This is a genomic window from Sinomonas notoginsengisoli (genome assembly GCF_021554725.1).
Classification (GTDB): domain Bacteria; phylum Actinomycetota; class Actinomycetes; order Actinomycetales; family Micrococcaceae; genus Sinomonas; species Sinomonas notoginsengisoli.
On the sequence record NZ_JAIZDP010000005.1, the window covers coordinates 171,019 to 226,979 of the forward strand.

The following is a 55,961-nucleotide window of genomic DNA, read 5'->3' on the forward strand; positions in this document are numbered from 1 at the left end:
ATCTCCACGATCATCGTCCCGTCCGGCACGGTCGGATTCCGCGCAGAGAAGGCCTACAACAAGGTCGGCTGGAATGCCTCGGACACCCACCCCCTCTCGTTCAAGGACGCCCGCGTCCCCGAGGAGAACCTGCTCGGGGTCCGCGGGCGCGGCTACGCGAACTTCCTCTCCATCCTCGACGAGGGCCGCATCGCCATCGCTGCCCTCGCGACCGGCGCAGCCCAGGGCTGCGTGGACGAATCGGTTAGGTACGCCAAGGAGCGCACCGCCTTCGGGGTAAACATCGGCAAGTACCAGGGCATCCAGTTCAAGATCGCCCGCATGCAGGCCCGCGCCCACACGGCACGTCTGGCCTACTACGACGCCGCGGCCCGCATGCTCGCGGGCAAGCCGTTCAAGACCCAGGCAGCGATCGCCAAGATGGTGGCGGGGGAAGCGGCGATGGACAATGCCCGCGACGCCACCCAGGTGTTCGGCGGCTACGGGTTCATCAACGAATCCACCGTGGCCCGGCACTACCGGGATTCGAAGATCCTCGAGATCGGCGAGGGCACCACCGAGGTGCAGCTCATGCTGATCGCACGCGAGCTTGGGCTGTAGCGTAGGTCACAGCGACTGCTGCATACGGGACATCGAGGTCAGGAGGCACAGTGATCGACAAAGTAGTGGCGAGCGCCGAGGAGGCGGTCGCGGACATCGGGGAGGGCGCGTCCCTCGCCGTCGGCGGCTTCGGGCTGTGCGGGATCCCCGTGGCCCTCATCGACGCCCTGCACCAACAGGGCACCGGCGGCCTGACCACCATCAGCAACAACTGCGGCGTGGACGACTGGGGCCTGGGCGTCCTGCTCTCCGACGGACGAATAGCGCGGACCATCAGCTCCTATGTAGGGGAAAACAAGGAGTTCGCGCGGCAGTTCCTGGCGGGCGAGCTCGAGGTGGTCCTCACCCCGCAGGGCACGCTCGCGGAGAAGCTGCGGGCCGGCGGCGCCGGCATCCCCGCCTTCTACACGACGGCGGGGGTGGGCACGCTCGTAGCCGAGGGCGGGCTGCCGCAGATGTACGACGCCGAGGGGAACGTCACGCTCGCGTCCTCGCCGAAGGAGGTGCGCACCTTCAACGGCGCCCAGTACGTGCTCGAGGAATCGCTCACGCCGGACTTCGCGCTCGTCCACGCGCAGACGGCCGACCGCCATGGCAACCTCGTGTTCCACGCGACCGCGATGAATTTCAACCCGCTGTGTGCCATGGCGGGGAGGATCACCATCGCCGAGGTCGAGGAGCTCGTGGAGCCGGGCGAGCTCGATCCCGAGCACATTGACCTGCCGGGCATCTTCGTGCAGCGCGTGGTGCACGTGCCGGCCGGAAGCCCGCACAGCGAGAAGCGGATCGAGAAGAGGACAGTGTCGGCTTCGGAAGGGGTTGCATAATGCCGTGGACCCGCAATGAGCTCGCCGCCCGAGTGGCCCAGGAGCTCGAGAACGGCCAGTACGTCAATCTGGGCATCGGGATGCCCACGCTCATCCCGAACTACATCCCCGACGGAGTCGAGGTGGTGCTGCACTCCGAGAACGGGATCCTTGGCACCGGTCGGTACCCGCGCGAGGACGAGGTGGACCCGGACCTCATCAACGCCGGCAAGGAGACCGTGACGGTCAACAAGGGCGCCGCGTACTTCGACTCCGCCACCTCCTTCGGAATGGTCCGCGGCGGCCACGTGGACGTCGCGGTCCTCGGGGCCATGCAGGTCTCCGTCGACGGGGACCTCGCCAACTGGATGATCCCCGGCAAGATGGTCAAGGGCATGGGCGGGGCGATGGACCTGGTGTTCGGCGCCAAGCGCCTCATCGTGATGATGGAGCACACCGACCGGAACGGGAACCCCAAGATCCTGCCCGAGTGCACGCTGCCCCTCACGGGTAGCGGCTGCGTGGACCGCATCATCACCGATCTGGGGGTGATCGACGTGGTCCGAGAGGGGGACGCTGGACTGGTGGGTGCCGGCATGCAGCCGAGCGCCGGGGCGGCCGTGCTCGTCCTGCGGGAGCTTGCCCCGGGGGTGACCGAGGAGCAGGTGGTCGCCGCCACTGCCGCGGAGCTCGAAGTGGAGATCCATGACAACGAGCCCTGAGCCGAGCCAGCCCCAGCCTCAGGCAGGCGACGACGCGGGGGAGCCGCGCGTCGTCGTCCAACGCGGCCTGTACTTCGATGAGCTCGAGGAGGGCGTGGTCTACGCGGCCCGCCCGGGCCGGACGCTCACGGAGGCGGACAACGTCCTGTTCACGACCCTGACCATGAACACCCAAGCGCTCCACCTCGACGCCGCCTGGAGCGCTGGTCAGCCTTTCGGGCAGCGGCTCATGAACTCCATGTTCACCCTCTCGACGATGGTGGGCCAGTCCGTTAACCAGCTGACACAGGGCACGATCGTGGCTCAACTCGGCCTCACGGATGTCGCGTTCCCGCACCCGCTTTTTCATGGCGATACGCTCTACACCGAGACAACCGTCGTGGAGAAGCGCCTCTCGGCCTCACGCCCTGGCCAGGGGATTGTGACGTTCGAGCACACTGGGCGCAACCAGGATGGAACCGTCGTGGCGCGGGCCCGCCGCTCGTGCCTCATCTGGACCAAGGAAGCGCACACCCAGTGACTGAGTTCGCCCTGCCTGGCTTCGCAGTGTCCGAGTTCGCGATGGGCCCCGCGATCCTGTTCTGCCCCGCAGACCGGCCGGAGCGCTTCGAGAAGGCGGCTGCGCGCGCCGACGCCGTGATCCTCGACCTCGAGGATGCGGTCGCCCCAGAGGCCAAGGCAGACGCGCGCCGGAACCTCGCGGACGTCCCGCTCGATCCCGTGCGGACGATCGTGAGGGTCAACTCCGCGGACTCGGCGCACTTCGAGGCGGACCTCGATGCCCTCGAAGCCACGGCCTACCGTACGGTCATGCTCGCCAAGGCCGAGTCTGCCGGGCAGCTCGCCCTCCTGCGCGCCTACCGAGTGATCGCACTGTGCGAGACCGCTGCCGGGGTGCTCGCGGCGCCACAGATCGCCGCAGAGCCGAACGCTGTCGCGCTCATGTGGGGCGCCGAGGACCTCGTCGCGTCTCTCGGCGGCACGTCGAGCCGGGGGGAGGACGGCGCGTACCGGGCCGTTGCCCTCCACGCCCGTTCATCGGTGCTCCTCTCCGCTGGCGCGCACGGCAAGGCAGCGATCGACGCGGTCTACACCGACATCCCGGACCTGGACGGGCTCGCCGCCGAGGCCACCGACGCCGTCGCCTCCGGCTTCGCCGCGAAGGCGTGCATCCACCCCAACCAGGTTGCCGCCGTCCGTGCGGCCTATGCGCCCACGGCGGAGGCGGTCGAGGCCGCTCAGGCGCTCCTCGCGGCTGCCGAGGCGGCGGGGACAGGCGTCTTCCAGTATCAGGGGAAGATGATCGACGGGCCCATCCTGCGCCATGCCCAGACGGTGGTGGGGCGCAGCCGGCACCGCGCCGACTGAGTCACCCGGCGCCGGTGGGGGATGAGCTCTCACTCACCGGCCAGTACAGCTCCGTGCGCCACGTGGCGGAATCGGGCTCTGCGCTGGGATCGCTGAGGTAGACCTCCCACATGCTGGCACCCGGGGTGAGCTGCTGCTCCTCCATCCAGCTCGTCACCGTGCGGTAGGTGTCCGGCAGGGCGTCGTAGGGCCCTACGTGCGTCGTGTGGACCGTCCGGCCGCCCGGGAGGACGCTCGCGTTGACGTCTTCTGTGCCTGCGAATGCTCCGGAGACCGGGAAGCCCGCCTCGACATCGATGCTCTCGGCGGGCATGCCGTGGTACATGGCGAAGGGCGGACCTGTCACGCGGCTGCCGTGTTCCTGAACGGCGGCCACCACCTTGCCGAAGACGCCGTCGAAGAAGCCCCGCAGCTCGTCCATCGTCACGGTGGCGCGCACCACGGCGGTCGGCTGCTCATCGAGTTCGATCGTGCTGATCTCAGTCATGCTTCCATGCTGGCGCATTGCGGGCGCCGGTGCGAGTCCTGCAGCCCCGGTTTCACGCAACTTCCGGCAGCGTCGCTCCCGCGGCTCCCCTAGGATCGTAGGATGTTTGCCCTCGTCCTGACCGCCGTCGTCGTCGGCGCGATGGCACAGCGGGTCGCCGGACTCGGGTTCGGGCTCGTCGTCTCGCCCATTCTCGTGGTGCTGCTCGGACCGCTCGACGGCGTCATGATCATCAACGCGTGCGGCGCGGCGTCGTCCCTGCTCATCCTGTCCCGCGTATGGCGTGATGTTCAGTGGGGCCGCTACGTGGGCCTCATCGTCCCCGGGTTCGCCGGCATCGCGCTCGGTGCCTACCTCGCGAGCCGCGTCCCGGCTGCGCCGCTCGAGATCGGGATCGGCGCCACGCTGATCGTCGCCCTCGTCGCCTCCCAGCTCGTGGCCCGGGCACGACGCCGCTGGGACGGCCTCGGCGTGATGGCCGCCAGCGGCTTCACCTCGGGACTCATGAACGCGGCCGCAGCCGTAGGCGGTCCCGCCGTCACCGCCTACGCCGTGCTGAGCCGCTGGGACCAGCGGACCTTCGGCGCGACCCTGCAGCCGTACTTCATCACCACGGGCACCACATCGCTGCTCGCCAAGGTCTTCGCCACTGGTGGCCACTGGCCCAGCCTCGAGGGCTGGCAGTGGCTCGCCGTGTTCGTTTCCATGGTGGCCGGGATCGTGGTCGGGGACGTGCTCGCCCGGCGCGTCGCCGGGGAGACAGTCCGGCGTGCCGTGATCCTCATCGCCTACGCAGGGGCGCTGCTCGCGGTAGCCAACGGCATCGGCAGGCTCTGACGGTAAGGGATACTTGGCCTATGCAGAATTCCGGTCCCGAGCCTGCCCACGAGACACAGCGTTCCGTCGTCATCCTCGGCTCGACCGGCAGCATCGGCACTCAGGCGCTGGACGTCGTCGACGGTGCGCCGCACCGGTTCCGCGTCACCGCATTGAGCGCGGGTGGGGGGAACCCGGGGCTCCTCGCCGCCCAGGCCGTCCGCACCCGCGCGGAAGCCGTCGGCATCGCGTCGGGCAGCCTGGACGAGCTGCGCGTGCTTATCGACGGCGAGGCGGCCGCCCATGGTGCGGCGGGCTACGCGCCCCAGCTGTACTCCGGTCCGGAGGCCTCCACACGCATCGCCGCATGGAGCGGCGCGGCCGGACCGGCCGACGTCGTGCTCAACGGCATCACCGGCAGCATCGGGCTCGCCCCGACGCTCGCGGCCCTCGCGTCCGGCGCGTCCCTCGCGCTCGCGAACAAGGAGAGCCTCATCGTGGGCGGATCGATCGTGACGGCCGCCGCCGCGCCCGGTCAGATCGTGCCCGTCGACTCCGAGCACTCCGCCATCGCGCAATGCCTCCGTGCCGGGCGCGCGGACGAGGTCGAGAAACTCATCCTCACGGCCTCCGGCGGCCCGTTCCGTGGCCGGACCCGCGCCGAGCTCGCCGGCGTGACCCCGGCTCAGGCGCTCAACCACCCCACGTGGGACATGGGCAAGGTCGTCACCACCAACTCGGCCACCCTCGTGAACAAGGGCCTCGAGCTCATCGAGGCCCACCTCCTGTTCGGTGTCCCGCTCGACGCGATCGACGTCGTCGTGCATCCCCAGTCCGTGGTGCACTCGATGGCCCAGTTCACCGACGGCTCGGTGATCGCGCAGGCGAGCCCCCCGGACATGCGGCTGCCGATCGCCCTGGGGCTCGGCTGGCCGGACCGGGTGCCCGGCGTGGCGCGCCCGTGTGACTGGAGCCAGGCCACCGCGTGGACGTTCGAGCCGCTCGATGCGAGCGCGTTCCCGGCGGTGGAGATCGCCCGCGACGCCGCGATGCAGGGCACGACGTTCCCGGCGGTCTTCAACGCGGCCAACGAGGAGGCCGTCGAGGCGTTCCATGAGGGCAGGATCGGGTTCCTCGACATCGTCGACACGGTCGAGGCCGTCCTGTCCGAGCATCAAGGTTCCTCGGAACTCACTGTTGATTCCGTCCTTGCTGCCGAGGAATGGGCACGCGCGCGGGCCAACGAGCGTTTGGCTATGCAGAAGTCCTAGGAGCACCTGTGAATCCAACCGTTCTGTTCATCCTCGGCGTCCTCTTCGTCGCCGCGGGCATCGCCGTGTCCATAGCCCTGCATGAAGTGGGGCACCTGCTGCCTGCCAAGCTCTTCAAGGTCCGCGTGACGCGGTACATGATCGGGTTCGGCCCCACAGTGTTCTCCTTCACGCGCGGTGAGACCGAGTACGGCGTCAAGGCGCTCCCGCTCGGAGGCTATGTGGCCATGGTGGGGATGTACCCGCCCAACGCCCGCGACGGGTCGGTGCGCCGCTCGAGCACCGGGATGTTCCAGAGCCTCGCCGAGGCGGCGCGTGACCAGGCCCACGAGGAGGTCCGTCCCGAGGACCACGGCCGGCTTTTCTACCAGCTGCCGGTGTGGAAGAAGGTCATCGTGATGCTCGGCGGCCCCGCCATGAACATCATCCTCGGGGTCCTGTTCACGGCAATCCTCCTCATGGGCTTCGGCACGCCGCAGCCCACCACCCAGGTCGCCACCGTCTCCGCATGCATGGTCACCCAGAGCGCCGGCCAGAACGCGGGGCCGGACACCAGCCAGAACACCGACCCGAACACATGCACCAAGACGCCCGCGGCCTCGGCCGGGATCCTGCCCGGGGACACGATCGTGGCGTTCGACGGGCAGCGCGTCACCGGCTGGGACCAGCTCACCACGTGGATCCGCTCCTCCTCGGGCCGGGAGGTGGAGGTGACGCTCAAGCGCGGCGACTCGGAGGTGACCGCCAAGGTCACGCCCGTCCTGAGCGAGCGGCCCGTGATCGGCCCGAACGGCCAGGCGGTCAAGAACGCGGACGGCTCGTACCAGACGGTCCAGGCCGGCTTCCTCGGCATCGGCTCGCGCCAGGCGCTCGCTCCTCAGCCTGCCTCGAGCGTGCTGCCCGCGGTCGGGGACAGCATCGCCCAGGTGACCGGCGTCGTCGTGAATCTCCCGGCCCGCGTGATCGCGGTGGGGCAGGCGGCGTTCAGCAGCGAGCCGCGCGATCCGAATGGCCCCATCAGCGTGGTCGGAGTGGGGCGGGTGGCCGGGGAGGTCGCCGCGATGGAGGAGATCCCTCTTCAGGCCCGCGTCGCCACCCTGTTCGGCATCCTCGCGGGTGTCAACCTCGCCCTCGCGGTGTTCAACCTCATCCCGCTCCTGCCGCTCGACGGCGGGCACGTGGCAGGCGCGCTCTACGAGGGCGTCCGACGGCGCGTGGCGGCTTGGCGGAAGCGCCCGGATCCGGGGCCCTTCGACATCGCCAAGCTCCTGCCGTTGACCTATGTCGTGGCGAGCGTGCTGATCGGCATGAGCGCGCTGCTGATCTATGCGGACATCGTCAAGCCCGTCAAGCTGTTCGGCTGAGGCACGGCGCCGGCCCATCGGGAGATAGTCTGGACCCATGACTGTCTTCGCCGTCGAATACCGCTACGTCTCCGCGCCCCAGGAGGCCCCCCGCCTCGACGAGGTGCGCCCGGCGCACCGCGCCTGGCTGCGCGAGCGCGCCGAGGCCGGTGACCTGCTCGCAAGCGGGCCCGTGGGCGACGGCTCGAAGGCCCTGCTCATCTTCCAGGCGGACAGCCGCGATGCGCTCGAGGCCCTCCTGGCCCAGGACCCGTTCCAGAAGGCGTCCCTCGTCGCCGAGACGCAGGCGCCGGAGTGGAACCCCATCATCGGCCGCCTCGCCGACGCCGCGACCGTCTGAGCTGCAACCGTCTGAGCTGCAAGCGTCTGAGCCAGCCCGCCCCGCCGCCCCAACCCTCACCAGCAGTACCCCAAAGGAGCCACCCAGTGACCTCGGTCAGCCTCGGAATGCCAGACGCCCCGCCGCCCGTCCTCGCCCCCCGGCGCAAGACCCGGCAGATCAGGGTGGGCTCGGTCGGCGTCGGCTCCGACTCGCCGGTCAGCGTCCAGTCCATGACGACCACGCCGACCACGGACATCAACGCGACCCTGCAGCAGATCGCCGAGCTCACGGCGGCCGGATGCGACATCGTCCGCGTGGCCTGCCCCTCGGCCGACGACGCCGAGGCGTTGCCGATCATCGCGAAGAAGTCGCAGATCCCGGTCATCGCGGACATCCACTTCCAGCCCAAGTACGTCTTCGCCGCGATTGAGGCTGGGTGTGCGGCAGTGCGTGTCAACCCGGGCAACATCCGCAAGTTCGACGACCAGGTCAAGGAGATCGCGCAGGCGGCCAAGGACCACGGCACGTCCATCCGGATTGGCGTCAACGCGGGCTCCCTCGACCCTCGGCTCATGCAGAAGTACGGCAAGGCGACCCCGGAGGCGCTCGTCGAGAGCGCGCTGTGGGAGGCGAGCCTGTTCGAGGAGCACGATTTCCACGATTTCAAGATCTCGGTCAAGCACAACGACCCCGTCGTCATGGTGCGCGCCTACCAACTCCTCGCCGAGCGCGGGGACTGGCCCCTGCACTTGGGCGTGACCGAGGCCGGGCCGGCCTTCCAGGGCACCATCAAGTCCGCCACGGCGTTCGGGGCGCTACTGTCCCAGGGCATCGGCGACACGATCCGCGTCTCCCTCTCGGCCCCGCCGGTCGAGGAAGTCAAGGTGGGCATCCAGATCCTCCAGTCGCTCAACCTGCGTCCCCGCAAGCTCGAGATCGTCTCATGCCCGTCCTGCGGGCGCGCCCAGGTGGACGTGTACAAGCTCGCCGAGGAGGTCACGACCGGACTCGAGGGCATGGAGGTCCCGCTGCGCGTGGCCGTCATGGGCTGCGTCGTGAATGGCCCCGGCGAGGCACGCGAGGCCGATCTGGGCGTTGCCTCCGGGAACGGCAAGGGCCAGATCTTCGTCAAGGGCGAGGTCATCAAGACCGTGCCCGAGAGCCAGATCGTCGAGACTCTGATCGCGGAGGCGATGAAGATCGCCGAGGAGATGGGGGAGGCCGGTGGCGAAGATTCTGTCCAGGGCGGCCCCGTGGTCAGCGTCTCGTAGCGGACCCGCGCCACGGGCCGTGCGCAGGCTGACCGACGAGGACACTCCTGCCCTCGCCGAGCTCGCTGCCACGGACCCGGTGGCGAACGTGTTCGTAGCGTCGCACCTCGCGGCGCACGGCCGCGCCGCCGTGTCCGCCACGGGGGCGGAGATCCTTGGGACGTTCGACGGCGACGGACAGCTCGCCAGCGCATGCTGGCTCGGTGCCAACATCGTCCCGGTCGAGGTCCCTGCGGCACACGCCCGCGCCTATGCGGACTTCATCCGCCACTCGCGGCGCCGCTTCGCGTCCATCTTCGGACCGGCCGAGGCCACGCTCGCCATCTTCGCCGAGCTGTCTGGGCAGCCCGCGAGGGACGTTCGCACGCACCAGCCGCTTCTGGCGATGGACGGCGCACCCGCGCTTCCGGCAGATCCACTCGTGCGCTGCACGAGAGTCGAGGACTTCGACGCGCTTGCGCCCGCGTGCGTGTCGATGTTCGAGGAAGAGGTCGGCTACTCGCCGGTGACCGGGGGAAGCGACAACTACTACCGCAGAGTGCGCCAGCTCATCGCCGAGGGCCACTCGTTCGCGCGGTTCGGGGCGGATGGATCGGTGGTGTTCAAGGCGGAGCTGGGCTCCGTGTCCCCCGAGGCATCCCAGGTCCAGGGAGTCTGGGTGGCGCCTTCCCAGCGGGGGAAGGGGATCAGCCACGGCGGCATGGCCGCGGTCGTCGAGCACGCGCGGCGCCTCGCGCCGATCGTGAGCCTCTACGTGAACGACTACAACTACAAGGCCCGAGCGAGTTACCGCCGGGTGGGCTTCGAGCAGGTCGGCACCTTCGCAACGGTCCTGTTCTAGGCCGTCCGCAGGGGCCAGGTCAGGGCAGCGGCGCGGTGAGGTGGCGCTCGACAGCCGGGGCGAGCAGAGCCTCGGCCTCGGCGGGGGCAAGTGAGGCGATCGGCTCGAGCTTCACGACGTACCTGGCGATGATGAAGCCGACCACCTGTGTCGCGGCGAGGGCCGCGCGGAGTTCGCGTTCGCCGTCGTCATAAGGCAGGCCCTCTGCCACGCGGGAGAGGATGCGTCGCCGCACGACGTCGCGGAGGAGCCTCGTGCGCGTCGTCGAGCCGAGGGTTGTGCGGAGGAATGCGCTCAGCACGGCCTGTTGGGGCCCCTCCCACAGCTGCATGACCGCGTGGGCAACGTACCGCCCGCGGCCTTCGGACATGCTCGGGTCCAGGGTGGCCAGAAGGTCCCCCGGGTCCGCGGGAAGGGAGACCGCCGCCGAGAACAGGTCTTCCTTGCCGTCGAAGTAGTGGTGCACGAGCGCCGGATCGACTGTGGCCTCGCGGGCTACCTGACGCAGGCTTACGCCGTCGAAGCCCTGCTCGGCGAAGAGGCGGGCCGCGGCGGCGACGATCCGCGCGCGGCGGTCCCCGCCGTCGTCGGGCCTGCCCCGTCTGGCCATGTGACCCGCCGGCTCACGAGCTCTTGCGCTGCAGGGTGAACGAGGCGAGGACGAGCAGTCCCAGGACGATGCTGGCCATGGTGCCGAAGTCCCGCCACATCGCGTCCGTGGCGTCCGTGTTCTTGGCGATCTCCTGAAGCGCATTGACCGAGTAGGTCAACGGCATCCAGTCTGAGACGGTCTGGAAGGCATCGTTCATCCGGTCCCGCGCCACGAACAGCCCGCAGAGCAGGATCTGAGGGATCACCACGACGGGCATGAACTGCACCGCCTGGAACTCGGTGCGGGCAAAGGCACTGCAGAAGAGGCCCAAAGCCACGCCGAGGACCGCATTGACCACAGCGACGAGGACCACGTAGCCGCCGTTGCCCTTGATGTCGAGGTTGAAGACCCAGTACGCCACGCCGGTGGCGATCGCCGACTGGAGCGCGGCCATCAGGGAGAAGGCGATGCCGTAACCGAACAGGAGGTCCGCGGTGTGGATAGGCGTGGTCATCAGCCGCTCGAGGGTTCCCGTGGTCCGCTCGCGCAGCATGGTGATCGAAGTAATCAGGAACATGACGATGAAGGGGAAGATCGCGAGCATGATCAGGCCCACCCTGTCGAACGTGCGCGGCACGCCGGGCGGCAGCGTCTCGTTCTCGTAGAGCCAGTAGACGATCGCCAGCAGCGCCGAGGGCACGATGACGATCATGGCGAGGCTGCGATGGTCGTGGCGCAGCTGGGTCAGGACTCTGGCCGTGGTCGCCCAGAGCATCCGGGGGTTCATGCCGCATGCTCCTTCGCCGGCAGGGGGAGACCGGCCGCCTGGCGTTCGAGGTCGGCGCGGATGATGCCGAGGAAGGCCTTCTCCAGATCGCTGCTCCCGCCCCGCTCGCGGAGGGCGTCGGGGGTGAGCTGGGCTAGGAGTCGGCCCTCGCGCAGCAGGAGGAGGGAGTCGCAGCGGCTCGCCTCTTCCATGACGTGGCTCGAGACGATGAGCGTCGCTCCGCCGTCTGCGAGCGCTTTGAAGCGGTCCCACAGGTCCACACGCAGCACGGGGTCGAGGCCCACTGTGGGCTCGTCGAGGATGAGGAGCTCGGGGTCTCCGACGAGCGCGCACGCGAGGGAGACGCGGCTGAACTGGCCGCCCGAGAGATCAGACGCCGTCCGCTTCGCGAGGTCGGTGAGGCCGACGGCGTCGACTGCCGCGCGTGCATCGGCCGCGCTCCGGCCGTGCAGGGCGCCGAAGTAGCGCACGTTGTCCAAGACGGTGAGGTCCCGGTAGATGCTTGCCTCTTGGGTCATGTAGCCCAGCCGGCGGCGGAGGGCGGCTGAGCCTGCCGGCTGGTCGAGGACGGTCAGGGTGCCGCCCCCGAGGCGCTGGACCCCGACGATCGAGCGCATCAGCGTGCTCTTGCCGCTGCCGGAGGGCCCTAGCAGGCCAGTGACCCGGCCGGCTGGGACGCTGAAGCTGAGCTCGTGCAGGATGGGCGCGCGGCGGATGCGGACGGAGAGGCGGTCCGCCTCGACCGCCGGTGGTGTGGGGGCGGCGTGTGCGTGGGCACCCTGTGGCATGACTGACTCCCGGGGGAAGGGACGCTCAATTCATCAGCTGGTGAATTGAGCGTAGGTCCGGTGACCCCGGGAGTCAATCGCGCCGGCTCAGGCCTCCCGGCGGAACTGCACCTTCCACTCCTCGGGCCCTTCGGCCAGGAACGAGATGTCGAAGGCGCCCTCGCGGTAGCGCTGCTCGACCTGGGCCAGGAGGGGGAGCGGGGCGTGGTTGGCGACGATCACGAGTCCGGAGCCGACAGCGAGGGAGTCGAGTGCACCGAAGATGGTCGCGTGGCGGATGGCGTGGGGGATGACGCGCACATCGAGTTCGGGGAAGCCCTCGGCGTCGTGCTCCCCGCAGGCGCACGAGGACTTCTGGGTCAGGGTCAGCGGGTGTGCCTCGGTGTACTCCATGTCATGTCCTTTCGGTGAGGTCTCCAAGGCCAAACTTTACTACAATAAATTCCGTGAAAAACAATCCGCGCGGCCCGCAGGCCACGTCGCCTGGCCCAGCAACGCCGCTCTCTGCTGCGCGCGCGGCGATCCTGGACCTCCTGCGAGCCAAGGGCAGACCCAGCACCGTCGAGGAGCTCGCGCGGGAGACGCGCCAGCACCCCAACACCGTCCGGGAGCACCTGGAGGCGCTCGTGGGCGTTGACTTGGCCGAACTCTCGGACGGCCCTCCGCTGGGGGAGGGCCGTCCGGGCCGGCGAGGACGCCCTGCCAAGCACTATCGCGCCGCCTCGCCCGCCATAGGATCGTCCAGCTACGCGGGGCTGGCCGCCGTCCTGGCGGGGGAGCTTGCACGCCTCGCGCCGGATCCCCAGGCAGCGGGGGCGGAGGCGGGGCGCAGCTGGGCCCGCCAGACGCTCGGCGAGGCCGCGGCCACCCGTACGGCCGCTGACGCACGACGCCGCGTGCTCGCCGAACTCGATGAGCTCGGCTTCGGCGTCGATACGGCACCCGATCCGGCTGGAAAGCCAAACGACGAGACGGTGGCCCGCCTTGTCACGTGCCCGCTGCTGTCCGCAGCCCGGGACCAGCCCGGCGTCGTGTGCTCGGTCCACGCGGGGCTCGTCGAGGAGTCGCTCCGACTCCTCGGCCATCCCGAGGTCGCCTCCAGGCTCGAGCCGTTTGCCGAGCCCGGCGCGTGCCTCCTCACGATCGGGCGGGCATGAGCGGAGCCGCCACAAGCCGGCCGGCTGCTGGCAGGAAGCGCGCGGTGAAGGGCGCACCGAAGATCGCGACGACCGTCTGGCCCCGGGCACTCCTGCTCGTGCTGGGCGGGGCCTCCCTCGTGGCAGGGCTCGACGCCGCCCTCGTCCTCCTCGGCGTCCCGGCACCCGTGGGCAGCGCCCAGGCCCCCGCGCTGCCCGCCGCACACGGAAGCCTCATGGTGTTCGGCTTCGTGGGCACGCTCATCGCACTGGAGAGGGCCGTGGCACTGCGGCGGGTCTGGGGCTACTCGGCCCCGGCGCTCCTCGGGATCGGTTCTGTGGCCCAGCTCGCGCCCGCGCTCGGTGCGGAAACGGCGTGGGCCGCGCGCGTCGTCGTACTCGCGGGCGCTGTGATGTTCGTCGTAGTCTACGTCCCCCTGTGGCGCCGCCAGCGGGACCCCGCGGTGCTCGTCCAGGCCCTTGGGGCGCTCGCCGCTGCGGGCGCGGCCGCGCTGCTGGCCGTCGGCGTGCCCGTGCCCGCCGTGGTGCCCTGGTTCGGGGCCTTCCTCCTCGCGACGATCGCGGGGGAGCGGCTTGAGCTCGCCCGCCTGCGGATCCGAGGGCGCTGGGCGGAGCCGCTGCTCGTCGCGGCGTGCGCCGCGATCGTGGTCCTGTGCCCTGCCACCCTGCTGTGGCCCGCCGTGGGCTATCCGCTCTTTGGGGGGCGCTGCTCGGCCTCGCCGCGTGGCTCGTGGCCTATGACGTGGCACGCGCCACCATCCGCTCCCACGGGCTGCCACGGTTCGTCGCCGCATGCCTCCTCGCGGGCTATGCCTGGCTCGTGGTGGCTGCCGCCGTCTGCCTCCTCGTCCCCGGAGCGCCCGCAGGCGCGGCATATGACGCGTTCCTGCACGCGATGTTCCTCGGCTTCGTGATGTCCATGATCATGGCCCATGCGCCCGTGATCCTCCCCGCCGTCCTGCGCAGGCCTCTCCCGTATCGGCCCGTCATGTGGATCCCGGCTGCCCTCCTGCACGCGACGCTCGTGCTGCGGCTCGGCCTGGGCGACGCGCGCGGGGACATCGCGGCGTGGCAGTGGGGCGGCTCCGGGAACGTCGTCGCGGTGCTCACATTCGTCGCAGTGGCCGCCTACTCGGCGCTGACCGGACCACCGGCGCCAGGCAGTGCGGCCGGTCCCAGTCGAGACGTCGTCAGGGAGGCCCGATCGTGACGCCCCGGATCGGCCCCTCGCCGTCCCTGCCCAGTCTGCGGCCCGGCCCCGGACGCCCCGCCGCCGGAGGTACCAGCGCAGGGGGCCCAGGCAGGCCGGGGACCGGCCGCGCCGCCTGGCACCGCTGGGCGAACGCCCCGACGCTCGCGTGGCTCGCGGCCATCGCGGTCCTCGCGGGGATCCACCGGGGCATCCCGGCATCCGGGTGGCTCCTGACGCACCTCGCGCTCCTGGGAGCTGCGACGAATGCAATCCTCGTCTACTCGTGGCACTTCGCCGAGGCGCTCCTGCGCCTGCCCGTGCCCTCCAGAAAGTCCCTCGCTGCCCGGATCGTCCTGCTGAACGCGGGCGCGGCCGCCGCGATGGCCGGAGTCGTCACGGCGGTGTGGCCGGCAGCTGTCATCGGTGCCGCCGCGGTGGGCGTGGCAGCGGGATGGCAGGGCATCGCCCTGCTTCTCCGCCTCCGCCGGGCCCTCCCGTCACGGTTCGCCTCGACACTGCGGTACTACCTCGCCGCATGCGCGCTCCTGCCGTTCGGCGCGGCAGCAGGTGCCCTGCTGGCACTGCCCGGCGCCGACGACGGCGGTGACCTCCACCCCCGCCTCCTGCTCGCCCACGAGTCCATCAATGTGCTCGGCTGGGTGGGCCTGAGCGTCCTGGGCACGCTCGTGACCCTCCTGCCCACCATGCTTCGCACCCGCGCCCACGAGACGGCCGAACCCACCGCCCGCAGGGCCCTGTGGATCCTGCTGGCCGGCGTTGCGGCCGCGGCGGGCGGCGCGCTGGCGGGGAACCGCCTTGTGGTCGCCGCGGGCGCCCTCGTGTACCTCGGCGGGGTCCTGGTCTCCGCCGTCCCGCTGGCCCTCGCGGTCCGCAGCAGGCCACCGGTCGCGTTCGCGCCCCTGTCCGCGGTGGCCTCCCTCCTGTGGCTCACGGGTGCGCTAGTGCGGCTCGTGTGGCTGTGCGCGACGGCGCCGGACTGGGAAGCCCTGCACCTCGCGCTCGGGGACCTCACCCCGACGCTCGCCGCCGGGTTCGCTGCCCAGGTGCTCCTCGGGGCGCTCTCGTACCTCCTCCCGGTGGTGCTCGGCGGCGGTCCCTCCGTTGTGCGGCGGCGCACCGACATGCTCGACGCCGGGGCGTGGTTCCGCGTTGTGCTCGCCAACGGTGCACTCGCCCTGTACATGCTCCCCGTGCCGAGCACCGTGCGGGTCGCTGCCGCCGTCGCTGGGCTCCTGGCGCTCATCGCCTTTGTGTGGCTCGCGGCGCGGGCGGTCCTGTCCCGGCCCCGGCCAGAAGACCAGGAGAAGCACCCTGCCGGCTCAGGGCCGATCGCCGTGGGCGCCTCGGTGCGCAGCAGGCTCGGGTCCGGTGCTGTGGGCCTTGCCGTCCTCCTCGCTGCTGTCCTCTCAGGCGTCGCCGCCGATCCCTCGGTCCTGCCGACGGCCGCCGGAGGCTCCCCCGCCACAGGTGCGGCGGCGACCGCCGGAGGGACCGGCGTCGTGCCCAGCGGCCACACCACCACAGTGGAGGTCGCCATGTCAGGGATGCGCTTCGTCCCGGACGCCGTCGCCGTCCCGGCCGGGGACAGGCTCGTCATCAAGCTGACCAATAAGGACCAGACGCCCCACGACCTCGTGCTCGCGACCGGCCAGGACTCCGGGCGGATCTACCCCGGCCAGGGCGGACAGCTCGACGCGGGCGTCATGACCGGCTCGGCCAACGGCTGGTGTTCTGTGGTCGGGCACAAGCAGATGGGCATGGTGTTCCGCGTGAACGTGACGGGATCCCAGCCTGCGGCGGCCCCGGCCGCAGGGATGGATATGCCGGGCATGCAGCACACCGCCGCGTCTGCTTCGCCCTCGGCGGCCAGCCCACCGAGCCCCCATGCGCCGTACCCCGCGGCTCTTCCCGCAGCCGAGGCAGGAACGGTGCACAAGGTCACGCTGACCGTGCGCGACACCGTCACCGAAGTCGCGCCCGGCGTCGAGCAGACGCTGTGGACCTACAACGGCACTGCGCCGGGACCCGTGCTCCACGGACGGGTGGGGGACAGGTTCGAGGTCACGCTCGTGAACAATGCCTCTGCCGGCCACTCGATCGACTTCCACGCTGGGGCCCTCGCACCGGACGGCCCCATGCGCACGATCGATCCCGGCCAGTCCCTCATCTATGCCTTCACGGCCAACCAGCCCGGCATCTGGATGTACCACTGCAGCACCATGCCGATGTCGCTGCACATCGCCAACGGAATGTTCGGTGCCGTGGTGATCGATCCGCGCGACGAGCCGCCCGTGGACCATGAGTTCGTCCTCGTTCAGAGCGAGCAGTACCGCGGGGCCGCTGCAAACGGGATCCCTGGCATCGCCGATCCTGACGCGGTCTCTGCGAAGATCACGGCGGCGACGCCGGACGCCGTCGTGTTCAACGGCTACCCCAGCCAGTACGACGCCGCGCCGCTGGCCGTGCGGGTGGGCGAGCGGGTGCGCGTCTGGGTGCTCGACGCCGGGCCTAGCCACGCGACGTCGTTCCATGTGGTGGGGGCGCAGTTCAGCGCCGCGTGGGCTGAGGGTGCGTACCGGCTCGCTCCCGCCGCGGGCGCGGCGCAGGCCGGAGCCTCCCAGGCCCTCGATCTCGCGCCGGCCCAGGGCGGCTTCGTCGATCTGACGTTTCACGAGGCGGGGCACTATCCGTTCGTGAGCCATTACATGGTGGACGCCGAGCGCGGCGCACACGGAGTGTTCGACGTCGCTGCCGCGAGGTGAATGCCCAGCGCGCTGGGAGTGGCTTCCGAGGGCGCCGCCACAAGGTGAGAGTGCCGCTGCTGGGATACATTGGTAGCTGACCTTTTCCTGCCCTCAGCCAGAATGGATGCCCGTGGTCCTGCGACTCTCCACCCTGTTCCTGCGTACCCTCCGCGAGGATCCCGCCGATGCAGAGGTCGCGAGCCACAGGCTCCTCGTCCGCGCAGGCTACATCCGGCGCGCCGCGCCTGGCATCTACACGTGGCTGCCCCTCGGCCTCGCCGTCCTGCGGAAGGTCGAGCAAATCATCCGCGAGGAGATGGCCGGGATCGGCGCGCAGGAGGTCCACTTCCCGGCGCTGCTGCCGAAGGAGCCCTATGAGGCGACGAACCGGTGGACGGAGTACGGCGAAGGCATTTTCCGCCTCAAGGACCGCAAGGAGGCTGACTACCTCCTTGCCCCGACACACGAGGAGATGTTCACGCTCCTCGTGAAGGACCTGTACTCCTCCTACAAGGACCTTCCGCTCTCGCTGTACCAGATCCAGAACAAGTACCGCGATGAGGCCCGCCCCCGGGCTGGCCTCCTCCGCGGCCGCGAGTTCATCATGAAGGACTCGTACTCGTTCGACGTCGACGACGCCGGCCTGGACGCCAGCTATGCGAAGCACCGCGAGGCCTACGTGAAGATCTTCGCGCGCCTCGGCCTCGAGGTCGTCGCCGTGAAGGCCACCGCCGGCGCGATGGGCGGGTCCAAGAGCGAGGAGTTCCTCCACCCGACCGAGATCGGCGAGGACACGTTCGTCCGCTCGCCCGGCGGCTACTCTGCCAACGTCGAAGCCGTCTCGACGGTCGTCCCCGACCAGATCGACTTCGCCGGTGCCCCCGCGGCGCAGGTGCTCGACACACCGGACACGCCGACGATCGACTCGCTTGTCGCTGCCTCGCAGACCATCTTCCCCAACCCCGAGCGCGAGTGGACCGGCGCGGACACGCTCAAGAACGTGGTCCTCGCGGTCACGCTGCCCACCGGCGAGTCCCAGCTCGTGGTCATCGGCCTCCCGGGCGACCGAGCCGTGGACCTCAAGCGGGTCGAGGCCAACATCGGGGCGTTCCTCCCGGTGGCGGGCGAGATCGGCGTCGAGGCCGCGAACGACGAGCAGCTCAAGCAGCAGCCGCTCATCGTCAAGGGCTACCTCGGCCCCGGTCTGGAGCGCGATGACGCCATCCTCGGCCTCGAGGGCAAGACCAAGATCCTCTACCTCGTGGACCCGCGCGTGGTCTCCGGCACCCGGTGGATCACCGGCGCGAACGAGCACGGCAAGCACGTCTACGGCCTCGTGGCCGGCCGCGACTTCCGCTGGGACGGCGTCATCGAGTGCACCGAGGTCCGCGCCGGCGACCCGGCCCCGGACGGCTCCGGCCCGCTCGAGACCGCGCGCGGCATCGAAATGGGCCACATCTTCCAGCTCGGCCGCAAGTACGCCGAGGCCCTCGAGCTCAAGGTCCTCAATGAGAATGGCAAGCAGGTCACGGTCACGATGGGCTCGTACGGCATCGGCGTGACCCGCGCAGTCGCTGCCCTCGCCGAGTCCAACCACGACGAACGAGGCCTCATCTGGCCGCGGGCCGTGGCCCCCGCGGACGTGCACGTCGTGGCCGTCGGCCGTGGCGAGGAGATCTTCGCCGAGGCCGAACGCATCACGGCCGAATTCGAGGCCCGCGGCCTCACCGTCATGCTCGACGACCGGCCCAAGGTCTCCCCGGGGGTCAAGTTCGGCGACGCCGAGCTCATCGGCGTGCCGACCATCGTCGCCGTCGGCAAGGGATTCGCTACAGGCACCCTCGAGGTCAAGGACCGGCGCTCCGGCACCGCGGAGGACGTCCCCGTCGCCGAGGTCGTGGACCGCGTCATGGCGGCCGTGCGCGGCGTGACACCTGCCGAAGCGCCCGCCACGGCCGACGTCGACTAGCACCGGGCGTGCTCAGCGGGTTCGAATCACTGGGGCCTCTGACGGTCGTCCTGATCGTTGTGGCAGGCTTCTGCGCGGGCTGGGTCGACGCCGTCGTGGGCGGCGGCGGACTCATCCAGCTGCCCGCGCTCCTCGCAGTGCCCGGCATCGCGCCCGTCCAGGCGCTCGCGACGAACAAGATGGGCTCGGTCTTCGGCACGACGACGAGTGCGTTCACCTACGCGCGCCGCGTCCGGCCGGACCTGCGCACGGCCATCCCGATGGCGCTCGTCGCGCTCGCCGGCGCGTTCGGCGGGGCGGCAGTGGCCACGGTGCTGCCGGGCCGGGTGTTCAAGCCGATCATCCTGGCCGCGATCATCGCCGTCGCACTCTTCACTGCGTTCAAGCCGCAGATGGGCCTGTACACGGAGCTGCGGCTCAAGGGCCGCAGGCACCTCGCCACCGCGTGCGGGCTGGGGCTTGCGATCGGGTTCTATGACGGCCTCATCGGCCCGGGCACGGGATCGTTCCTCGTCATCGCGCTTGTCTCCGGGATGGGGTACGCGTTCCTCGAGGCGAGCGCCAAGGCCAAGATCGTCAACATGGCCACCAACATCGGCGCGATCGTGATCTTCGCCGTGTTCGCGCCGGGAGGGACGCTCCTCTGGGGCCTCGGCTTGGCTCTGGGCGCCGCGAACATGTGCGGTGGGTACCTTGGTGCGCGCATGGCCGTAGCGCGGGGCAACAGGTTCATCCGCTGGGTCTTCCTCGCCGTGGTCGCGGCCCTCGCGCTCAAGCTCGGGGTCGACGTCTGGAACGAGAACTTCGCCTAGCGCAGGCCTGTTGGGGCGGGGGAGCCAGGCTTATGCTGCCCGCATGCTGCGCCCCGAAGGCTCGACGAACCCCTCGCCTGCGCCGCAGCGCACGCCCGGAAGTGGTTGGCCAGTGTGCCCGAGCGGCACGTCGCGCCGAGCACGACGGCGGATTCGCTCGCCGAGGCGTTCGGCGGCCCCCTGCCCGAGGCCGGCCTCGCCCCGGCGACCGTTGACCTGCCTCGCCGCTGCGCGCTGGAGGGTCCTCGAGCGGGCCGGATGGGACGTCAACGGGAATGGCCTGACCGGTGCTCCGCGCATCCCCGTGTTCGTCGGGGCGGAGCGGCACGACACGGTCGACATGGGCCTGAGGCTGCTCGGACTCGGCGCGCCGATCACGGTGGACGTGGACAGCCAGGGCCGGATCCTGCCCGACGCCCTCGAAGACGCGCTCGCGCACGGTTCAGCGGGTGACGGACCGGCGATCGTGTGCCTTCAGGCAGGGAACGTGCACTCGGGTGCATTCGACCCGTTCTCCGAGTCCATCGCCGTAGCCCGCGAACATGGCGCCTGGGTCCATGTCGACGGGGCCTTCGGGCTGTGGGCCGCCGCATCGCCCGCCACCCGGCACCTCATGGCCGGAGCGGAGCAGGCCGACTCGTGGGGCACCGACGCCCATAAGAACCTCAACGTTCCGTACGACTGCGGGATCGTTGCCTGCCGCGACGTCCCGGCCCTCCGGACGGCGCTCGGGATGCACGGCGACTACCTCATCCACGACCCGCTCGGGGATCACGGTCCCGGGGATCCGTTCGAGAAGGTGCACGAGCTGTCGCGGCGTGCCCGCGGTGTGCCGGTCTGGGCGGCTCTGCGGTCCCTCGGCCGGACCGGAGTCGACCATCTCGTGTCCGGGCTCGTGGCCAACGCCCGCGAACTCGCCCGGCGCATCGGGGCGCTGCCCGGCGCCGAGGTGCTCAACGACGTCGTGTTCAGCCAGGTGTGCCTCGCGTTCGGCTCAGACGCGCGCACGCAGGCGGTCGCGGACTGGCTCGTCGCGGACGGGCGCGCGTGGATGACGGGTTCGCCCTGGCGCGATCACACGGTGCTCAGGATCTCGGTAGCCAACTGGTCCACTGACGCGCGGGACGTCGAGGCGAGCGTCGCCGCGGTGCGTGCGGCCCTGGCGGCAACCGAGGGCCTGTGACTGACGGGACGAGTCCCGCCGCGGTCACGCGATGCCCGTAGTCCCGAGCAGGCTGCCGAGTCCGAACGTCGCGGCAAGGGCTAACGCTCCACCGACGACGACTCGGATTGACGCACGGCTTCGCGAGCCGCCACCGATCCAGGCGCCGACCCACCCCGTGACGGCGAGCGCGATCAGCACGATGACGAACGTCAGCGGGACCCGGAAGCTGGCCGGCGCGAGGAGGATCGTGAGCATCGGCAGGATGGAGCCGATGAGGAAAGAGATGGCCGAGGCGAAGGCAGCGTGCCACGGGCTCACGATCTCTTCCGGGTCGATGCCGAGCTCGATGTCGAGGTGGGCCCGCAGCGGGTCGTTCTCGGTGAGTTCCTTCGCCACCGTCCGCGCTGTCTCGTCGGAGAGGCCCTTGTGCTGGTACAGGCTCACGAGCTCCTCGAACTCCTCGGCAGGCTGCTCGTGGAGCTCGCGGGTCTCCTTCGCGATGAGGTCCTTCTGGCTGTCGCTCTGGCTGCTGACGGAGACGTACTCGCCGAGTGCCATCGAGATGGCACCGCCGACGACGGCGGCTAGGCCCGCGGCGAGGATCGGGCCGTTGTTCGTGGTGACCCCCGCGACGCCGACGACGACGGCGGCGACGGACACAATGCCGTCATTCGCGCCGAGCACCCCGGCACGGAGCCAGTTGAGCTTGGCGGCAATATCGGTGCCTTGAGGCTCGGGGTGGAGTTGCGTGGCTGAATCGCTGCTCATGCGATCCACTCTGACCCCATTGCGGCGGGGTTTCCAGCGAAGCAAGCCTTCCCTTATGCGCGCCGGGTTACCCCTTGGGAGAGGCTGAGACCCCGCTCTGTGCGGCTTTGAGCGCCGCGGCCTGCGCTCGTGCATTCCCGGGGAAGGCGGAGGCCGCGGCCGTTCCGGGGGCATCCACGACTGCGATCCGCCGGGCCGCCTCCAGCAGCGCGCTGGCGGCAGTGGCGCGCAGCGGCGGGTCGGCTGCCCCGGTGAGGTCCGACCATGCTGCCGCCGCGGACCCCTCGAGCTGGACAAGCTGGGCTTCCCCTCCCACATCGCCGGGCAGCGCGAAGCCGGCCTGCTCAGGCGGAAGCTCCACGCATGCCGCCCGCGCAACGGTCTCGAGCGCGCGGAGCTGGGAGCGGTGCAGTCCTGCCGCGGCGAGGTTCAGGGTGCGCCCATCCACGGCCGTCCGCGCGGCCCGCACCGTGTACGTCCATACCCCGGCCTGCTCCGCCGTCTGCACTGCGGCCAAGGCCGTGGCCTCGTCGAGCGCTCCCGGGGATGGCCCTGCCGCATTCTCTGACGTTGGCGGTTGGGCTGGCGGCGCCGTCGGTGCGGACGACGGCGCGCGGCCGGCTGGAGTGCCACGCGCCGTTCGAGTCGCCGGCGGGGAGGCGCACGCCCGCTGGCTGGGAGAGGAGGTCGTCGTGGCCGCCGGTGCAGGAGTGGTGGGAGCCGGAGCGGCGGACGGCCCACCGGACCCAGCCGTTCCGGCGAGGGCAGCTAGGCGTTCGGCCTCGATCGTCTGGCCCACGGCCACCGACGCCAGGAGGGCGGCCGTGGGACCGTCCACCGCCGCCAAGTCCGCCCGTCGCGCGGCAGCGCTCGCGGACAGATCCTCGGCAAGGGCAGCGGCATCATGCAGGGGTGGCGTCGCGGCGGAGGAGGTCCGGGACCGGGGGGAAAGGCTCTCCGGAGACGACGGACGCAGGGACCCGCCGGATGCCGACGTCGCCGCAGAGGGGGGGAGTGACGCCCCGAGGACGTCGGCCTGAAGCTGGAGCACGGTGGCCACGCGCGCGGCGGGAACCACGTCCGGACTGGGCGAGGGGCCGGACGACGGAGAGGACCCCGCGAGGAGGGAGGCCGCAGCGGCGAGGTGGGCGGCGTCGTCGTGCGCCCTGGACAGGGCCGCCTCGCTCAGGGTGGGCCCGGCAGCGGGAGGGGCCGGGGCGGCCAGCAGCGACGCTCCTATCCCGATCGCGGCGGCGACCCCGAGTGCGCCAGCCCAGATCCAAGGGCGGAGGCGGTGGGGCGTGGCGGGATTCACGGTCTCGATGATGCCACGGATCAAGGGGCCAGCCGCGCCGGGCCCCGCGAACCGATAGTCTATGGGGACAACTGAGCTAAAGGAGGCGGACCTCCATGTCCGAGCCCGATCTGCCCTCGAGGGCCACCCCGACGCAGGCAGAGCAGGATCTGCGCGCGGGTGGGGAGGAGTCCCGTCTCCACGCACTCCTCGAACCGGCGGTCCGGGCGCGCCGCCTCGTTCTCGAGTCGGTCGTCGTCAAGGCCGCGGGCAAGCACCGGACAGTGCACGTCGTCGTCGACCTCGGGGATGACGAGACCGGGGGCGTCAGCCTGGATGTCATCGCCGAGCTCTCGCACGAACTCTCGGACGTCATGGACTCCGATCCCGAGGGCGACACGCGCCCCTACCATCTCGAGGTCTCCTCGCCCGGAGTCTCCCGTCCGCTCACCGAGGTCCGGCACTGGCGCCGAGCGCGGGGCCGGCTGGTCAAGGTCAACGTCGTCGGCGGGGAGAACGTGACGGGGAGGTTGCGCGAGGTGACGGATGACGGCGTCGTGGTCGTGCCCGACCTCCCGGCAAAGAAGGGCCTCAAGCCGAAGCCGGGGGAGCCGGTCGAGCTTCTGTTCGAGAAGATCCGCAACGGCCGGGTCGAGATCGAGTTCTCGCACCTCGACGACGGCGGTCCTGCTGGCGCGCCAGAGAATCACGACACCGACAACGCCGAGGAGGCCTAGTGGACATCGACATGAGCGCGCTGCGCCTGCTGGAGCGGGAGCGTGACATCCCCGTCGAGAAGCTCATCCCCACCATCGAGCAGGCACTTCTGCTCGCCTACCACAAGTCGCCGGGAGCCATCGAGCGCGCTCGGGCCGAGGTTGACCGCAAGAGCGGCCACGTGACCATCTGGGCCACCGAGGAGGACGAGGAGGGCAACGCGGTCGGCGAGTTCGACGACACGCCCGCGGGCTTCGGCCGCATCGCCGCGACCACCGCCCGACAGGTCATCCTCCAGCGGCTGCGCGACGTCGAGGACGACAACGTCCTGGGCGAGTTCAAGGGCCGTGAGGGCGAGCTCGTCGCGGGCCTCATCCAGCAGGGCCACAACCCGACCATGGTGCAGGTGAACCTCGGAGCGGTCGAGGCCGTCCTGCCCCCGCCAGAGCAGGTCCCCGGCGAGAAGTACGCGCACGGATCACGGATCAGGGCCTACGTGGTGGACGTCCACCGCGGGCTCAAGGGCCCCTCCATCACGCTCTCGCGCTCACACCCCGGGCTCGTGAAGAAGCTCTTCGAGCTCGAGGTCCCCGAGATCGCCGACCGCAGCGTCGAGATTGTGGCGATTGCACGCGAGGCCGGCCACCGCACAAAGATCGCGGTCCGGGCGCTCGTGCCGGGCATCAACGCCAAGGGTGCATGCATCGGTGAGATGGGCTCGCGCGTGCGCGCGGTCATGACGGAGCTGAACGACGAGAAGATCGACATTGTGGACTACAGCGACACCTCCACGGCATTCATCGCGAACGCCCTGTCGCCGGCGAAGGTCACCTCGGTGACTATTGTCGATGAGGCCACCCGTTCGGCCCGCGTCCTCGTGCCCGACTACCAGCTCTCTCTCGCCATCGGCAAGGAGGGCCAGAACGCCCGGCTTGCAGCAAAGCTCACGGGCTGGCGGATCGATATCGGGTCCGACGCGCAGTCCTGAGCTCCGCGAGCCCCCGTTCCGGGTTCCCTGCAGCAAGGGTCTAGAATGGATAAGTCTGGGCGTGTGCCCGGCGGCAGGGCCCGAAAGTGGATGCGGTGAGGTACCGTCCCCACGGAGGGCCCATGATGTGAGAGAGCAGGGATGGCGCAGACACATGGTCAGCCTCTGCGAACATGCATCGGATGCCGCTTGGTCGCAGCCCGGTCAGAACTGCTCCGGCTGGTGAAGGACCCCACGGACGCCTCGTGCGTCATGGTGGATCCCCGCCGCCGGCTGCCCGGTCGCGGGGCGTGGCTGCATCCCGACCAGGCATGCCTGAGGCAAGCCGTCAAGCGGCGTGCGTTCCACCGTGCCTTGCGTGGTCCGGTGGATGCGAGCCGCGTCGACGACTACTTCAGCACCTCCGTTCCGGCCACCTTCGGAGCGGGAACCGTCCAAGTTGAAAGCGGGTTAGAAATCTGATGGACACCCGATGAGTCCCCGACCGATGAGTGCGTAGCAATGAACTTCTCGTTGCGCACCGCCGAGGGCTCCGTGAAGCGCACCCGCGCTGAGGGAGCCTGCAGCAAGCAGTAGACGGTCCGTGCCTGGCTCGGTGCGGACCGAGACAGGAGAAATGTGGCCAAGGTCCGCGTACACGAGCTCGCCAAGGAGCTCGGTATCACCTCCAAGGACGCCGTTGCCAAGCTCGCAGAGCTCGGTGAATTCGTGCGTTCTGCGTCCTCGACGATCGAGGCGCCCGTCGTGAAGAAGCTTCGCGACGCCTACCCGGCCGGAAGCGCCAAGGCGACCGACAAGGCTGCCCGCCCGGCTCCCCGGCCCTCTGCAGGGGCACCCACTCCGGGCCCCGCACGTCCCGCGACCGCCCCGGCGCCCGCACCCGCTCCGAAGGCTGAGACGCCCTCGCCGGCGCGGCCTGCACCCCAGCGCCCTGCCGCGGAGGCCGCCCCGCGTCCCGCGGCCGAGCAGACGCGTCCCGCTCCCCACGCAGGCTCCGAGACATCCCGTCCGGCCGCCCGCCCGGCCGGCGGCGCGCCGTCGGCCCGCCCCTCCACCGGTGCGCGTGCGGGCGTAACCCCGGGCCCGCGTCCCAGCGGCCCCCGTCCCGGGAACAATCCGTTCTCGTCCTCACAGGGCATGCAGCGTCCTGCCCGCGACGGCGACCGCGCACCTCGTCCGGGCAACAACCCGTTCGCGCCGTCCCAGGGCATGCCGCGTCCCGGCGGCGGACGGGACGGCGAGCGTCCCGGCGGCCCGCGTCCGGCCGCTCCGCGCCCCGGGGGCACCGCGGGCATCCCGCGTCCGGGCGCCCCGCGTCCCGGCGGCCCTCGTCCGGGCGCTCCGCGTCCCGGTGCGCCTCGTCCGGGCGCCCCGCGCCCCGGTGGCTCGGGCGGTTCGCGCCCAAACCCCGGCATGATGCCTGCTCGTACTGACCGGCCACAGCCGGGTGCCCGTCCTGCGGGTACCGGCGGACGAGGTCCGGGACGTCCCGGCGGCGCCCCCGGTGGCGGCGCACCCTCTGGCGGCGGCTTCGGCAAGGGCGGCCGCGGTCGCGGCGGCACGCAGGGCGCCTTTGGCAAGGGTGGCGCGGGTCGGGGCAAGCAGCGCAAGTCGAAGCGCGCCAAGCGCCAGGAACTCGAGCAGATGAGCGCACCGTCGCTCGGCGGTGTCTCGGTGCCGCGTGGCGACGGCAGCACTATCGTCCGCCTCCGCCGCGGCGCGTCCATCACGGACTTCGCCGAGAAGATCGATGCGAACCCCGCCTCGCTCGTGACCGTCCTGTTCCACCTCGGTGAGATGGCGACGGCCACGCAGTCGCTCGACGAGGAAACGTTCTCGGTGCTCGGCGCTGAGCTCGGCTACAAGATCCAGGTCGTCTCGCCGGAGGACGAGGAGCGCGAGCTGCTCGAGTCCTTCGACATCGACCTTGACGCCGAGCTCGATGCGGAGACGGACGAGGACCTCGAGAAGCGGCCCGCCGTCGTGACCGTCATGGGCCACGTCGACCACGGCAAGACCCGGCTGCTCGACGCCATCCGCAACACGAATGTGGTGGAGGGCGAGCACGGCGGCATCACGCAGCACATCGGTGCTTACCAGATCGGGTTCGACCATGACGGCCGCGAGCGCAGGCTGACCTTCATCGACACCCCGGGCCACGAGGCGTTCACCGCCATGCGTGCCCGTGGTGCGCAGGTGACGGACATCGCCGTGCTCGTCGTGGCCGCGGATGACGGCGTCATGCCCCAGACGGTGGAGGCGCTCAACCATGCCCAGGCGGCGGGAGTGCCGATCGTGGTCGCGGTGAACAAGATCGACAAGGAGGGCGCGAACCCGGAGAAGATCCGCGGCCAGCTCACCGAGTACGGACTTGTTCCCGAGGAGTACGGCGGCGACACGATGTTCGTGGACGTCTCCGCACGCCAGAACCTGCACATCGATGACCTGCTCTCGGCGATCCTGCTCACGGCTGACGCCGCGCTCGACCTCCGCGCGAACCCCAACAAGGATGCGCGTGGCGTTGCGATCGAGGCCAACCTCGACAAGGGCCGTGGTGCCGTCGCGACTGTGCTCGTGCAATCCGGAACGCTCCACGTCGGCGACAACATGGTGGCGGGCAGGGCCCACGGCCGCGTCCGTGCGATGTTCGACGAGGATGGCGAGGCCGTCGAGGCTGCAACCCCGTCACGTCCAGTCCAGGTCCTCGGCCTGTCGTCGGTGCCGCGGGCAGGCGACACGTTCCTCGTGACCGAGGACGAGCGCACCGCGCGCCAGATCGCTGGGAAGCGTGAGGCCGCCGATCGCAACGCCCAGCTGGCCAAGCGCCGCAAGCGCATCAGCCTCGAGGACTTCGACCAGGCTGTGGCTGAGGGCAAGATCGACACCCTCAACCTCATTCTCAAGGGCGACGTGTCCGGTGCGGTCGAGGCGCTCGAGGACTCGCTGCTCAAGATCGATGTCGGTGAGGACGTCCAGCTCCGCGTCATCCACCGCGGCGTCGGCGCGATCACCCAGAACGACGTCAACCTCGCGACGGTCGACAACGCGATCATCATCGGCTTCAACGTCAAGCCGGCCGAGCGCGTGGCCGAACTCGCGGACCGCGAAGGCGTGGACATGCGCTTCTACTCGGTCATCTACGCGGCGATCGACGACATCGAGCTCGCGCTCAAGGGCATGCTCAAGCCCGAGTACGAGGAGGTCCAGCTCGGCACCGCCGAGGTCCGGGAGATCTTCAGGTCCTCGAAGTTCGGCAACATCGCCGGCTCGATCGTCCGCAGCGGTCTCATCCGCCGCAACGCGAAGGCCCGTGTGCTGCGCAACGGCGTGGTGGTGGGGGACAAGCTCACCATCGAGTCGCTCAAGCGGTTCAAGGACGATGCGACCGAGGTTCGCGAGGGCTTCGAGTGCGGTATCGGGCTCGGGTCGTTCAACGACGTCCAGCTCGAGGACGTCATCGAAACGTTCGAGATGCGCGAGAAGCCCCGCGTCTGAGCGTGCGAGTGGAGGGGGTCCCGGCTTTGGCGGGACCCCCTTCCTGCCCGCCTGATGTGATGCCGCTCGCGTGACCGAGCGGCCTTGAGACCCAAGAAGGAGACACCTATGGCCGATCCCGCCCGCGCCGCGCGCCTCGCGCAGCGCATCAAGGTGGTCGTGGCCGAGTCGCTGCGCAAGGCCGTCAAGGACGAGCGCGCCGAGGCCATTACGATCACCGACGCACGAGTGACCAACGACCTCCAGCACGCGACCGTGTACTACACGGTGCTCGGCGGTGAGGATGCTGCCGAGGGCGCCCGGGAGATCCTCGAGACCAAGAAGAGCGTGCTGCGCCGCGAGATGGGGCGCAACCTGACGATTCGCCTCACTCCCACGCTCGAGTTCGTCGCCGACGAGATCCCGGTCAACGCTTCCCACCTCGAGGACCTGCTCCGCGAGGCGAAGGCGCGCGACGCCGAGGTGGCCAGACTCGCCGAGGGGGCAACCCCCGCCGGCGATCCGGACCCGTACCGCAAGGCGGAGGACGACGCTCCCCCCGGCGACGGCGATGAGGACGAGTACGACGGCGAGGACGAGTCCGACGGCGTCGAGCCGCGCGACGACTGACACGCTCACCACGAGGAAGGGCGGTGCTGCATCCCATCGGATGAGGCACCGCCCTTCCTCGCTTTTTCGATGCTCGCCAGTTCGAGCGAGACGAGCGTGCCGTCCGCTGGCACGTACCCTGTGGGCCACCCCTAGGATGGGCCCATGCCCGAGAGCTCCCAGCCCACGCTGCCGGCCGTCGTCGAGCGCCACCTCGCGCGCGCCGTCGAACTCGCGGTAGCGAACGTTGCGGAAGGCGGCGGCCCGTTCGGCGCCGTCGTCGGGCTACCGGACGGGCGGACGTTCGAGGGCCAGAATCGGGTCACGCGCGACAACGATCCGACGGCGCACGCCGAGGTCGTCGCCATCCGGGCGGCTGCGGCCGCGGCTGGCTTCGACCTCACCGGCGCGGCGCTGTACGCGAGCTGCGAGCCCTGCCCGCTGTGCGTCTCCGCTGCCCTGTGGGCGCGGATCGGTTCGGTTCACTACGCGGCGGACCGGCAGGACGCGGCGGCGGCGGGCTTCGACGACGCCGCGTTCTACGAGTACTTCAGCACGGGCGCTGCGGACGCCGGCGCGAGCTCGCTGCTTCCGATCACGCGGACCGTCGTGCCCACGCAGGGGCGCCCCTTCACGGCCTGGACCGAGTTCGCCGGCCGAGCCGAGTACTGATCCCGGCTCCATATACTGGGAGGCGTGCTTTCTGGACTGGTGATCGTGGACAAGCCACGCGGGTGGACGAGCCACGACGTCGTGGGGAGGGTCCGCCGGCTTGCGGGCACCCGCAAGGTGGGACACGCCGGCACTCTCGATCCGATGGCCACGGGAGTCCTCGTGGTCGGCGTCAACAAGGCCACGCGCCTCCTGTCCCACATCGTCGGCACCGAGAAGACCTACACCGCGACCATCCGCTTGGGCCAGCGCACGGTCACGGATGACGCCGAGGGCGAGGTGCTGGAGGAGCGCATCGCCGCGGCGGTCACTGAGCAGCAGATCCGCGATGCGGCGGCCCGCCTCACGGGTGAGATCCTCCAGATCCCGAGCAGCGTCAGCGCGATCAAGGTTGCCGGCGAGCGTTCGTACGCGAGGGTGCGGGCCGGTGAGGAGGTTTCGCTCGCGGCGAGGCCCGTGACGATCCACGCGTTCCTCATCCACGCCATTCGGCGCGAACGCGGCGGGAAACTCCAGGACGTTGACGTCACCGTCCGCTGCTCGTCGGGCACCTACGTGCGCGCTCTGGCCCGCGACCTCGGCGCTGATCTGGGCGTCGGAGGCCATCTCACGGCGCTGCGCCGCATTCAGGTGGGTCCGTACGGAATCGAGCAGGCCCACACCCTCGAGCAGCTCGCCGAGCATTTCGAGCTCCTGCCCCTCTCTGACGCGGCACGGTCCCTTCTGCCCGTGCGGGAGCTGAGCGGCGACGAGACGGTCGAGCTCTCGTTCGGGCGCAGGATCCCTGCGACCGGCTCTGACTCGCTCACGGCCGCGTTCGCGCCGGACGGCGCGCTCGTGGCCCTGGTGAAGGACGTCGCCGGCCAGGCCAAGCCCGAGCTTGTCTTTGCCGCACACGGGGAGGACGCCTGAGCGTGGACCCGTACTTCCTCGTCGGGACGGCCGTGTGCGCGCTCTCGCTCGTCGTGTGCCTCGCCGCGGTCATCACCAAGACCTACCCCGGTGATGCCGCGATCATTTCCGTCGCGGTCGTCGAGCTGTTCCTGATCGTGTATGGCGTCGCTGCCGGCATCCGGCAGGGCGGGGGAGAGGTGCTCCGCGGGGAGACATGGGAGTTCTGGGGGTACCTCGCCACGGCGCTCATCATTCCCGTCGCCGCGTTCTGGTGGGCCATCGCGGACAGGACCCGCTGGAGCAACGCCGTGCTCGCCGCTGTCCCCCTGACCATCTTCGTGATGCTGTTCCGCATGGAACAGATCTGGAATGGAGCCCCCTTCGTATGAGTCCCGACAAGTTGACCCCAGAGCACTCGCCGCGGACGCGAAACGTCGGTCTTGGCCGGATCCTCGTGGCCGTCTACGGCGTGTTCGCGCTCTCCGCGACGGCCCGTGCCGGCTACCAGATCGCCACCAAGTTCTCCGAGGCGCCCCTGGCGTATCTGCTGAGCGCGGTAGCAGCCGTCGTCTACATCGTCGCGACGGTCGCGATGGCCCGCCGGGGAGTGACGAGCTGGTACGTGACGCTCGGCGCGATCCTCGTCGAGCTCGTCGGCATCCTCGCGGTCGGCGCGGCCAGCGTGTTCGACTCGGCAGCCTTCCCCCACGACACGGTGTGGAGCGGGTTCGGGCGCGGGTACGGGTACGTGCCGCTCATCCTGCCGTTCCTCGGGCTCGCATGGCTCTTCTACAACAGGCCGCGCAGCACGCGGGCCTGAGCGGACGTGCCCGGCCAAGCCGGTAGTCTTATCAGGCACACACAGGGCAACGAGGCGAGGACGATGGTCTTGATCTGGCACGGAGTGGACGAGATTCCCACGGATTTCGGGCCAACGGCCGTCACCATCGGCAACTTCGACGGCGTGCACCGCGGCCACCAGCAGGTCCTGGCCACGCTGAAGGCAACCGCACGGCACAGTGGCAGCCGCTCCGTCGCGGTCACCTTTGACCCCCACCCCGCAAAGGTCCATCGTCCCGATACCGCCCCGGACCTCATCATGGGCATCGAGGACCGCTTGGCCGCCATCGCTGCCCACGGCGTCGACGCGATCCTCGTCCTCCACTACACCCTCGAGTTCGCCCAGCAGAGCGCCGAGGAGTTTGTGCGCGGGATCTTCGTGGACGCGCTGCACGCCTCGCATGTGGTGGTGGGACACGATGTCCGCTTCGGGCGCGGCAACTCCGGTGATCTCGCCACGATGGCGGAGCTCGGCGCTCGGTTCGGCTTCGAGGTCGTCGTCGTCGAGGAGTTCACGGAGCAGGCGCCGGCTGCAGAGGCCCGCGCCGGGGGGCCGCTCGCCGACGGCGCCGCGCACCCCTTGCATGACGCGGACGACGACGCCGAGCGGCGCCGCTGCTCGTCCACCTGGGTGCGGGAGGCTCTCGACGCGGGTGACGTCCGGACGGCGGCCGAGATCCTCGGCCGGACGCACATGATGCACGGCGAGGTGGTCCACGGCGCCGCGCGCGGCCGTGCCTTGGGTTTCCCGACCGCCAATCTGGCCCACGACGCGGTGGGGCACATCCCTGCCGACGGGATTTATGCGGGCTGGCTCGTCGACCAGTCTGGGACGCGGTGGCCAGCCGCGATCTCCGTGGGCTCGAACCCGACGTTCGCCGGGGTGGCGCGGCAGGTTGAGGCGCATGTGATTGACCGTCCGGAGGAGGGCCCTGAGGACTTCGACCTGTACGGACAGAAGGTCGTCATCGAGTTCGTGGACCGCCTCCGCGGCATGGTGGCCTACCGTGGCCCTGAGGCCCTCGTCGAGCAGATGAAGCTCGACGTCGATCAGGCCCGCCGAGTTCTGGCCGGGGTCGGGTCGGGGGCTTAAAATTCGCGGCATGAGTGACTACTCAGCCTCTAGCAGTCCCGCAAGCCGGACTTGGTTCCGGTGGGCGGCCTTCGCCATGATGGTGGGCGGCGCCGCCATGTTCGTCCTCCAGGCCGGGGTGCTCTTCGCCTCGAGCCAGTCAGGCTATTTCGGCGTCGTGGCCCCCGCGATCGGCGTCGCCCAGATCCTCATCGCCTTCGGCTGCGTCGGCCTCTGGTCAGACCATGCGTTCGGCGGCGGCATCCTTGCGCGGACCGGCCTCGCCCTCGCGATCCTCGGACTCGTATTCCTCGCCATCGGCAATCTCCTGACGCCATTCGGCGACCTTGCCGTGTTCTACATGGTGGCCACCGTCGCGCTCCCCGTGGGCTTCCTCCTCGCTGGTGTCGCGGCGCTGCGCGGACACGCCTGGCACGGTTGGGAGCGCTACGTCCCGCTCGGGGTCGGCCTGCTGCCGTTCGTCCTGCTGTTCGCCTACCTTGGCGGGAGCCGGCTCGGCGAGTTCGCGGTGGGCGTCTGGGGGCTTGCGTTCGTGGTGCTCGGATGGGCGGAGCTGCGGGAGCCCCCGCTCGAACCGCTCCCGCTGAGGGCCCGCGTTTCGACACGCAGGCGCCGGAACCGATAGAATCCTCTGTGGCCCTCGCTGCAGTCCGTGGCGGCCTGGGCCGCACCGGCTGCCTCGACACGTGTTCCGACCGTGCTGGAAGGGGCCGGTGTTCCCCGGGGACGCAGTGTCCAGCGGGCCGCACGGCACGAAACGAGGAGCTCCAATGGCTTTGGATCCCGCTGTCAAGCAGGAAATCATCAAGGAATACGCGACGAAGGAAGGCGACACCGGGTCCCCCGAGGTCCAGATCGCCGTTCTCACCAAGCGCATCAAGGACTTGACTGAGCACATGAAGCAGCACAAGCACGACTTCCACACCCAGCGCGGCCTGCTCGCGCTCGTGGGTCGCCGCAAGCGCATGCTCGCCTACCTGCGCGACACCGACATCGCGCGCTACCGTTCGCTCATCGAGCGTCTCGGCCTGCGCCGGTAGTCTTGGAGGCGGCCCGTTGCCTTCCCTCTGGGGGCGCGGGCCGCTTCTCACAACGGGCCCTGCCCTGAACGGGGCCCCACAACTGAACTCATCCCCAGGAGGCTCTTGCGGCCTGCGGTCCTCGGTAGTGGCCTTTGAGGGCGTCCCCGCACCATGGGGACGCGCCAAGGGCCTCGATCGAAGACCGGGTTCCGAGAAGCCTCCGCAGACATGGAAATGGAGGTGCTCTCCCATGGAGGGTCCCGAGATCCAGTTCTCTGAGGCCGTCATTGACAACGGCCGTTTCGGACAGCGCGTCATCCGCTTTGAGACCGGCCGCCTCGCCAAGCAGGCCGCCGGCGCTGCGATGGCCTACATCGATGACGACACCGCGCTGCTCTCTGCCACGACCGCGGGCAAGGCCCCGCGCGAGGGCTTCGACTTCTTCCCGCTCACGGTGGACGTCGAGGAGCGCATGTACGCCGCGGGCCGCATCCCCGGCTCGTTCTTCCGCCGTGAGGGCCGCCCCTCCACGGACGCAATCCTTGCGTGCCGCCTCATGGACCGCCCGCTCCGCCCGGCCTTCGTCAAGGGCCTGCGCAACGAGGTCCAGGTGGTCGTGACGGTCCTTGCGATCAACCCCGACGAGCTCTACGACGTCGTCGCGATCAACGCCGCATCGATGTCCACCCAGCTGGCGGGCCTCCCGTTCTCGGGCCCGATCGGCGGCGTCCGCGTCGCGCTCGTGCACGATGAGAACGGCGCCCAGTGGGTCGCGTTCCCGAAGCACTCGCAGCTGGCCCACGCGACCTTCGACATGGTCGTGGCCGGCAGGATCGCCGGCGATGACGTCGCCATCATGATGGTCGAGGCCGAGGCCACCGACCACTCCTGGAGCCTCATCAAGGACGAGGGCGCCACCGCCCCGACCGAGGAGGTCGTCGCCGAGGGCCTCGAGGCCGCCAAGCCGTTCATCCGTGCCCTGTGCGAGGCGCAGCAGGACCTCGCAGGCCGCGCCGCGAAGCCCACCACCGAGTTCCCGATCTTCCTCGACCACGAGGCGGATGCGTACGACGCCGTCGAGGCTGCTGCCGCTGCCAAGCTCGCCGAGGTCTTCCAGATTGCGGACAAGCAGGAGCGGGAGGCCGCAGCGGACTCCCTCAAGGCCGAGGTCATCGCCCAGCTTGCCCAGCAGTTCGAGGGGCGTGAGAAGGAGCTTTCCGCGGCCTTCCGGTCGGTCACGAAGAAGGTTGTGCGCCAGCGCATCCTCAAGGACCAGGTCCGCATCGACGGCCGCGGCCTGACGGACATCCGCCAGCTCACGGCCGAGGTCGAGGTGCTCCCGCGCGTTCACGGCTCCGCGATCTTCGAGCGCGGCGAGACCCAGATCATGGGCGTCACGACGCTGAACATGCTCAAGATGGAGCAGCAGATCGACTCGCTCTCCCCGGAGACGCACAAGCGGTACATGCACAACTACAACTTCCCGCCGTACTCCACCGGCGAGACGGGCCGCGTCGGTTCCCCGAAGCGCCGCGAGATCGGCCACGGTGCCCTCGCGGAGCGCGCCCTCGTGCCGGTGCTGCCGTCCCGCGAGGAGTTCCCGTACGCGATCCGCCAGGTGTCCGAGGCCCTCGGCTCCAACGGCTCGACGTCCATGGGCTCGGTGTGCGCCTCGACTCTGTCGCTGCTCAACGCCGGCGTCCCGCTCAAGGCCCCCGTGGCCGGCATCGCGATGGGCCTCGTCTCCGACGAGGTGGACGGCCAGACCCGCTACGCGGCCCTGACCGACATCCTCGGCGCCGAGGACGCATTCGGCGACATGGACTTCAAGGTTGCGGGTACGAGCGAGTTCGTCACAGCGATCCAGCTCGACACGAAGCTCGACGGCATCCCCGCCTCGGTGCTTGCGGCCGCGCTCAAGCAGGCCCGCGAGGCCCGCCTCCACATCCTCTCGGTGATCAACGCCGCGATCGACCGCCCGGATGAGCTCTCCGAGTTCGCACCGCGCATCATCGCGATCAAGATCCCGGTGGACAAGATCGGCGAGGTCATTGGCCCCAAGGGCAAGATGATCAACCAGATCCAGGAGGACACGGGCGCGGACATCTCCATCGAGGACGACGGCACCGTGCTCATCGGCGCCACCGCCGGCTCCTCTGCCGAGGCGGCCCGGGCCGCGGTCAACGCGATCGCAAACCCGCAGCTGCCTGAGGTCGGCGAGCGCTACCTCGGCACCGTCGTGAAGACCACCACGTTCGGCGCGTTCGTCTCGCTCACCCCGGGCAAGGATGGCCTCCTGCACATCTCCGAGCTCCGCAAGCTCGCGGGCGGCAAGCGCGTGGACAACGTCGAGGACGTCGTGTCCGTGGGCCAGAAGGTCCAGGTCGAGATCACCAAGATCGACGACCGCGGCAAGCTCTCCCTCGCCCCCGTCGTGGACGAGCAGGCCGAGACGGCGCCGGCTGAGCCCGCTGCCGAGTCGGCAGACGCGTAGCCGCATGGCCACAGTCGAGTTGCCGCTGACCTCTGGCCAGCTCGTGGACGGCGCCCCGGCGGCGTCCACGATCTTCGGGAAGGAGGGCGGCGCCGTCGTGCGCCGTTCCATCCTCCCCGGTGGCGTGCGCGTCCTCACGGAGGCCATGCCCGGCCAGAGGTCGGCGTCGATCGGCTTCTGGGTCGGCGTCGGTTCCCGTGACGAGGCTGTCGGGCAGCACGGGTCCACACACTTCCTCGAGCACCTGCTCTTCAAGGGCACCCAGCGTCGCACAGCCCTCGAGATCGCCTCGGCGTTCGACGAGGTGGGAGGCGAGTCCAACGCCGCGACGGCGAAGGAGAGCACGTGCTACTACGCACGCGTGCTCGATACGGACCTGCCGATGGCGATCGACGTCATCGCGGACATGATCACGTCCGCGGTCCTCGACTCTGAGGAGCTCGAGCAGGAGCGCGACGTCATCCTCGAGGAGATCGCGATGGACGGCGACGACCCGACGGACGTCGCTCACGAGCATTTCGTCGCCGCCGTCCTCGGCGAGCACCCGCTCGGCCGTCCCATCGGGGGCACCCCGGACGCCATCAAGGCGGTCGCCCGCGCGTCGGTGTGGGAGCACTACCGGCGGTACTACCGCCCGGACGAGCTCGTGGTCACCGCAGCCGGCGGCCTCGAGCATGAGACGGTGTGCCGGCTGGTCCTCGACGCGCTGCACGGCGCCGGTTGGACCCTCGCCGACGGCGCTGCTCCCGTGGCGCGGCGCACGACGGCGCCTGCGGCCATCACCGGCAGGGCCGGCCTGAGTGTGGTCAGGCGTCAGGTCGAGCAGGCGAACGTGGTGATGGGCTGTCCGTCGATCATCGCCACCGACCCGCGGCGCTACATCATGAGCGTGCTCAACGCGGTCCTGGGCGGCGGGATGTCCTCGCGCCTGTTCCAGGAGATCCGCGAGAAGCGCGGCCTCGTCTATTCGACGTACTCGTTCGCTTCCGCGTACGCGGACGCCGGGTACTTCGGGATCTACGGCGGCTGCGCACCCGCGAAGGTCCCGCAGGTCCTCGCCCTCATGGGCGCTGAACTCGAGAAGCTGGCCGAGGAGGGCATCACGGATGAAGAACTCCGCAAGGCGGTAGGCCAGCTCTCAGGCGGGATCGTGCTCGCGCTCGAGGACACTGGCTCCCGGATGTCCCGTCTGGGCCGCGCCGAGCTCGTCTCGGGAGAGTTCCAGGACATCGAGGAGACCCTCGCGCAGATCGCGGCCGTTACCGCGGACGAGGTCCAGGAGCTGGCGCGCGTCCTGGCCACCGCGCCCCGCACGATCACGGTCGTGGGCCCGTTCGAGGAAACGGAGACGTTCGGCCTCACGTAGGGAAGTGACCCCTCATCGTGGGGAAGTGACCCCTCAACGCTGCAGGCGTTGAGGGGTCATGTCCCTGTCTTGAGGGGTCATGTCCCTGTGTCTCGGGCTCAGGCCAGGATGTCCTTCGTCGTGAATCGCCCGTAGGCCAGGGCGCCGAAGAAGGCGATATAGCCGAGCTGGACCCACGCGTTCGCGCCGAACGAGTCCCACGAGATCGGATCCCGCAGGAAATCCGCGAGCCCGAGCCAGTGGTCCGTGAAGAGCCACGGGTGCAGCCAGTCCAGCTGGTCGAGGGCCCCCAGGATCTGGGCGACGACGGCGAGTACCGCGGTCGCGGCCATCGCCCCCACGGGCACGGTCGTGAGCGTCGAGGCGAACAGTCCGATCGCCGCCATCCCGGGCAGGGAAATGGTGACGTACAGGGCCATGAGCAGCAGCCGTGCCAACGACTCTCCAGCCCCGATCTGGGTTCCCGAGAGGAGCGTGGCCTTCCCGAGTGGGAAGAGCAGCACGCCCACGAGCGCCCCGCCGAGCACGATGGCGAGTCCCGCCGCCGCACTGAACACCGCCGCGCTGAGGTACTTCACCACGAGAAGACGCACGCGGCCCACCGGCGCGGCGAGCAGGTACCGCAGCGTCCCGAGGCTGGCCTCGCCCGCGACGGCGTCGCCGGACACGACGCTCACGGTGAGTGGCAGGAACAGGGGAGTGCAGACCACCAGCCCCACGACCCCGGCGAACAGCCCGTTGTCGGTGACCTGGTCCAGGAACGCCGGTCCCCGTCCCGTCGGCCGGCCCGGGCCGAACCGCACCGCGAGCCCGATGACCACGGGCACCGCCGCGAGCGCCGCGAGCATCGTCCACGTCCGCCAGCGGCCGAACAGGACCCGGAGCTCTGAGGCGAGGAGGCGAGCGGTGTGCGATCCACGGGCGGTCAGGGCAGAGTCGGCCTCATCAGCCCGCAACATCGAATCCCTCCCCGGTGAGCTCGACGAACCGCTCCTCGAGCGTGGCACTCTCCGCGCTGAACCCTCGCACGCGGACCCCGGCGGCCACGAGTGCCGCGACCACCGCTTCGGGAGCGTGGGACGGGGACTGCCGCACGTCAGCGGAGGCAGCAGCGGCAGGCGTGTGCGCGCCGTCGTGCGTCGCGGGGGGCGTCCCCACCACTGTGCCCGGTCCGGCCGGCTCAACATGCAGGCCGAGGCGCTCCAGGACCTCGGTGGCCGCGGCCACGTCCGGAGTGCGCACCTCGAGCCGCGGTCGGGCGGCACCCCGGAGTGCGTCGAGCGTGCCCTGCGCCACGAGGCGGCCCGAGCGGAGCACTGCGGCGTGCGTGCAGATCTGCTCGACCTCGGCCAGGAGGTGGCTCGAGACGAACACGGTGGTGCCGTCGTCAGCGAGCGAGCGGATGAGGCTGCGGACCTCGCGGGTGCCCTGAGGGTCGAGCCCATTCGTGGGCTCGTCGAGGACGAGCAGGGCACGCGGCAGCAGGAGAGCGGCCGCGAGGCCGAGTCGCTGCTTCATGCCCAGCGAGTATGCGTGGACCTTCTTGCCGGCGGCGTGCGAGAGCCCGACATGGTCGAGCGCGTCCGCGACGCGCGCCCGGCGGGTGTGGGCCGGCGCGAGCGGGTCCGCAGTGTCGAGGCGGGCCAGGTTCGCCGTGCCGCTGAGGAACGGGTAGAACGCCGGCCCCTCGACGAGGGCGCCGACGTGCGGCAGCACTGCGCGCGCCGCGCGGGGCATCTCGCGCCCTAACAGCTCCGTACGGCCCGCGGTCGGGGCCACGAGACCCAGGATCATCCGGATGGTGGTGGTCTTGCCGGAGCCGTTCGGCCCGAGGAACCCGAAGACCGAGCCGCGGGGAACCTCGAGGGTGAGCCGGTCCACGGCCGTGTGGGCACCGAACCTCTTCGTGAGGCTGTGGGTCCTCAGCGCGTACGCCACACCGTCCTCAGACGTGCCGCCTTCCTGACTCTGGGGGGTGCGCCGAACGCTGCTCGGGCTCGGTGCTGCGGTCACTTCGCCGCCGCGGCCTCGAGGACCGATGCCGGCACGGCCCCGGCGAGAAGGCGGCCGTCATCGGCGAGGAAGACCGTGAACAGCGACGAGGAGATGACCCGGCCGCCGGCAACCGGCGCGGCAAGCTGCTTCATGAGCGGCTGGTCTGCCAGTCCGGCCGGTACCTTGCCTGCAGGGACCACGACGACGGCGTCCCATCCCTTCGCCGCAGCGCTCGTCCCGGGCGCAGGGCGCTGCTGGGCGGAGTGGGACGGCTCGCCGGCGCCCGGCGCCTTGCCTGCGGGCGCCTGCGGGAGAGGCTTCTCGGTGACCTTCGCCCCGGCGGGGGGCGTGAACGCGAACACGGACGCGTTCGGCGCCGCCAGATCGAGCTGGGTGAACGCCGAATGGAACGCAGGCTTCTCCTGGCCCTTCGCGTACACGTCCACGGCGAGCGGGAGCCCGGTCTGGCCCTCGACGGCGATCCTCACCGATGCGACGAGGGTGGCTGCGGTCTTGGGAGTGAGGACGAGCGAGTAGGCGCTGTGGCCGGCCACGGTCGTCGGGTCGCCGAGGGCCACGTCCGTGCTGGGCCCCGACGTGGCAAGGAGCCTCTGGGCGAGCTGGTCCGGGGATACGGCAGCGGCGCTGGGAGCGGAGGCGGCCGGACCGGCGGGGAGCACGGCATGGGTCACGGTGTTCGCCCCGGAGTCGTACGTCCACGCATCGCTGCCGTTGCGGACCAGATCGCGCTCGGCCAGCCGGTCCAGCACCTGCACGCGCAGCTTCGAAGGCCCGTCTGCGTAGACCTTGGCCGCGTGGGGCGCGGTGAGCAGCTCGAGGAGCGCGGCCTCGGAGCCGAGAGTCGAGCTGCCCTTCGCCGCACCGAGGGCCTGTCCGGGGATCGAGGGGAGGCCCAGATCCGAGCTCTGCTCGAGCGTCCCGGAGAACTGACGGGCCGTGTGCCCCGCTGCGAGGGCGAGGACCTGCTGGGGTGTGGCCGGCGGGGGCGGGGACACCGCCGTCGCACCAGCGGCGAGCACTCCCGCGGCCACGACGGCGGGGACGGCAGCTGCAGGGATCCATCGGAGCCAGCGGCGCTGCGTGATGGGCATGGAGACCTCCCGGAAGAACCTGACTCCACGCTACGCCGCCCGTGCCGTCGTGTCGTCATCCCTCGGGCGTAACTCCATCCCGCCGGGGCCGGCTTGATCGGCAAGGGCGGAGCGCAGATCAGCCGCCGGCGAACGGTGGCAGCACGTCGACGACATCCCCCTGCTCGAGCACCCTGGAACGGTCCTTGGCCGCAATCTCGTTGACGAGGAAGGTGCACCGCCGGAGCACCTCGGCGAGTGGCGGCGCTGTGGTGCGGGTGGCGATCGTGGCGCCGCTGCCCGTTCCGCTGGGCGCCTGGCTGCGGTCGACGGCGAGCGCCGCCTCGAGCGCGTCGGCGAGGCTCGCGCCGTCGGGGGCCTCGAGCGGCTCCTCGGCTACACCGGCTGCTGCCTGCGCCGCGGCGTAGTACCTCACGGTGATCTGCACGTTGCTCCTCCTGGAGGGCCCGGTCACCGGCCGGGCGGGGCGCGGGACGCGTGGTCTGGGATCTGGGTGGTGGTGGCTCAGCCGCCGATGGCGGACATGGATCGGTCGGGCTGGACGAAGCCATCGGCGCCGAGCCCGGTGTGGTCCATGCCGTGCGCCTTCGGCTTGAGCCACATGGCCTCCTGCCACCGCTGCGCCACCTGCTCGTCGCTCGCCCCCGAGCGCAGGAGCCCGCGGAGGTCCACCTCCTCATGGGAGAACAGACAGCTCATGACCTTGCCCTCGGCCGTGATCCGGGTGCGCTTGCAGTCGGCGCAGAACGGTTCCGTGACCGAGGCGATGATGCCCACGGTGCCGAGCAGCCCGCCGCCCTGCCCTCCGTAGTGGAGCGGCCGCACCTCGAACCTCTCGGCCGGGGCGCCCTCGCGTGCACGGGGATCGGGCGAGAGCTGGAAGCGTGAGCCGAGGAGGCCACGCACCTCCGCAGCTGTGACCATGCCCTGCCGCGTCCAGCCGTGGTCGGCATCGAGGGGCATCTGCTCGATGAACCGCAGCTCGTAGCCCCGCTCGAGGCACCAGGCCAGCAGATCGGGGGCGTCGGCGTCGTTGATTCCGCGCATGAGGACGGAGTTGATCTTGATGGGACCGAGCCCCGCGGCGTCGGCAGCCTCGATGCCGGCGAGCACCCGGTCGAAGAAAGGCCGGCGTGTGAGCTGTGCGAACGTCTCGGGGTGAAGCGTGTCGAGGGAGATGTTGATGCGTGTGAGGCCGGCGGATCTCAGCTCGGCGGCCCTCTTGTCCAGCCCGACCGCGTTGGTGGTCAGCGCGATCGGCAGGTGCGGGTGCGCGGCGCGCAGGGCGGCAATGATGTCCGCGAGGTCCGCGCGGACCAGGGGTTCGCCGCCCGTGAGCCGCAGCTCGCGCACCCCGAGGAGTCGGACACCGATTCCGACGACCCGGGCGATCTCCTCCGCGCTCAGCAGGGCATCCTTCTGCAGCCATGGGAGGCCGTCCGCGGGCATGCAGTAGGAGCAGCGAAGGTTGCACTTGTCCGTGAGCGAGAGCCGCATGTCCGTCGCGACGCGTCCGTACCGGTCCACGAGGCCGGGGAGGCCCTCGGGGCGGTCCGTGGCGCGGGGGTCCGCCCCGGGCCCGTCCGGGGCACGCCGTCGCGGCATGCCGAGCTCAACAGTCATGCATCTACAGTACGCGAGTGGGGCAGGTCACGCCCCGGCGGTGCGCGGACCTATTCTGGACACATGGGAACCCGCGAAGCCCGCGCGGCGGAGGCGGTGAAACGCTCCCCGAGAAGGTCCCGCGACGCCTTCGCCGCCCTCGCCGGCGTGCTTGCGGCAGGCGCGGGAGTCCTCGCCGGGGAAGTCAGTGCCGCCCTGCTGAGCCCCTCACTCAGCCCCGTCTCCGCGGTCGGCGGGGCCGTGGTCGACTTCGCCCCTGCCGCAGCCAAGGACTGGGCCATCCAGACGTTCGGCACCGGGGACAAGGCCTTCCTCGTGACCGTGATCGGGCTCGCCCTGGCGCTCCTGGGCGCCGCGGCGGGAGTGCTCGAGCTGCGCCGTGGGGGCCTCGGGGCCGCCCTCGCGGGTGCCGTTGGGCTTGTGGGCCTGGGGGCCGTCGCCACGCGGTCCCTCTCATCGCCGGCGGCATGGGCATCCGCGCTCCTGGCCGGGATCGTCGCCATGTCGCTCGTACGGTGGCTGATCGGGCGGCTGCGCCGCGAGGCGACCATGCCGGGCGACATGGACGAGCGCGACGCCGCGCGCTCCCCGGCACGCGTGACGTCACCGGGGCCGGTGGGCTCGGGGTCCGGCGCCTTGGCGCGCCGCGGCTTCCTGCGCGCCCTGACCGGGACGGCAGCCGCGGTGGCGCTGGGAGCCGTCGTGGCCGGCGTCATGCGGGGCACCGCGCTCGCGGCGAGCGCCGCGCGGGAAGCACTCCGCTTCCCGGCCCCCAAGGACCCCGCCCCGCCGATTCCCGATGGCGTCGAGGTCGCGGCGCCGGGCGTCTCCCCACTCGTGACGCCCAACGCGGACTTCTACCGGATCGACACGGCGTTCGTGGTGCCCTCAGTCGATCCGAACGGCTGGCATCTGGATGTGACGGGCATGGTTGAGCAGCCCGTGCGGATCACGTGGGCGGAACTCCTCGCCCAGCCCCTGGTCGAGCGGTACGTGACGCTCACGTGCGTGTCCAATGAGGTGGGGGGGAATCTGGTGGGCAACGCCCGCTGGCTCGGCTGGCCGATCCGCGAGCTCCTCGCCCGGGCGCGGCCGCGGGCCGGGGCGGACATGGTGCTCTCCCGCAGCGTCGACGGCTTCACGGCGGGCACCCCGCTCGATGCGCTCACGGATCCGGCCCGCGACGCCCTCCTGGCCGTGGCGATGAACGGCGAGCCGCTCCCGCCGGAGCACGGCTTCCCCGTGCGCCTCGTGGTGCCGGGCCTCTACGGATACGTATCCGCCACCAAGTGGGTCACCGAGCTCAAAGTGACGACCTTCGCCGCGGACAAGGCCTATTGGAGCACCCGGGGATGGAGCGAGAAGGGGCCCATCAAGACCGCCTCGCGCATCGACGTGCCCCGACGCGGCACTCGGGTTCCGGCAGGCGATGTCACCGTGGCCGGAGTGGCGTGGGCCCAGCATCGCGGGATCTCGCGCGTCGAGGTGCGGGTGGACGACGGCGCGTGGTCGCCCGCCCGACTCGGCGCCGGGATCTCCCGGGATACTTGGTATCAATGGGCCGCCTCCGTCCGGCTCGCGGGTGGCCATCACCGGATCGCGGTCCGGGCCGTTGACGGCGATGGCCAAATCCAGAGCGCGGACACGACGCCGCCTGCCCCCGACGGGGCAACCGGGTACGACACCATCGACGTGGAGGCCACATGAGAGAAGCCGCGACCCCCGAGGCGCACCCGCATGCACACGCCCACGTCGGAGAACGTCGCGGTGTCTCCGAGCACCGTGCGCGCTTGGCCGAGCTGCTCGCACCCCTCGCCGCACGTCCCGCCGAGGAGTGGCCGCTGCGGGATGCCCTCGGCACGGCGCTCGCGGCGGACCTCGTTGCCCCCATGAGCCTTCCCCCGTTCGACAACTCCCAGATGGACGGCTTCGCGGTCTGCTCGGCGGACTTCTCCGGCGGCCTCGACGGTGCACCCGGCCATCTCGGCCCAGGGCTGCAGGAGTTCAGGGTAGCGGCGGCGATTCCGGCGGGGACCGTGCCGAGGCGCCTCACGTCCGGGCATGCCGCGCCCATCATGACGGGCGCCGTCATGCCCGCCGGCGCAGACGCAGTCGTCCCCGTCGAGCGTGCTGTTCCGTCCGGATTCCCGGAGGAGGGCGGCACAGTGGCCCTTCCTCCGGTAGGGGCGGGCACCTACGTGCGGCCAGCCGCCAGCGATGTGGAGGCAGGCGCCGTCGTGCTTCGATCCGGCACGCCGCTGGGCGCCCCGCAGATCGGACTGGCCGCGGGGCTCGGGCTCGAAACGGTACCGGTGCGGCCGCCCCTGCGCGTGGTGCTGGTCAGCACGGGCGCCGAGCTTGCTCCGCCGGGCGTGCCGCTTCGGCCCGGCCAGATCTACGACGCCAATGGCACACTGCTCGGTGCCGCGCTGCGTGAAGCCGGTCTCGTGGCCGTCAACGTCGTAGTGCGCAGCGACAAGCCCTCCGAGCTGCGCAATGAGCTCGAAGCCCTGGCCAGCCTGGGCGAGAACCACCGGCCCGATCTCGTCGTCACCACAGGGGGCGTCTCGAAGGGCGCCTTCGAGGCGACCAAGCTCGCCCTCGAGGGGCACGAGGTCGAGTTCGTCCACCTCGCGATGCAGCCAGGCGGGCCTCAGGGCCTCGGCAGCTTCTCCGGCGTCCCCATTGTGGCCTTTCCCGGGAACCCCGTGAGCTGCTGGGTCTCGTGGGAGGTCCTCCTCCGCCCCGTCCTCGCCGGGCTCCTGGGAGCGCCGACTGCCAGACGCCGGGTGCGCGCAGCGCTCGCCGAGCCGCTCGAATCCCCGGCCGGAAAGCTCCAGGTGCGCCGCGCCCGTCTCAGGGCCGACGGCGTCGTAGAGCTCGTGGGCGGCCCAGACTCGCACCTTCTCGGCGCCCTCGCGGCGTCAGACGCGCTGGTCATGGTCCCCGAGGATGCTGCACGGCTCCCCGCCGGTGCCGACGTGGAAGTATGGCTCCTGTGAACGAGACCACGCAGAACCCGCTGGACCCGGGGACATCCGGCCGTCTCACCCATGTGCGCGCGGACGGGAGCGCCCACATGGTCGACGTGAGCAGCAAGCAGGAGACCACCCGCGAAGCCACCGCGCAGGCCGTCCTGGCGACCACCCGCGAGGTGATGTCCCTGCTTGCCACCGGCGGGCTGCCCAAGGGCGACGCGCTGGCGGTCGCCCGCGTTGCCGGGATCATGGCAGCGAAGAGGACCCCCGAGCTCATCCCGCTGTGCCACCCGCTCCCGATCGCGAAGGTGACGGTCGACTTCGAGCTTGGCGCGGCTTCGGTCACCGTGATCGCGACCGTGAAGACCCGGGGTGTGACAGGGGTCGAGATGGAGGCCCTCACCGCGGCGTCCGTCGCGGCTCTCGGGGTGTATGACATGGTTAAGGCCGTCGACAACCATGCGGTCATCTCGGACATCAAGGTCCTGGCGAAGTCCGGGGGCAAGAGCGGCGACTGGGCGCTGGGGGAGGGCCGGTGAGGCGCGCGGGCATTGTGATCGCGTCGACCAGGGCGGCCACGGGCGTGTACGAGGACCGTACCGGACCCGTCATTGCGGATTGGCTGGCAGAGCACGGATTCGATGTCGTCCCGGCCGCCGTGGTGCCCGACGGACCGAGTGTCGGGGCCGCGCTCCGTGCCCTCTTGGCCCTCGAACCGGCGGTGATCGTCACGAGCGGGGGCACCGGCCTCAGCCCCACCGATCTGACACCGGAGGAGACGAGGCCCCTGCTGGACAGGGAGGTACCCGGGATCATGGAGGCCATCCGGGCGGCGGGAGCCGCCAAGACGCCACTGGCGGCGCTCTCCCGGGGGCATGCGGGCCTCGCCGGGAACACCTTCGTGGTCAACCTGCCGGGCTCGCCGTCCGGGGTCATGGATGGGCTGTCGGTCTTGGACCCGCTCGTCGGGCACGTGTGCGATCAGGTGGAGGGCAGGTATGGGCACTGAGCCAGAGCTTCGCGGCGTCAGGGAAGACGACGGGGCGGCAGGGGTGCTGAGCACGGCCGCGCAGGGCGCGGGTACCGTCGTGGTGGTCCTCGCCGCAGTCTCCCTCGAACCTCTCGACGAGGCGGCCGCGCGGCGCGCTGTCGATGCGCCGGACGCGGGCGCCGTCGTACTCTTCTCCGGCGTGGTGCGGGACCACGACGAGGGACGGGGTGTGACGCGCCTTTCCTATACCGCGCATCCCACAGCGGAGGGCACTCTCCGTGCCGTGGTCGGCGCGGTCATCCGTGAGCACTCGCAGGCCCACGGCTCGCCAGAGCGCGCAATGCGTGTGTGGATCGCCCACCGCATCGGGGAGCTCGCAGTCGGCGACGCCGCGTTCGTGTGCGCCGTCTCCGCGGCCCACCGCGGCGAGGCTTTCCGGCTCTGTTCCGACCTCGTGGACCGGGTCAAGGCCGAGGTGCCGATCTGGAAGGAGCAGTTCTTCGACGGTGGCGGGAGCGAGTGGGTGGCTGCGCTGGGCTGAGTTCTGCTGGGCTAGGCTTGGGCGCATGGCAGAACGACTTCCCGTGGCAGTGCTGGGCGCGAATGGGCGCATGGGTTCCGAGGCAGTCAGGGCAGTCAACGCGGCTGAGGACATGGAGGTCGTCGCAGCGCTCGGGCGAGGGGACTCGCTCGAGGACCTCATCGATTCCGGTGCACGGTACCTCGTGGACCTCACCGTGCCGGATTCGACCGAGGCCAACGTCCGCTTCGCGGTCGAGCACGGGCTGCATGCAGTCGTCGGGACGACCGGATGGGACGCAAGGCGTCTCGAGTCCCTCGGCACCCTGCTGTCCGAGTATCCGGAGACGGGAGTGCTCATCGCGCCCAACTTCGCGCTCGGTTCCGTGCTCGCCTCGGCGTTCGCCGCGAAGGCCGCGCGCTACTTCGAGTCCGTCGAGGTCATTGAGCTCCACCACCCGGAGAAGGTGGACGCGCCCTCCGGCACCGCCGTCCGCACGGCCCAGCTCATCTCGGCCTCCCGCGCCGACGCCGGCGTCGGTGCCTCCCCGGACGCGACGGCGAAGCAGCTCGACGGCGCACGGGGTGCAGACGTCGATGGCGTGCGCGTCCATGCGGTACGGCTGAGGGGCCTCGTCGCCCACCAGGAGGTTCTCCTCGGCGCTGTCGGCGAGCAGCTCACCATCCGGCACGACTCGTTCGACCGGGCGTCCTTCATGCCGGGCGTGCTCTTGGGCCTGCGCGAGGTGGCCGCACACCCCGGGCTCACCGTCGGCCTCGACGGCTACCTGGACCTCGGGCTGTGAGCGCCGTGGACTCATCGCGTCAGGCAGGCGCGTGGGCCTGGGTGAAGGCAAACAAGGTCAAGATCGGTGTCGCCGCCGTGACGCTCCTCCTTGTCTTCTACCTCGTTGTCACGTTCGACCGTGCCCGGATCCTCATGATGGACCCGCAGCCGGTCGCGAAGGCCATCGGCGCCGGATACCTCGTGCTGCCGATCGTCGGAGCCTGGGCGCTCGTGCGGGAGCTGTCCTTCGGAGCGCGCCTCGAACGAATGGGCAGGGAGCTAGCGGCCGAGGGCGGCCTGCCCGAGGACACCCTGCCCCGCACGCCGGGCGGCCGGATCGTCCGCTCCGCGGCAGACGCCGACTTCGGCGTCTACCGCACGGACGCTGAGGCGGCCCCGGAGGACTGGAGGTCGTGGTACCGCCTGGGCCTCGCTTACGACGCGTCGGGAGACCGCAGGCAGGCCCGCGCCGCCATGCGCAGGGCGATCGCCCTCCACCGGGGCCAATAGCGGGATTCGCGGGCCGAGCAGCCCCTGGACATCAGCGTCTGGCCGTGGTCCTCCGCCCTGCAAGCCCGAGCCGGTACGCCGCATGCCCTGCCGCCTCGAGTGGCCCGCGCCGGCCATTGGACCTGATGAAGAGCCCGATCGCGAGCGCGGCCGCGACGTGCATCGCGAGCAGAGCCTCTCTCGTGAGCGACACTGGCGTCAGGGCTGGCTCCGACAGCGCCCAGACATGGACGGTGTACAGCGTGAGCGTCATGGCCCCGGCACCGGCGAGCGGCGCCAAGAGCCCGCTGCGGGACAGCGGGCCGATCCGCGCCAGGAGGAGGAAACCGCCGACTGCTGCCGCGGACGTCCCCGAGGTGTGCACGAGGTCGAGGGTGGTCCCGGCGTGTGGAGCCGCTGTCGTGAGCCACCACCAGGTTCCCGTCTGCTCGACTCCGGTCAGGTTGGCCTCGAGCATGGCGCGCAGCGGCCACACTCTTGCCTGCTCGGTCGCGAGGATGGCGTTGATCCCGCCCAAGGGGACAAGGAACGCCCAGGCCGTGGCTTTGGCGACGATGGCGGCGGCCAGGCCGCCCGCGACAAGACCCGCCTGGGTTACCGCGTGCGTCAGATCGGCCCGGCCGATCCACAGGCCCACGAGGAGATAGCCGAACCACTGCAGGACGGGGTAGTACCCGGTCACCGCGAGGTCTGCGAGCAGCCGATCCGGTGCGGCGACGTCCGTCCACACGGGATTGTGGCCCAGCCTCAGCTGGGGGTCGGCAGCTAGCAGGGATGGCCGGATCAGGTACGCAGCGACAGGGGAGAGCAACAGCCAGGCGGCAGCGAGCAGACCCACTGTCTGGCGCCGGAGCCCCAGCACAGGCAGTGCACACCAGAAGAGCACGGCGTACTGGACCAGGATCACAGCGACACTGACCTGCACGAGCCCGAGAGTGAGGCCGACGGCGGCAATCACTCCCGCGCGCAACGCAAGGCCCAGCCGATTCCGCACGGCGGGGATCCGTCCGAGCGTGAGGGAAATTCCGGCGAGTACAGCGAAGAGCGCTGCCGAGCGCCCCGAGAAGGCCGTGCCGATCCAGGTGGCGGACCAACCTGTCGTGGCGGGATCCTGCTCGAAGGCAGGCAGGACGTGGGTGGCCATCATCGTGAGAAGGGCAGCCCCTCGGGCCATGTCGATCCCCTCGAGACGCGCCCCGCCGCCCGGCAACGCGCGGGTGGTCCTGGACCCTCTTGCGTGAGGGGATCCCTGCCGTCCGCCCATGGAAGCGATCGTCTCACGCCGTGCCCGGCGTTCGAATCACCCGCGCGCTTTCGTACATGCCTATTGCTATTCGAATCTGTGTTCGATTAGCATGGGTGCCATGAGAAGGGCGGACAATCGGGCGAACCCAGCGGCCACCGCGAAGCCCGCCACGCCCGAGCCAACGGCTTCCACCGCCACGTTCCTGTCCCACGGGGCGGTGGGACACCTCTCCCGGCAGCTGGTGGAGAGGATGGTGGGGCGGGACCCCTCGGTGCATGCGTGGCGCGCCGGGGGTCCGCTCCTGCCGGGAGAGCCGCCGCCGGGAGAACTGGCACGGAGGCTCTGTGAGACCGAGATCGCATTCCTCACCGCCGGGGAGCTCGAGGCCTACGTGAGCGCGTGCGCGAGCCTCAGAGGCTGGGCCGAGGCCCGCGAGGGCGCGGCCCGAACCGAGCTCGCCGCGCGCGATGCACACCACCCGGAGCACAGCAAGGACCGGGCGGCACGGCCTTCGCCAGCCCGTCGCCCATGACGCTCACTGCACCGCCGGGCGGCGTGTGAGCGTGTCCTAGGATGGCCGTATGTCCGCCGAGCTGACCGTCGCCGCCGTGCAGTCCGTGGCCTTTCCCGGCGGTCTCGAAGCGAACGTCGGCGAGCACGTGCGGCTCCTCGAAGACGCGGATGGCCACGGAGCCCGCCTCGCAGTGTTCCCCGAACTGTCACTGATCGGATACGACCTCCGCTTCCTGTCGGATGAGGCAAACTGGCTGACGAGTCCCTCCGCCCAGCTCGCAGAGCTTCAGGCGGCATGCGAGGACATGGGCATCGCGGCGGCAGTGGGAGCGGCGGTGCGCGAGCCGGACGGGACACCCCGGCTTGCGTCGGTCCTGGTCCGGCCGGGTGTCCCGTCGCTCATTGCGCCCAAGGTGCATCTGCACGGGCGGGAGAAGGAGCTCTTCGAGCCGGGCAGGAGGCCCACCGTCGTGGACATCGACGGCTGGAACGTAGCGCTCGCCGTCTGCTTCGACGTCGCCCACCCGGCACATGCGGCACAGGCCGCGGCCGCGGGCGCTGACCTCTACGCGGCGTCGGCCGTGTACGTGGTGGGGGAGGAGCGGCGGCTCGACCTCCACTTCGGATCCCGCGCACTGGACAGCCGCTTCTTCACTCTCTTGGCCAACGCGGGTGGGGTGAGCGCCTTGGGACCGTCCTGCGGGCAGAGCGGTGTCTGGGGGCCGGATGGGCACCGGATGGCCTCGGCTGCGGGGACCGGGGCCGAGGTTGTGCCCGCAGTCCTGTTCCGCTCGGCGCTCGCACCCTACCGTGCCCCGTCCTGAGCCGCGTTGCCCAAAGCGGCGGTGCACGCGGTAACGTTCTGTGCATGGCTGACACTGAGACCCGCGCGCGCACGTTCGGCACCCTCCTGGCGGCAATGGTGACGCCGTTCACCCAGGACGGCGATGTCGATTACGACGCTGCGGGCGAGTTGGCGGCCAAGCTCGTCGATGACGGCTGCGATGGGTTAGTCGTCACGGGCACGACGGGTGAGACCTCGACCTTGACGGACGAGGAAAACCTGGGCATGTTCAAGGCCGTCCTCGAGGCAGTGGGCGGCCGGGCCAAGGTGATAGCCGGCACCGGCACCAACGACACCCGCCACTCGGTGAGCCTCTCACGGGGGGCCGCGGAGCTCGGGGTCGACGGCCTCCTCCTCGTCACGCCGTACTACAACAAGCCGAGCCAGGCAGGCGTGCGCGCGCATTTCGAGACGGTCGCCTCCGCGACCGAGCTTCCGGTCATGCTGTACGACATCCCGGGCCGCACGGGGATCCCGATCGAGACCGACACGATCCTGCGGCTCGCCGAGCACCCGAACATCGCCGGCCTCAAGGACGCCAAGGCCGATTTCGGCGCGGTCACCCGAGTGCTCACCAAGACCGACCTTGCCGTCTACTCGGGAGACGACGCGCTCACACTGCCTTGGATGGCAGCAGGTGCGCTCGGTGTCGTCTCTGTCACGGCGCACGTCGCCACGAAGCAGTTCAGGGCCCTCGTCGACGCCGCGCTCGCGGGAGACTTCGCGACGGCTCGCAGGATCCACTTCGAGCTCGATCCCGTGATCCGCGGTGTCATGACCCGCGTGCAGGGCGCCGTGGCAACCAAGCAAGTTCTCAAGTGGCAGGGTGTCCTGCCCAACTCCGTGGTCCGGCTCCCCCTCGTGGAGCCCGGCGACGCGGAGCTTGCCCTCATCCGCAACGATCTGGCCGAAGCCGGAATGGACTTCGCCGCCTAGGAGCAGCACCAGAATGACCCAACGAGCCCTGTCCGTCCTCACCACCCCGCCCTCGCTGAAACCGGGGACCCTGCGGGTCGTCCCGCTTGGCGGGCTGGGCGAGGTCGGGCGGAACATGACCGTATTCGAGATCGAGGGCAAGCTCCTCGTCGTCGACTGCGGCGTCCTCTTCCCCGAGGAGACCCAGCCCGGCGTCGACCTCATCCTGCCGGACTTCTCGTACATCGAGGACCGTGTGCAGGACATCCTCGCCGTTGTGCTCACGCACGGCCACGAGGACCACATCGGCGCTGTCCCCTACCTCCTTCGCCATCGCCGCGACGTCCCGCTAGTCGGGTCCCAGCTCACCTTGGCACTGGTCGAGGCGAAGCTTGCCGAGCACCGCATCAACCCCGTGCTCCGGGTCGTCGAGGAAGGCCAGGTACTCGATTTCGGCCCGTTCCAGACCGAGTTCGTTGCCGTCAACCACTCCATCCCGGACGCCCTCGCGGTGTTCATCCGCACCGCCGGCGGGACGGTCCTGCACACCGGGGACTTCAAGATGGACCAGCTCCCCCTTGACGGGCGCATCACCGACCTCCGCCATTTCGCCCGTCTCGGCGAGGAGGGCGTGGACCTGTTCATGGCGGATTCGACGAACGCCGACATCCCCGGCTTCACGACCGCCGAGAAGGAAATCGGCCCCACGTTGGACCGCCTCTTCGGGCAGGCCCGTAAACGGATTATCGTGGCCAGCTTCTCCTCGCACGTCCACCGCGTACAGCAGGTGCTCGACGCCGCCCATCACCATGGCCGCAAGGTCGCCTTCGTGGGACGGTCGATGGTGCGGAACATGGGTATCGCTGCGAAGCTCGGCTACCTCGACATCCCGCCGGGCATCCTTGTGGACATGAAGGCGATCGACGACATCCCGGACCACCGCCTCGTGCTCATGTCCACCGGATCCCAGGGCGAACCGATGGCGGCTCTGTCCCGGATGGCGAACGGCGACCACCGTGTGCAGGTGAACCAGGGGGACATGGTCATCCTCGCCTCCTCGCTGATCCCCGGCAACGAGAACGCGGTGTTCCGGGTCATCAACGGCCTGCTCAAGCTAGGCGCCACGGTGATCCACAAGGGCATGGCCAAGGTTCACGTCTCGGGCCATGCGGCCGCGGGCGAGCTCCTCTACTGCTACAACATTGTCGAACCGCTCAACGCCATGCCCATTCACGGTGAGACGAGGCATCTCATCGCCAACGGCAACCTCGCGCTCGAGACGGGAATGGATCCGGAGAGCGTGATCCTCGGGGACAATGGCACCGTTGTCGACGTTGCGGACGGCATCGCCAGGATCGTCGGCCAGGTCGAGGTCGGATTCGTGTACGTAGACGGCAGCAGCGTCGGTGAGATCACCGACGTCGACCTCAAGGACCGCCGGATCCTCGGCGAGGAGGGATTCATCTCGGTCATCACCGTGGTGAACCGCTCCACGGGCAAGGTCGTCACGGGTCCGGAGATCCATGCACGCGGTGTGGCCGAGGATGACGCCGTCTTCGACGACATCGTCCCCAGGATCAACGAGGCCCTCGAGGAGGCCATCCTCGCAAAGTCGGACCACACGGCCTACCAGCTCCAGCAGGTGGTCCGCCGTGTCATGGGCACATGGGTCAGCCGCAAGCTGCGCCGCAAGCCGATGATCATTCCCGTCGTCCTCGAGGCCTGACAGACAGTTACTCCCTACCCCCTCAGGCCGCCGCTCCCGTCGAAATCCGCGGAAGCGGCGGCCTTTCGGGGTACGGTGGCCAATATGGCGACTCGTACCTCCCCCACGCCTAGAACACGCTCGACGCAGGCCACGGCCACGTCAGGCGGCCGATCCCGCGCCGGCTCATCCCGCGCCACATCGGGGAAGGGGAGTACGGCATCGCGTGGCGTCACGAGTTCTCACACCGGGCAGCCCTGGCTCGCCCGGGTCATCGGAGCCACGTGGGGGGCGCTCGCCCACGCGGTCGGTGGCGGTGTGCGCCGCATCGGTACCGACGTGAGCGGCCTTGACCCCGAATCGCGCCGGGACGGCGCCGCACTGTTCAACCTCGTCTTGGCCGTGTTCGTGGCGACCTTCGCATGGTGGGGCTGGAAGGGCTGGTTCCCTGATGCGGTCTACGCCGTGGTCAACGGCACGTTCGGCTGGGTCTCGCTCCTCCTGCCGCTCATGCTGGGAGCATGTGCGTTCCGGCTCTTCCGCAAGCCGGCTGACCATCGCGGCAACAACCGAGTCGGCATCGGGTTCATCGTCATGACCTTCGCAGCGACGGGCCTCGCCCACGTCCTCGGCGGCCTGCCCTCGGCTGCGAACGGCTTCGAGGGACTGCAGGGCGCCGGAGGGATGCTCGGCTTCCTCGCCGCCTCGCTCTTGGCTGCTGTCCACCCAGCAGTGCCCATCGTCATCTACTCGGCGCTCGCTTTCGTCTCGGTGCTCATCGTGACGGCAACGCCGTTCGCGGCAATCCCCCGCCGCCTCCGCTCCGGATGGGAGCACCTCATGGGCCTCGACCTCGCCCCCGAGGAACAGGACGCTCACGATCGCAGCTACCTCTACGACTCGGAGCGGCGGGCCCAAGGCGCGGCGAAGGAGCGCCGCAAGAAGAAACGGCGGCTGTTCGGCAGGGATGACGAGGATCCGGCCGAGCGCACCGACGGCTTCGCCGGTGACGAGCCGTACGAGCGCGCCGTCGTCGATGATCCGGGGGCGACCGCCGCGCTCCCGGCGCCCGCGCAGGGCCGGTCCCAAGCTGAGGCTGCGATCCAGAAGATCCGTGCGGCGCAGGGGCGACGGGACGCTCAGGCCCCCAGCGGGGACGACGGCGTGAGCGACGCCACCGAGGCAATCCCCACCGTGGGCCTTCCCACGCCCAACCCCGGCTCTGCTGTCCACGTCCCGTCGAATCCCGTCGCCCCGACCCCGCCGCCCACTCCGATTCCGCAGCGCACCGAACAGCTCCAGCTTTCGGGCGACGTCGCGTACACGCTCCCGCAGTCGGACTTCCTCGTCCAGGGGTCTGCGCCGAAAGAGCGGACGGAGGCCAACGACGCCGTCGTGGCCGCGCTGACCAACACGCTCCAGCAGTTCAACGTCGATGCGGAGGTGACCGGCTTCTCCCGTGGCCCCACGGTCACGCGCTACGAGATCGAGCTGTCTCCGGGCACGAAGGTCGAGAAGGTCACCGCGCTGAGCAAGAACATCTCCTACGCGGTCGCGAGCTCGGACGTGCGGATCCTCAGCCCGATCCCGGGCAAGAGCGCGATCGGCATCGAGATCCCGAACACGGACCGCGAGACGGTCTCGCTCGGCGACGTGCTGCGCAGCCAGAACGCCCGCCGCACCGAGCACCCCATGGTGATGGGCGTGGGCAAGGACGTTGAGGGCGGCTACGTCGTCGCGAACCTCGCCAAGATGCCCCACCTGCTCGTGGCCGGCGCGACCGGCGCGGGCAAGTCCTCGTTCGTGAACTCGATGATCACCTCGATCCTCATGCGCTCCACCCCAGACGAGGTTCGCATGGTCATGGTCGACCCCAAACGGGTCGAGCTCACCGCCTACGAGGGCGTCCCGCATCTCATCACGCCGATCATCACGAGTCCGAAGAAGGCGGCCGAGGCGCTCCAGTGGGTTGTGCGGGAGATGGACGCCAGATACGACGACCTCGCCAACTACGGCTACAAGCACATCGACGACTTCAACAAGGCCGTCCGTGCGGGCAAGGTCATTCCGCCGCCGGGGTCCGAGCGCAAGTTGCGACCCTACCCCTACCTGCTCATCATCGTCGACGAGCTCGCGGACTTGATGATGGTGGCGCCGCGCGACGTCGAGGACTCGATCGTGCGCATTACGCAGCTCGCGCGCGCGGCGGGCATCCACCTCGTCCTCGCGACACAGCGGCCTTCGGTCGACGTCGTCACAGGTCTCATCAAGGCCAATGTCCCCTCCCGCATGGCCTTCGCGACCTCCTCGGTCACCGACTCCCGGGTTGTCCTCGACCAGCCGGGAGCGGAGAAGCTCATCGGCCAGGGCGACGCCCTGTTCCTCCCCATGGGGGCGTCGAAGCCGATGCGCGTGCAGGGGGCATGGGTCTCCGAATCGGAGATCCACAGGGTCGTCGAGCACGTCAAGGGCCAGCTCAAGGTGACGTACCGCGACGACGTCGCGGTCGAACCCGAGAAGAAGCAGATCGACGAGGAGATCGGCGACGACCTCGAGGTGCTGCTCCAGGCCACGGAGCTTGTCGTGACGACCCAGTTCGGCTCGACGTCGATGCTCCAGCGCAAGCTCCGAGTGGGCTTCGCGAAGGCCGGCCGCCTCATGGACCTTCTCGAGAGCCGAGGCGTGGTTGGCCCATCCGAGGGGTCGAAGGCACGCGACGTCCTCGTCAAGCCCGACGACCTGCCAGCGGTGCTCGCCGCGCTGCGGGGGCAGGACGCGCCGTCGTCCGCTGCTAGCCCCACGGACCACGCCCTGGCCGACAACGGGAGCGCCAACCACCACACGGGCGAGTACGAGGTGGACTCGCCCTACGCCGAAGACCTCGTCACGAAGGACCT

At 70.3% G+C, this 55,961-nt stretch carries 54 protein-coding genes and 2 pseudogenes (2 of these 56 only partly in view); 43 read left to right on the plus strand and 13 right to left on the minus strand.

The genetic code is table 11. The annotated features are described in order from the left end of the window. The 5 genes in view from LF262_RS10745 to LF262_RS10765 are tightly spaced (at most 50 nt apart) and all read left to right on the plus strand, a layout consistent with a single transcriptional unit that may run on beyond the window. Positions 1-600: the 3' portion of an acyl-CoA dehydrogenase family protein gene (locus LF262_RS10745; protein ID WP_235780350.1), read on the plus strand. The gene continues 573 nt to the left of window position 1, outside the view; the window shows 600 of its 1,173 coding nt (coding positions 574-1,173); the start codon falls outside the window, past its left edge; the stop codon is at positions 598-600. 50 nt (positions 601-650) lie between these two features. Further along, positions 651-1,427, plus strand: a complete 777-nt coding sequence (locus LF262_RS10750; protein ID WP_235780352.1) for a CoA transferase subunit A — start codon at positions 651-653, stop codon at positions 1,425-1,427. Then, positions 1,427-2,128, plus strand: coding sequence for a CoA transferase subunit B (locus tag LF262_RS10755; RefSeq protein WP_235780353.1), 702 nt, complete (start codon positions 1,427-1,429; stop codon positions 2,126-2,128). Before LF262_RS10750 ends, LF262_RS10755 begins: the two co-directional genes overlap by 1 nt. Beyond that, entirely contained in the window at positions 2,112-2,648 is a 537-nt protein-coding gene (locus LF262_RS10760) for a MaoC family dehydratase (RefSeq protein ID WP_235780354.1), read from the plus strand. Before LF262_RS10755 ends, LF262_RS10760 begins: the two co-directional genes overlap by 17 nt. 41 nt (positions 2,649-2,689) lie before the next feature. Further along, on the plus strand, positions 2,690-3,496 hold the full coding sequence (locus LF262_RS10765; RefSeq protein WP_268933801.1) for an HpcH/HpaI aldolase/citrate lyase family protein: 807 nt from the start codon (positions 2,690-2,692) through the stop codon (positions 3,494-3,496). Position 3,497: 1 nt separating this feature from the next. Here LF262_RS10765 and LF262_RS10770 read toward each other — a convergent pair whose 3' ends face one another. After that, positions 3,498-3,983: a GyrI-like domain-containing protein gene (locus tag LF262_RS10770; protein ID WP_235780356.1), complete on the minus strand. Its 486-nt coding sequence runs from the start codon at positions 3,981-3,983 to the stop codon at positions 3,498-3,500. Positions 3,984-4,085: 102 nt separating this feature from the next. Between LF262_RS10770 and LF262_RS10775 the strand changes: the two genes are divergently transcribed. From LF262_RS10775 to LF262_RS10800, 6 genes are all read left to right on the plus strand, one after another. Beyond that, positions 4,086-4,820 carry a sulfite exporter TauE/SafE family protein gene (locus LF262_RS10775; protein ID WP_235780357.1) on the plus strand — a complete coding sequence of 245 codons (735 nt, stop codon included), beginning with the start codon at positions 4,086-4,088 and terminating at the stop codon, positions 4,818-4,820. 20 nt (positions 4,821-4,840) lie between these two features. After that, on the plus strand, positions 4,841-6,070 hold the full coding sequence (dxr, locus tag LF262_RS10780; RefSeq protein ID WP_235780359.1) for a 1-deoxy-D-xylulose-5-phosphate reductoisomerase: 1,230 nt from the start codon (positions 4,841-4,843) through the stop codon (positions 6,068-6,070). A gap of 8 nt (positions 6,071-6,078) precedes the next feature. Continuing rightward, complete coding sequence (locus LF262_RS10785; RefSeq protein ID WP_235780361.1) at positions 6,079-7,434, plus strand: M50 family metallopeptidase; 1,356 nt, start codon at positions 6,079-6,081, stop codon at positions 7,432-7,434. A gap of 37 nt (positions 7,435-7,471) precedes the next feature. After that, positions 7,472-7,774: a YciI family protein gene (locus LF262_RS10790; RefSeq protein ID WP_235780362.1), complete on the plus strand. Its 303-nt coding sequence runs from the start codon at positions 7,472-7,474 to the stop codon at positions 7,772-7,774. Positions 7,775-7,860: 86 nt separating this feature from the next. Continuing rightward, the gene (gene ispG / locus LF262_RS10795) at positions 7,861-9,027 is read left to right on the plus strand and encodes a flavodoxin-dependent (E)-4-hydroxy-3-methylbut-2-enyl-diphosphate synthase (RefSeq protein WP_235780363.1); all 1,167 of its coding nucleotides are present in this window, start codon (positions 7,861-7,863) and stop codon (positions 9,025-9,027) included. Positions 9,028-9,046: 19 nt separating this feature from the next. Beyond that, a complete protein-coding gene (locus tag LF262_RS10800) occupies positions 9,047-9,868 on the plus strand; it encodes a GNAT family N-acetyltransferase (RefSeq protein WP_235780364.1) in 822 nt (273 codons plus the stop codon). Positions 9,869-9,887: 19 nt separating this feature from the next. On the opposite strand, the gene LF262_RS10805 is transcribed toward LF262_RS10800, so the two are convergent. The 4 genes from LF262_RS10805 to LF262_RS10820 all read right to left on the minus strand — a co-directional run bounded on the left by LF262_RS10805 (position 9,888) and on the right by LF262_RS10820 (position 12,428). Then, a complete protein-coding gene (locus tag LF262_RS10805; RefSeq protein WP_235780365.1) occupies positions 9,888-10,478 on the minus strand; it encodes a TetR/AcrR family transcriptional regulator in 591 nt (196 codons plus the stop codon). A 13-nt stretch (positions 10,479-10,491) separates the two neighbouring features. Continuing rightward, the gene (locus tag LF262_RS10810) at positions 10,492-11,235 is read right to left on the minus strand and encodes an ABC transporter permease (RefSeq protein WP_372462769.1); all 744 of its coding nucleotides are present in this window, start codon (positions 11,233-11,235) and stop codon (positions 10,492-10,494) included. Positions 11,236-11,243: 8 nt separating this feature from the next. Next, complete coding sequence (locus LF262_RS10815) at positions 11,244-12,035, minus strand: ABC transporter ATP-binding protein (RefSeq protein ID WP_235780368.1); 792 nt, start codon at positions 12,033-12,035, stop codon at positions 11,244-11,246. Positions 12,036-12,122: 87 nt separating this feature from the next. Further along, positions 12,123-12,428: a DUF2249 domain-containing protein gene (locus LF262_RS10820; RefSeq protein ID WP_235780369.1), complete on the minus strand. Its 306-nt coding sequence runs from the start codon at positions 12,426-12,428 to the stop codon at positions 12,123-12,125. Positions 12,429-12,481: 53 nt separating this feature from the next. Between LF262_RS10820 and LF262_RS10825 the strand changes: the two genes are divergently transcribed. From LF262_RS10825 to LF262_RS10855, 6 genes and pseudogenes are all read left to right on the plus strand, one after another. Further along, the gene (locus tag LF262_RS10825) at positions 12,482-13,192 is read left to right on the plus strand and encodes a helix-turn-helix transcriptional regulator (protein ID WP_235780372.1); all 711 of its coding nucleotides are present in this window, start codon (positions 12,482-12,484) and stop codon (positions 13,190-13,192) included. Then, positions 13,189-14,402: pseudogene (locus tag LF262_RS10830) on the plus strand (DUF8744 domain-containing protein). The gene LF262_RS10825 and the pseudogene LF262_RS10830 overlap by 4 nt, the downstream one beginning before the upstream one ends. Further along, positions 14,399-17,167 (plus strand): multicopper oxidase domain-containing protein, encoded by a 2,769-nt coding sequence (locus tag LF262_RS10840; protein WP_235780375.1) that lies wholly within the window; start codon positions 14,399-14,401, stop codon positions 17,165-17,167. The pseudogene LF262_RS10830 and the gene LF262_RS10840 overlap by 4 nt, the downstream one beginning before the upstream one ends. Before the next feature lie 112 nt (positions 17,168-17,279). Next, a complete protein-coding gene (locus tag LF262_RS10845) occupies positions 17,280-19,118 on the plus strand; it encodes a proline--tRNA ligase (protein WP_235780377.1) in 1,839 nt (612 codons plus the stop codon). An 8-nt stretch (positions 19,119-19,126) separates the two neighbouring features. Then, positions 19,127-19,930, plus strand: coding sequence for a sulfite exporter TauE/SafE family protein (locus LF262_RS10850; RefSeq protein WP_235780379.1), 804 nt, complete (start codon positions 19,127-19,129; stop codon positions 19,928-19,930). A 105-nt stretch (positions 19,931-20,035) separates the two neighbouring features. Beyond that, positions 20,036-21,113, plus strand: a pseudogene (locus LF262_RS10855) (pyridoxal phosphate-dependent decarboxylase family protein). Between the two features lie 24 nt (positions 21,114-21,137). On the opposite strand, the gene LF262_RS10860 reads toward LF262_RS10855, so the two are convergent. Beyond that, complete coding sequence (locus LF262_RS10860; RefSeq protein WP_235780381.1) at positions 21,138-21,863, minus strand: VIT1/CCC1 transporter family protein; 726 nt, start codon at positions 21,861-21,863, stop codon at positions 21,138-21,140. A gap of 67 nt (positions 21,864-21,930) precedes the next feature. Next, positions 21,931-23,202 carry a DUF4439 domain-containing protein gene (locus LF262_RS10865; protein WP_235780383.1) on the minus strand — a complete coding sequence of 424 codons (1,272 nt, stop codon included), beginning with the start codon at positions 23,200-23,202 and terminating at the stop codon, positions 21,931-21,933. Positions 23,203-23,273: 71 nt separating this feature from the next. Between LF262_RS10865 and rimP the strand changes: the two genes are divergently transcribed. From rimP to LF262_RS10935, 14 genes are all read left to right on the plus strand, one after another. Further along, positions 23,274-23,894, plus strand: coding sequence for a ribosome maturation factor RimP (rimP, locus tag LF262_RS10870; RefSeq protein ID WP_308190524.1), 621 nt, complete (start codon positions 23,274-23,276; stop codon positions 23,892-23,894). Next, positions 23,894-24,862 (plus strand): transcription termination factor NusA, encoded by a 969-nt coding sequence (nusA, locus tag LF262_RS10875; protein ID WP_235780385.1) that lies wholly within the window; start codon positions 23,894-23,896, stop codon positions 24,860-24,862. The genes rimP and nusA overlap by 1 nt, the downstream gene beginning before the upstream one ends. Positions 24,863-25,003: 141 nt before the next feature. Beyond that, entirely contained in the window at positions 25,004-25,324 is a 321-nt protein-coding gene (locus LF262_RS10880) for a YlxR family protein (protein WP_235780387.1), read from the plus strand. A gap of 156 nt (positions 25,325-25,480) precedes the next feature. Continuing rightward, a complete protein-coding gene (gene infB, locus LF262_RS10885) occupies positions 25,481-28,357 on the plus strand; it encodes a translation initiation factor IF-2 (protein WP_235780388.1) in 2,877 nt (958 codons plus the stop codon). A gap of 108 nt (positions 28,358-28,465) precedes the next feature. Next, entirely contained in the window at positions 28,466-28,966 is a 501-nt protein-coding gene (gene rbfA, locus LF262_RS10890) for a 30S ribosome-binding factor RbfA (RefSeq protein WP_235780389.1), read from the plus strand. A gap of 144 nt (positions 28,967-29,110) precedes the next feature. Further along, positions 29,111-29,617, plus strand: a complete 507-nt coding sequence (locus tag LF262_RS10895; protein WP_235780390.1) for a nucleoside deaminase — start codon at positions 29,111-29,113, stop codon at positions 29,615-29,617. 24 nt (positions 29,618-29,641) lie between these two features. Beyond that, complete coding sequence (gene truB / locus LF262_RS10900; protein ID WP_235780391.1) at positions 29,642-30,529, plus strand: tRNA pseudouridine(55) synthase TruB; 888 nt, start codon at positions 29,642-29,644, stop codon at positions 30,527-30,529. A gap of 2 nt (positions 30,530-30,531) precedes the next feature. Further along, positions 30,532-30,900 carry a hypothetical protein gene (locus LF262_RS10905; protein ID WP_235780392.1) on the plus strand — a complete coding sequence of 123 codons (369 nt, stop codon included), beginning with the start codon at positions 30,532-30,534 and terminating at the stop codon, positions 30,898-30,900. Next, positions 30,897-31,331 carry a hypothetical protein gene (locus tag LF262_RS10910; RefSeq protein ID WP_235780393.1) on the plus strand — a complete coding sequence of 145 codons (435 nt, stop codon included), beginning with the start codon at positions 30,897-30,899 and terminating at the stop codon, positions 31,329-31,331. The genes LF262_RS10905 and LF262_RS10910 overlap by 4 nt, the downstream gene beginning before the upstream one ends. Before the next feature lie 63 nt (positions 31,332-31,394). Then, complete coding sequence (locus tag LF262_RS10915; RefSeq protein WP_235780394.1) at positions 31,395-32,444, plus strand: bifunctional riboflavin kinase/FAD synthetase; 1,050 nt, start codon at positions 31,395-31,397, stop codon at positions 32,442-32,444. 10 nt (positions 32,445-32,454) lie between these two features. Then, complete coding sequence (locus LF262_RS10920) at positions 32,455-33,069, plus strand: hypothetical protein (RefSeq protein WP_235780396.1); 615 nt, start codon at positions 32,455-32,457, stop codon at positions 33,067-33,069. Between the two features lie 145 nt (positions 33,070-33,214). After that, complete coding sequence (rpsO, locus tag LF262_RS10925) at positions 33,215-33,484, plus strand: 30S ribosomal protein S15 (RefSeq protein ID WP_235780398.1); 270 nt, start codon at positions 33,215-33,217, stop codon at positions 33,482-33,484. A gap of 232 nt (positions 33,485-33,716) precedes the next feature. After that, positions 33,717-35,960: a polyribonucleotide nucleotidyltransferase gene (locus tag LF262_RS10930; protein ID WP_235780400.1), complete on the plus strand. Its 2,244-nt coding sequence runs from the start codon at positions 33,717-33,719 to the stop codon at positions 35,958-35,960. Positions 35,961-35,964: 4 nt separating this feature from the next. Then, on the plus strand, positions 35,965-37,326 hold the full coding sequence (locus tag LF262_RS10935) for a M16 family metallopeptidase (protein ID WP_235780402.1): 1,362 nt from the start codon (positions 35,965-35,967) through the stop codon (positions 37,324-37,326). 98 nt (positions 37,327-37,424) lie between these two features. Here LF262_RS10935 and LF262_RS10940 read toward each other — a convergent pair whose 3' ends face one another. The 5 genes from LF262_RS10940 to moaA form a co-directional block, all read right to left on the minus strand. Then, complete coding sequence (locus tag LF262_RS10940; protein ID WP_235780403.1) at positions 37,425-38,285, minus strand: ABC transporter permease; 861 nt, start codon at positions 38,283-38,285, stop codon at positions 37,425-37,427. Next, a complete protein-coding gene (locus LF262_RS10945) occupies positions 38,272-39,264 on the minus strand; it encodes an ABC transporter ATP-binding protein (protein WP_235780446.1) in 993 nt (330 codons plus the stop codon). Before LF262_RS10945 ends, LF262_RS10940 begins: the two co-directional genes overlap by 14 nt. A gap of 71 nt (positions 39,265-39,335) precedes the next feature. Further along, positions 39,336-40,433, minus strand: coding sequence for a LolA family protein (locus tag LF262_RS10950; RefSeq protein ID WP_235780404.1), 1,098 nt, complete (start codon positions 40,431-40,433; stop codon positions 39,336-39,338). Between the two features lie 118 nt (positions 40,434-40,551). Continuing rightward, positions 40,552-40,854 (minus strand): MoaD/ThiS family protein, encoded by a 303-nt coding sequence (locus LF262_RS10955; protein ID WP_235780447.1) that lies wholly within the window; start codon positions 40,852-40,854, stop codon positions 40,552-40,554. Between the two features lie 83 nt (positions 40,855-40,937). Continuing rightward, positions 40,938-42,056: a GTP 3',8-cyclase MoaA gene (moaA, locus tag LF262_RS10960; RefSeq protein WP_235780406.1), complete on the minus strand. Its 1,119-nt coding sequence runs from the start codon at positions 42,054-42,056 to the stop codon at positions 40,938-40,940. Positions 42,057-42,119: 63 nt separating this feature from the next. Between moaA and LF262_RS10965 the strand changes: the two genes are divergently transcribed. Genes LF262_RS10965 through LF262_RS10995 form a run of 7 tightly spaced genes read left to right on the plus strand, consistent with a single transcriptional unit; the run spans position 42,120 to position 47,841 of the window. Then, positions 42,120-43,763: a molybdopterin-dependent oxidoreductase gene (locus tag LF262_RS10965; RefSeq protein ID WP_235780408.1), complete on the plus strand. Its 1,644-nt coding sequence runs from the start codon at positions 42,120-42,122 to the stop codon at positions 43,761-43,763. Next, positions 43,760-45,058 carry a molybdopterin molybdotransferase MoeA gene (locus LF262_RS10970; RefSeq protein WP_235780410.1) on the plus strand — a complete coding sequence of 433 codons (1,299 nt, stop codon included), beginning with the start codon at positions 43,760-43,762 and terminating at the stop codon, positions 45,056-45,058. The genes LF262_RS10965 and LF262_RS10970 overlap by 4 nt, the downstream gene beginning before the upstream one ends. Continuing rightward, a complete protein-coding gene (moaC, locus tag LF262_RS10975; protein WP_268933771.1) occupies positions 45,046-45,573 on the plus strand; it encodes a cyclic pyranopterin monophosphate synthase MoaC in 528 nt (175 codons plus the stop codon). The genes LF262_RS10970 and moaC overlap by 13 nt, the downstream gene beginning before the upstream one ends. Next, a complete protein-coding gene (locus LF262_RS10980) occupies positions 45,570-46,043 on the plus strand; it encodes a MogA/MoaB family molybdenum cofactor biosynthesis protein (RefSeq protein ID WP_235780412.1) in 474 nt (157 codons plus the stop codon). The genes moaC and LF262_RS10980 overlap by 4 nt, the downstream gene beginning before the upstream one ends. Continuing rightward, positions 46,033-46,566 (plus strand): molybdenum cofactor biosynthesis protein MoaE, encoded by a 534-nt coding sequence (locus LF262_RS10985; RefSeq protein WP_235780413.1) that lies wholly within the window; start codon positions 46,033-46,035, stop codon positions 46,564-46,566. Before LF262_RS10980 ends, LF262_RS10985 begins: the two co-directional genes overlap by 11 nt. Before the next feature lie 25 nt (positions 46,567-46,591). Beyond that, positions 46,592-47,350 (plus strand): 4-hydroxy-tetrahydrodipicolinate reductase, encoded by a 759-nt coding sequence (dapB, locus tag LF262_RS10990; RefSeq protein ID WP_235780414.1) that lies wholly within the window; start codon positions 46,592-46,594, stop codon positions 47,348-47,350. A gap of 41 nt (positions 47,351-47,391) precedes the next feature. Then, on the plus strand, positions 47,392-47,841 hold the full coding sequence (locus LF262_RS10995; RefSeq protein WP_235780416.1) for a hypothetical protein: 450 nt from the start codon (positions 47,392-47,394) through the stop codon (positions 47,839-47,841). 31 nt (positions 47,842-47,872) lie between these two features. Here LF262_RS10995 and LF262_RS11000 read toward each other — a convergent pair whose 3' ends face one another. Then, positions 47,873-49,105 (minus strand): heparan-alpha-glucosaminide N-acetyltransferase domain-containing protein, encoded by a 1,233-nt coding sequence (locus tag LF262_RS11000; protein WP_268933772.1) that lies wholly within the window; start codon positions 49,103-49,105, stop codon positions 47,873-47,875. Positions 49,106-49,205: 100 nt separating this feature from the next. Between LF262_RS11000 and LF262_RS11005 the strand changes: the two genes are divergently transcribed. The 5 genes from LF262_RS11005 to LF262_RS11025 all read left to right on the plus strand — a co-directional run. Then, positions 49,206-49,619 (plus strand): hypothetical protein, encoded by a 414-nt coding sequence (locus LF262_RS11005; protein ID WP_235780418.1) that lies wholly within the window; start codon positions 49,206-49,208, stop codon positions 49,617-49,619. Between the two features lie 49 nt (positions 49,620-49,668). Then, positions 49,669-50,424 (plus strand): carbon-nitrogen hydrolase family protein, encoded by a 756-nt coding sequence (locus LF262_RS11010; RefSeq protein WP_235780419.1) that lies wholly within the window; start codon positions 49,669-49,671, stop codon positions 50,422-50,424. 44 nt (positions 50,425-50,468) lie between these two features. After that, positions 50,469-51,380, plus strand: a complete 912-nt coding sequence (gene dapA / locus LF262_RS11015) for a 4-hydroxy-tetrahydrodipicolinate synthase (RefSeq protein WP_235780421.1) — start codon at positions 50,469-50,471, stop codon at positions 51,378-51,380. Positions 51,381-51,393: 13 nt separating this feature from the next. After that, on the plus strand, positions 51,394-53,085 hold the full coding sequence (locus tag LF262_RS11020) for a ribonuclease J (RefSeq protein ID WP_235780423.1): 1,692 nt from the start codon (positions 51,394-51,396) through the stop codon (positions 53,083-53,085). A gap of 84 nt (positions 53,086-53,169) precedes the next feature. Next, positions 53,170-55,961, plus strand: the 5' portion of a protein-coding gene (locus tag LF262_RS11025; protein WP_235780424.1) for an FtsK/SpoIIIE family DNA translocase. Its footprint extends 88 nt past the window's final position; only the first 2,792 of its 2,880 coding nucleotides appear in the window; its start codon is at positions 53,170-53,172; its stop codon lies off the right edge, out of view.

Bases quoted from the DNA above. Each gene is read 5' to 3' on its own strand.
- LF262_RS10810 (WP_372462769.1), bottom strand. From the start codon at position 11,235: ATGCTCTGGGCGACCACGGCCAGAGTCCTGACCCAGCTGCGCCACGAC.
- rbfA (WP_235780389.1), top strand. From the start codon at position 28,466: ATGGCCGATCCCGCCCGCGCCGCGCGCCTCGCGCAGCGCATCAAGGTG.
- LF262_RS10775 (WP_235780357.1), top strand. From the start codon at position 4,086: ATGTTTGCCCTCGTCCTGACCGCCGTCGTCGTCGGCGCGATGGCACAG.
- LF262_RS10790 (WP_235780362.1), top strand. From the start codon at position 7,472: ATGACTGTCTTCGCCGTCGAATACCGCTACGTCTCCGCGCCCCAGGAG.
- LF262_RS10760 (WP_235780354.1), top strand. From the start codon at position 2,112: ATGACAACGAGCCCTGAGCCGAGCCAGCCCCAGCCTCAGGCAGGCGAC.
- moaC (WP_268933771.1), top strand. From the start codon at position 45,046: ATGGCTCCTGTGAACGAGACCACGCAGAACCCGCTGGACCCGGGGACA.
- LF262_RS11020 (WP_235780423.1), top strand. From the start codon at position 51,394: ATGACCCAACGAGCCCTGTCCGTCCTCACCACCCCGCCCTCGCTGAAA.
- LF262_RS10815 (WP_235780368.1), bottom strand. From the start codon at position 12,035: ATGCCACAGGGTGCCCACGCACACGCCGCCCCCACACCACCGGCGGTC.
- LF262_RS11000 (WP_268933772.1), bottom strand. From the start codon at position 49,105: ATGGGCGGACGGCAGGGATCCCCTCACGCAAGAGGGTCCAGGACCACC.
- LF262_RS10970 (WP_235780410.1), top strand. From the start codon at position 43,760: ATGAGAGAAGCCGCGACCCCCGAGGCGCACCCGCATGCACACGCCCAC.
- LF262_RS10755 (WP_235780353.1), top strand. From the start codon at position 1,427: ATGCCGTGGACCCGCAATGAGCTCGCCGCCCGAGTGGCCCAGGAGCTC.
- LF262_RS10920 (WP_235780396.1), top strand. From the start codon at position 32,455: ATGAGTGACTACTCAGCCTCTAGCAGTCCCGCAAGCCGGACTTGGTTC.
- LF262_RS10915 (WP_235780394.1), top strand. From the start codon at position 31,395: ATGGTCTTGATCTGGCACGGAGTGGACGAGATTCCCACGGATTTCGGG.
- rimP (WP_308190524.1), top strand. From the start codon at position 23,274: ATGTCCGAGCCCGATCTGCCCTCGAGGGCCACCCCGACGCAGGCAGAG.
- LF262_RS10965 (WP_235780408.1), top strand. From the start codon at position 42,120: ATGGGAACCCGCGAAGCCCGCGCGGCGGAGGCGGTGAAACGCTCCCCG.
- dapA (WP_235780421.1), top strand. From the start codon at position 50,469: ATGGCTGACACTGAGACCCGCGCGCGCACGTTCGGCACCCTCCTGGCG.
- LF262_RS10820 (WP_235780369.1), bottom strand. From the start codon at position 12,428: ATGGAGTACACCGAGGCACACCCGCTGACCCTGACCCAGAAGTCCTCG.
- LF262_RS10895 (WP_235780390.1), top strand. From the start codon at position 29,111: ATGCCCGAGAGCTCCCAGCCCACGCTGCCGGCCGTCGTCGAGCGCCAC.
- LF262_RS10930 (WP_235780400.1), top strand. From the start codon at position 33,717: ATGGAGGGTCCCGAGATCCAGTTCTCTGAGGCCGTCATTGACAACGGC.
- LF262_RS10860 (WP_235780381.1), bottom strand. From the start codon at position 21,863: ATGAGCAGCGATTCAGCCACGCAACTCCACCCCGAGCCTCAAGGCACC.
- moaA (WP_235780406.1), bottom strand. From the start codon at position 42,056: ATGACTGTTGAGCTCGGCATGCCGCGACGGCGTGCCCCGGACGGGCCC.
- LF262_RS10985 (WP_235780413.1), top strand. From the start codon at position 46,033: ATGGGCACTGAGCCAGAGCTTCGCGGCGTCAGGGAAGACGACGGGGCG.
- LF262_RS10910 (WP_235780393.1), top strand. From the start codon at position 30,897: ATGAGTCCCGACAAGTTGACCCCAGAGCACTCGCCGCGGACGCGAAAC.
- dxr (WP_235780359.1), top strand. From the start codon at position 4,841: ATGCAGAATTCCGGTCCCGAGCCTGCCCACGAGACACAGCGTTCCGTC.
- LF262_RS10935 (WP_235780402.1), top strand. From the start codon at position 35,965: ATGGCCACAGTCGAGTTGCCGCTGACCTCTGGCCAGCTCGTGGACGGC.
- LF262_RS10765 (WP_268933801.1), top strand. From the start codon at position 2,690: ATGGGCCCCGCGATCCTGTTCTGCCCCGCAGACCGGCCGGAGCGCTTC.
- LF262_RS11005 (WP_235780418.1), top strand. From the start codon at position 49,206: ATGAGAAGGGCGGACAATCGGGCGAACCCAGCGGCCACCGCGAAGCCC.
- dapB (WP_235780414.1), top strand. From the start codon at position 46,592: ATGGCAGAACGACTTCCCGTGGCAGTGCTGGGCGCGAATGGGCGCATG.
- LF262_RS10950 (WP_235780404.1), bottom strand. From the start codon at position 40,433: ATGCCCATCACGCAGCGCCGCTGGCTCCGATGGATCCCTGCAGCTGCC.
- LF262_RS10805 (WP_235780365.1), bottom strand. From the start codon at position 10,478: ATGGCCAGACGGGGCAGGCCCGACGACGGCGGGGACCGCCGCGCGCGG.
- LF262_RS10770 (WP_235780356.1), bottom strand. From the start codon at position 3,983: ATGACTGAGATCAGCACGATCGAACTCGATGAGCAGCCGACCGCCGTG.
- LF262_RS10880 (WP_235780387.1), top strand. From the start codon at position 25,004: ATGGCGCAGACACATGGTCAGCCTCTGCGAACATGCATCGGATGCCGC.
- rpsO (WP_235780398.1), top strand. From the start codon at position 33,215: ATGGCTTTGGATCCCGCTGTCAAGCAGGAAATCATCAAGGAATACGCG.
- LF262_RS11010 (WP_235780419.1), top strand. From the start codon at position 49,669: ATGTCCGCCGAGCTGACCGTCGCCGCCGTGCAGTCCGTGGCCTTTCCC.
- LF262_RS10940 (WP_235780403.1), bottom strand. From the start codon at position 38,285: ATGTTGCGGGCTGATGAGGCCGACTCTGCCCTGACCGCCCGTGGATCG.